Origin of the sequence: Methylobacterium adhaesivum (genome assembly GCF_022179065.1) — a bacterium.
Taxonomy (GTDB): Bacteria; Pseudomonadota; Alphaproteobacteria; order Rhizobiales; family Beijerinckiaceae; genus Methylobacterium; species Methylobacterium adhaesivum.
The window spans coordinates 54748-112418 of sequence record NZ_BPQD01000003.1 but is presented as its reverse complement, the minus strand read 5'-3'; the positions used below and the strand labels follow the sequence as shown (position 1 = coordinate 112418).

At 69.9% G+C, this 57671-nt stretch carries 45 protein-coding genes (2 of these 45 only partly in view); 32 read left to right on the top strand and 13 right to left on the bottom strand.

Features of this window, described 5'->3' with window-relative positions:
• The 4 genes in view from MFF01_RS04255 to MFF01_RS04240 are tightly spaced (at most 53 nt apart) and all read right to left on the bottom strand, a layout consistent with a single transcriptional unit that may run on beyond the window.
• Positions 1–819, bottom strand: the 5' portion of a protein-coding gene (locus tag MFF01_RS04255) for a hypothetical protein (RefSeq protein ID WP_238222344.1). It extends 198 nt beyond the left edge of the window; only the first 819 of its 1017 coding nucleotides appear in the window; its start codon is at positions 817–819; its stop codon lies off the left edge, out of view.
• A complete protein-coding gene (locus MFF01_RS04250; protein ID WP_238222342.1) occupies positions 816–1856 on the bottom strand; it encodes a hypothetical protein in 1041 nt (346 codons plus the stop codon). Before MFF01_RS04250 ends, MFF01_RS04255 begins: the two co-directional genes overlap by 4 nt.
• A gap of 53 nt (positions 1857–1909) precedes the next feature.
• The gene (locus MFF01_RS04245; protein WP_238222340.1) at positions 1910–3286 is read right to left on the bottom strand and encodes a hypothetical protein; all 1377 of its coding nucleotides are present in this window, start codon (positions 3284–3286) and stop codon (positions 1910–1912) included.
• On the bottom strand, positions 3283–5505 hold the full coding sequence (locus MFF01_RS04240) for a polysaccharide deacetylase family protein (protein ID WP_238222338.1): 2223 nt from the start codon (positions 5503–5505) through the stop codon (positions 3283–3285). The genes MFF01_RS04245 and MFF01_RS04240 overlap by 4 nt, the downstream gene beginning before the upstream one ends.
• Positions 5506–5914: 409 nt before the next feature.
• Here MFF01_RS04240 and MFF01_RS04235 point away from each other — a divergent pair, with 409 nt between their 5' ends.
• From MFF01_RS04235 to MFF01_RS04195, 9 genes are all read left to right on the top strand, one after another.
• Positions 5915–11266: a cadherin-like domain-containing protein gene (locus MFF01_RS04235; protein ID WP_238222336.1), complete on the top strand. Its 5352-nt coding sequence runs from the start codon at positions 5915–5917 to the stop codon at positions 11264–11266.
• 197 nt (positions 11267–11463) lie between these two features.
• Positions 11464–13305, top strand: a complete 1842-nt coding sequence (gene glmS / locus MFF01_RS04230; RefSeq protein WP_238222334.1) for a glutamine--fructose-6-phosphate transaminase (isomerizing) — start codon at positions 11464–11466, stop codon at positions 13303–13305.
• Positions 13306–13360: 55 nt separating this feature from the next.
• Complete coding sequence (gene glmM / locus MFF01_RS04225) at positions 13361–14731, top strand: phosphoglucosamine mutase (RefSeq protein WP_238222332.1); 1371 nt, start codon at positions 13361–13363, stop codon at positions 14729–14731.
• A 151-nt stretch (positions 14732–14882) separates the two neighbouring features.
• Positions 14883–16643 carry a ubiquinone-dependent pyruvate dehydrogenase gene (gene poxB / locus MFF01_RS04220; RefSeq protein WP_238222331.1) on the top strand — a complete coding sequence of 587 codons (1761 nt, stop codon included), beginning with the start codon at positions 14883–14885 and terminating at the stop codon, positions 16641–16643.
• A gap of 73 nt (positions 16644–16716) precedes the next feature.
• A complete protein-coding gene (locus MFF01_RS04215; protein ID WP_238222329.1) occupies positions 16717–17460 on the top strand; it encodes a (Fe-S)-binding protein in 744 nt (247 codons plus the stop codon).
• The gene (locus tag MFF01_RS04210; protein ID WP_238222327.1) at positions 17457–19031 is read left to right on the top strand and encodes a lactate utilization protein B; all 1575 of its coding nucleotides are present in this window, start codon (positions 17457–17459) and stop codon (positions 19029–19031) included. The genes MFF01_RS04215 and MFF01_RS04210 overlap by 4 nt, the downstream gene beginning before the upstream one ends.
• Positions 19028–19621, top strand: a complete 594-nt coding sequence (locus MFF01_RS04205; protein ID WP_238222325.1) for a LutC/YkgG family protein — start codon at positions 19028–19030, stop codon at positions 19619–19621. Before MFF01_RS04210 ends, MFF01_RS04205 begins: the two co-directional genes overlap by 4 nt.
• A gap of 108 nt (positions 19622–19729) precedes the next feature.
• Positions 19730–20590 carry a transglutaminase-like domain-containing protein gene (locus MFF01_RS04200; protein WP_238222324.1) on the top strand — a complete coding sequence of 287 codons (861 nt, stop codon included), beginning with the start codon at positions 19730–19732 and terminating at the stop codon, positions 20588–20590.
• Between the two features lie 184 nt (positions 20591–20774).
• Positions 20775–22058 (top strand): glycosyltransferase family 87 protein, encoded by a 1284-nt coding sequence (locus MFF01_RS04195; RefSeq protein WP_238222323.1) that lies wholly within the window; start codon positions 20775–20777, stop codon positions 22056–22058.
• A 58-nt stretch (positions 22059–22116) separates the two neighbouring features.
• On the opposite strand, the gene MFF01_RS04190 is transcribed toward MFF01_RS04195, so the two are convergent.
• The 7 genes from MFF01_RS04190 to MFF01_RS04160 all read right to left on the bottom strand — a co-directional run bounded on the left by MFF01_RS04190 (position 22117) and on the right by MFF01_RS04160 (position 29644).
• Entirely contained in the window at positions 22117–23700 is a 1584-nt protein-coding gene (locus MFF01_RS04190; RefSeq protein ID WP_238222322.1) for a c-type cytochrome, read from the bottom strand.
• Between the two features lie 34 nt (positions 23701–23734).
• Complete coding sequence (locus tag MFF01_RS04185) at positions 23735–24085, bottom strand: hypothetical protein (protein ID WP_238222320.1); 351 nt, start codon at positions 24083–24085, stop codon at positions 23735–23737.
• A gap of 4 nt (positions 24086–24089) precedes the next feature.
• The gene (locus tag MFF01_RS04180; RefSeq protein WP_238222318.1) at positions 24090–24584 is read right to left on the bottom strand and encodes a TspO/MBR family protein; all 495 of its coding nucleotides are present in this window, start codon (positions 24582–24584) and stop codon (positions 24090–24092) included.
• Entirely contained in the window at positions 24584–25810 is a 1227-nt protein-coding gene (locus MFF01_RS04175) for a geranylgeranyl diphosphate reductase (RefSeq protein WP_238222316.1), read from the bottom strand. The genes MFF01_RS04180 and MFF01_RS04175 overlap by 1 nt, the downstream gene beginning before the upstream one ends.
• A gap of 5 nt (positions 25811–25815) precedes the next feature.
• Positions 25816–27153 (bottom strand): BCD family MFS transporter, encoded by a 1338-nt coding sequence (locus MFF01_RS04170; protein ID WP_238222314.1) that lies wholly within the window; start codon positions 27151–27153, stop codon positions 25816–25818.
• Between the two features lie 125 nt (positions 27154–27278).
• Positions 27279–28733 carry a transcriptional regulator PpsR gene (gene ppsR / locus MFF01_RS04165; protein ID WP_238222311.1) on the bottom strand — a complete coding sequence of 485 codons (1455 nt, stop codon included), beginning with the start codon at positions 28731–28733 and terminating at the stop codon, positions 27279–27281.
• A gap of 35 nt (positions 28734–28768) precedes the next feature.
• A complete protein-coding gene (locus tag MFF01_RS04160; protein WP_238222309.1) occupies positions 28769–29644 on the bottom strand; it encodes a cobalamin B12-binding domain-containing protein in 876 nt (291 codons plus the stop codon).
• Positions 29645–29951: 307 nt separating this feature from the next.
• Between MFF01_RS04160 and bchF the strand changes: the two genes are divergently transcribed.
• The 20 genes from bchF to MFF01_RS04060 all read left to right on the top strand — a co-directional run bounded on the left by bchF (position 29952) and on the right by MFF01_RS04060 (position 52233).
• Entirely contained in the window at positions 29952–30464 is a 513-nt protein-coding gene (gene bchF, locus MFF01_RS04155) for a 2-vinyl bacteriochlorophyllide hydratase (protein WP_373319625.1), read from the top strand.
• Positions 30461–31741, top strand: a complete 1281-nt coding sequence (locus MFF01_RS04150) for a ferredoxin:protochlorophyllide reductase (ATP-dependent) subunit N (RefSeq protein WP_238222308.1) — start codon at positions 30461–30463, stop codon at positions 31739–31741. Before bchF ends, MFF01_RS04150 begins: the two co-directional genes overlap by 4 nt.
• Positions 31742–31746: 5 nt before the next feature.
• A complete protein-coding gene (gene bchB, locus MFF01_RS04145; RefSeq protein WP_238222306.1) occupies positions 31747–33306 on the top strand; it encodes a ferredoxin:protochlorophyllide reductase (ATP-dependent) subunit B in 1560 nt (519 codons plus the stop codon).
• Positions 33281–37042, top strand: coding sequence for a magnesium chelatase subunit H (locus MFF01_RS04140; protein ID WP_238222304.1), 3762 nt, complete (start codon positions 33281–33283; stop codon positions 37040–37042). The genes bchB and MFF01_RS04140 overlap by 26 nt, the downstream gene beginning before the upstream one ends.
• Positions 37039–37932, top strand: a complete 894-nt coding sequence (bchL, locus tag MFF01_RS04135; protein ID WP_238222294.1) for a ferredoxin:protochlorophyllide reductase (ATP-dependent) iron-sulfur ATP-binding protein — start codon at positions 37039–37041, stop codon at positions 37930–37932. The genes MFF01_RS04140 and bchL overlap by 4 nt, the downstream gene beginning before the upstream one ends.
• 11 nt (positions 37933–37943) lie before the next feature.
• Positions 37944–38669 (top strand): magnesium protoporphyrin IX methyltransferase, encoded by a 726-nt coding sequence (bchM, locus tag MFF01_RS04130; RefSeq protein ID WP_238222292.1) that lies wholly within the window; start codon positions 37944–37946, stop codon positions 38667–38669.
• Positions 38670–38686: 17 nt separating this feature from the next.
• The gene (locus tag MFF01_RS04125) at positions 38687–40099 is read left to right on the top strand and encodes a BCD family MFS transporter (protein ID WP_238223053.1); all 1413 of its coding nucleotides are present in this window, start codon (positions 38687–38689) and stop codon (positions 40097–40099) included.
• Between the two features lie 17 nt (positions 40100–40116).
• A complete protein-coding gene (gene puhA / locus MFF01_RS04120) occupies positions 40117–40896 on the top strand; it encodes a photosynthetic reaction center subunit H (RefSeq protein ID WP_238222290.1) in 780 nt (259 codons plus the stop codon).
• A complete protein-coding gene (gene puhB / locus MFF01_RS04115) occupies positions 40893–41570 on the top strand; it encodes a photosynthetic complex putative assembly protein PuhB (RefSeq protein ID WP_238222288.1) in 678 nt (225 codons plus the stop codon). Before puhA ends, puhB begins: the two co-directional genes overlap by 4 nt.
• A gap of 11 nt (positions 41571–41581) precedes the next feature.
• Positions 41582–42046 carry a photosynthetic complex assembly protein PuhC gene (gene puhC, locus MFF01_RS04110; RefSeq protein WP_238222287.1) on the top strand — a complete coding sequence of 155 codons (465 nt, stop codon included), beginning with the start codon at positions 41582–41584 and terminating at the stop codon, positions 42044–42046.
• Positions 42043–42345: an O2-dependent cyclase accessory protein gene (locus MFF01_RS04105; protein WP_238222284.1), complete on the top strand. Its 303-nt coding sequence runs from the start codon at positions 42043–42045 to the stop codon at positions 42343–42345. Before puhC ends, MFF01_RS04105 begins: the two co-directional genes overlap by 4 nt.
• Complete coding sequence (gene acsF / locus MFF01_RS04100) at positions 42342–43424, top strand: magnesium-protoporphyrin IX monomethyl ester (oxidative) cyclase (RefSeq protein ID WP_373319623.1); 1083 nt, start codon at positions 42342–42344, stop codon at positions 43422–43424. The genes MFF01_RS04105 and acsF overlap by 4 nt, the downstream gene beginning before the upstream one ends.
• A 3-nt stretch (positions 43425–43427) precedes the next feature.
• Positions 43428–44294: a putative photosynthetic complex assembly protein PuhE gene (gene puhE / locus MFF01_RS04095; protein WP_238222282.1), complete on the top strand. Its 867-nt coding sequence runs from the start codon at positions 43428–43430 to the stop codon at positions 44292–44294.
• 70 nt (positions 44295–44364) lie between these two features.
• Positions 44365–45582, top strand: a complete 1218-nt coding sequence (gene hemA, locus MFF01_RS04090) for a 5-aminolevulinate synthase (protein WP_238222279.1) — start codon at positions 44365–44367, stop codon at positions 45580–45582.
• A gap of 250 nt (positions 45583–45832) precedes the next feature.
• Complete coding sequence (gene bchI / locus MFF01_RS04085) at positions 45833–46807, top strand: magnesium chelatase ATPase subunit I (protein ID WP_238223050.1); 975 nt, start codon at positions 45833–45835, stop codon at positions 46805–46807.
• A complete protein-coding gene (locus MFF01_RS04080) occupies positions 46804–48495 on the top strand; it encodes a magnesium chelatase subunit D (protein ID WP_238222277.1) in 1692 nt (563 codons plus the stop codon). Before bchI ends, MFF01_RS04080 begins: the two co-directional genes overlap by 4 nt.
• A 10-nt stretch (positions 48496–48505) precedes the next feature.
• The gene (gene bchO / locus MFF01_RS04075) at positions 48506–49402 is read left to right on the top strand and encodes an alpha/beta fold hydrolase BchO (protein ID WP_238222266.1); all 897 of its coding nucleotides are present in this window, start codon (positions 48506–48508) and stop codon (positions 49400–49402) included.
• Positions 49403–49446: 44 nt separating this feature from the next.
• Positions 49447–50973 (top strand): phytoene desaturase, encoded by a 1527-nt coding sequence (locus MFF01_RS04070; protein ID WP_238222263.1) that lies wholly within the window; start codon positions 49447–49449, stop codon positions 50971–50973.
• On the top strand, positions 50954–52096 hold the full coding sequence (locus MFF01_RS04065) for a phytoene/squalene synthase family protein (RefSeq protein WP_373319622.1): 1143 nt from the start codon (positions 50954–50956) through the stop codon (positions 52094–52096). Before MFF01_RS04070 ends, MFF01_RS04065 begins: the two co-directional genes overlap by 20 nt.
• Positions 52093–52233, top strand: coding sequence for a hypothetical protein (locus MFF01_RS04060; protein ID WP_238222261.1), 141 nt, complete (start codon positions 52093–52095; stop codon positions 52231–52233). The genes MFF01_RS04065 and MFF01_RS04060 overlap by 4 nt, the downstream gene beginning before the upstream one ends.
• 146 nt (positions 52234–52379) lie before the next feature.
• Here the strand turns inward: MFF01_RS04060 and MFF01_RS04055 are convergent, their stop codons facing one another.
• Complete coding sequence (locus MFF01_RS04055) at positions 52380–53240, bottom strand: carotenoid 1,2-hydratase family protein (protein WP_238223048.1); 861 nt, start codon at positions 53238–53240, stop codon at positions 52380–52382.
• Positions 53237–54763 carry a 1-hydroxycarotenoid 3,4-desaturase CrtD gene (gene crtD / locus MFF01_RS04050; RefSeq protein WP_238222259.1) on the bottom strand — a complete coding sequence of 509 codons (1527 nt, stop codon included), beginning with the start codon at positions 54761–54763 and terminating at the stop codon, positions 53237–53239. Before crtD ends, MFF01_RS04055 begins: the two co-directional genes overlap by 4 nt.
• A gap of 107 nt (positions 54764–54870) precedes the next feature.
• Here crtD and MFF01_RS04045 point away from each other — a divergent pair, with 107 nt between their 5' ends.
• From MFF01_RS04045 to bchC, 3 genes are all read left to right on the top strand, one after another.
• Positions 54871–55740, top strand: coding sequence for a polyprenyl synthetase family protein (locus MFF01_RS04045; protein ID WP_238222257.1), 870 nt, complete (start codon positions 54871–54873; stop codon positions 55738–55740).
• A 20-nt stretch (positions 55741–55760) separates the two neighbouring features.
• Complete coding sequence (locus MFF01_RS04040) at positions 55761–56963, top strand: methyltransferase (protein WP_238222254.1); 1203 nt, start codon at positions 55761–55763, stop codon at positions 56961–56963.
• A gap of 82 nt (positions 56964–57045) precedes the next feature.
• Positions 57046–57671 carry the 5' portion of a chlorophyll synthesis pathway protein BchC gene (gene bchC / locus MFF01_RS04035; RefSeq protein WP_238222252.1) on the top strand. It continues 307 nt past the right edge of the window, so only the first 626 of its 933 coding nucleotides appear in the window; the start codon lies at positions 57046–57048; the stop codon falls past the right edge of the window.

Below are 57671 nucleotides of genomic sequence, written 5' to 3'. Positions count from 1 at the left end.
CTCGAAGACCTGCCGGCGCAGACGCCTGTCCTCCGGTCGTCCCTGCAGGATCGGCCGGCAGAGCGTGAGGGCGGCCTCGCGCGCCGTGGCACTCTCCGCCGGATCGAGGAATCCGCTGTCGGCGAGGAGGGCGAGGCGTTCGGCCCGTACGAGGTCGGCGGCGGGCGCGTGTCCGGCGTCACCGCAGGCCCGGCCGAATTCCGCCCGCAGGGCCGTGCGTAGCTTGACCGAAACGGCGGCCGCGTGGACGCGGATGCTCGGCTCCTCGCTGCAGAGGGCCTTGCGCAGGAGGGGCCGGTATTCGGGGAAATACGACAGGCCGATCAGTCCCAGCAGGGCCTGCTGCTGGGCCAGGGGGCCTTCGAGCACCGCATGGAAGCGCGCGACGGCATCGGGGCCGGGACGCCGGGCACGGCCGTCGACGATGCGATCGTAGAGGGCGGCCGCCGCGTTCGGCTCCGGGGCACCCGAGATCTGCCGATACCAGCGCTCCAGATCCGCGGCGGCTACGTTGGTGCGCGCGAGCAGGGCATAGAGGACGACGCTCGCGAGGATGCCGAACGGGCCCGCGCCGGCGGCGAGGAGCGCCACGACGACGAGGAACGTCAGGTCGGCCGCGAAGGCCGGGCGGGCCGTCGCGACGAAGAGGCAAACGTTCAAGCCATGCCCGATGAGGGCCGCCGCTCCGCTCAGATCTCCCACGAGGAAGCCCGCGAGGACGAGGGTGTCCAGCCCGAAGAGGAGGACGAGCGCCGTCCGCGCCCTGGGCGTGAGCCGTGCCGGATAGGGGATGACGGGGATGGTCTCGACGACGTTCATGGTACATGCCTCACCCGGCCTTCGACACCACCCCCGCGCCGCAGCACCACGGCGACCGTCGGCCCGTCTTGAACCTCCCGGACGCGGCTGACGGCCACGACCTGCGGCGTCTGGCGATCGAGACGCTCGCCCAAGGCCCCCGCGATCATCGCGACCGCTTCGGCCGTCGCATCCGTGAGGCGGTGCGCGGGCAGGGTCTCGATGACGAGGAGGCCATGGCTGCCGCCCCGCCCCCGGGGGATGGAGCAGGCATAGACGCCGAGGCCCTCGAGCAACGCAGCCTGCGCGGCCTCGAACACGCTGAGGACGGCCATGTGCCGGAGGGCGATGGCGTGAACGACACTGATCTTGAAGGCGGTCTCCACACTCGGGGGCGGCCCGGCGCCGCGCGGGCCGAGGGACGAGACCACGATGTCGCCGTCGAGCCCATGGAACGTCCACCGCGCGCTCCCCATCCAGCTCGCGATGGCCGCGTGCAGGACCGGAAGGGTCTCGGCGGGCGTGTCACCGCGCAAGGCGCTCAGGGCCTCGACGGCGGCCTCGGCGGACGAGACCTCCGTGGTCGCGACCTTGCGCTCGCAGCGGGTAAGCTCCTCCTGAAGCTCGAGGGCGTAGGAGCCGATGGTATCGCGCTGCGTCTCCGCCAGGACCAACCGCTCATGGATCGCGCGGCGGTCCTTGATCTCCCGGTTGCGGAGTCCGCCGACGACGAGGGCGCCGATCATCCAGAGGACCGGCTCACGCCAGACGCGCAGGGAATAGGTGAAGTAATCCTCCGACCCGGATTGCGCCGGCCATCCGACCACCCAGCTCAGGCAGGCGGCGACGACCGCCACGAAGAGACCGCTGGCGCTTCCATACTGCACACTGATCAGGATCACCGGGATCCAGAACGGGTGCGGCGCGATGCGGGCGAGGGATGCGGGGCCGGGGATGATCCATTCGACGATCAGCAGGATGACGAAGATCAGGCCCGCTTCGTAGCGGCCACGGACGGAGAAGAGGGGCGCGGCGACGTCGCGCGTCAGAAACCGCAAGGCGGTCGCGGGGCCTGCGGCCCGCAACGGGGCGATCGAATCGACGGTCCATCTCATTGCGGCACCCGTCCGATCTGATTCACCTCGGCAAGGATCGAGCGTCTCGCGCCCATCCGACCGACCTCGGCGCCGAGTCCGAGGTAGGCGGCCTGCAAGCTCGGCGGCAGATCCCCCCGGCGGCGGAGCGCGTCGAGGATCTCGAAGGCGCGCAACGGTCCGAAAGCCATCCGCAACAGGGTCGACCAGCCAGACCGCTCGGCGACGGACAGGGCGCCGGGATCCACCCCGGCGAGGAGCTGCTGCGCAAGGGGCCGGCGGCCCGTCGCCAGGGCGATGCGCGCGCCGAAGACCGGCCGTTCCCGCAGGAGGTCGATGGCCAGGGGTGGCTGAAGGCCGAGCACGGCACCGTCGCCGTACTGGCCCGCGAGGGCCTCGGCGAAGGCGGCCTGCGCCGCGCTCTCGGCCGGTTGCGCACGCACCCTGGCGAACGCCTCCCACAGGTGAGCCGGCCGACCGAAGATCGCGGCGACCTCGACGAAGCTCTGGACCTCCCGCACGGTGAGGCGCGTGTTCGGCCACGGCCAGTCGGCCAGGACGGCTTCCGCGACTCCCCGGCTGCCCTGCTCGCCCAGGGTTCTGGCGAGGTAAAGCCCGCCCTCGGGGTACTGGTACGCGCTGGTCCGCGCGAGGCGCGCGGCCACGTCGGTGGGCGCATTCCGGGCCAGGCGGAGGGTGAACTGGGTCGCGAGCCAGGGCTTCTTCCAGCGGGCGAGCCAAGTCTGGGCGCGCTCCGCCGCCTCGGCATGGTGTCCGGCCTGGATGAGCAGGGTGAACAGCAGGGTGCGCCGGCGCTCGGCGTCCCCCGCCGCCTCGGTGTCGTCCTCTCGCAGGACGGTGATCGCCTCCGCGTCGCGTCCCTCGGCGGCGAGGAGCGCGGCGAGGCGCAGGATCTGCGGGGGATCGAGGGGCCGGAGCCGGGCATAGGCTTGCAGTACGGCGCGCTCGTCGGCGAAGCGTCCGGCATAGCGGTGAAGCGCGGTGAGGCGGAGCAGGGTCTCGCGCTCGGGCTTGGCATGGAGCCGGGCCGCCAGGGCGTCGGCCAGCCCCTCGGGGTCCTCCGATCCCTCGTAACGGTTGATGAGCCAGTCCAGCGCGACCGTGTCGTCGGGACGGGCGAGGCGATAGAGCTCCATCGTCTCGGTGGCGTGCTTGGGATCGCCGAGGGCATCCTGGAGATGGGCGAGGGTCATCAGCATCGGCGCCTTCGCCTGACCGCCGGCCAGGACCGCGTCGATCTCGCGCGAGGCCTCGGCCCGGCGACCGTCGCGAACCAGCGTCGCGATGCGCTCCTCCGGCCCCGACCGGGCGAGGTAGCCCGCCGCGAGACAGATCGCCACGATGACCGCCATGAGGATGCGCGGACTGGTCATCGCACCACCTGCGCCGTGGCGAGGCGTCGAATCGCGACGCCGAGGGGCGCGAGCCCCGTAACTGGGATGCTGAAGCGGAGGCGGCCGTCCATGCTGGCCGCGATTTCGGCGCTCCAGAGGTCCTCCCCGTCGCGACGCGCGATCACGTGGTAGGTCCCCTCGGGCACGCCGTCCCACACGAAGTCGCCCGGGCCGAAGCCGCTCGTGACGTAGCTCCAGTCCGCTCCGGACCGCTCCATCCGCCACAGGCGCCAGCGCGCGTCGGCAAGGGACACCACCGCCGGGGCCGAGGCATCCGTCGAGAGGACGATGCGGGCGGGCTCCACCGCGCGGTCGAGGGTGACGTAGAGGGCGTCGCCGTGGCGGGTCCGTCCGATTACCCCGGTGGAGCGGGACAGATCGATGTCGATGGCTGCGGCGGCGTCGAAGCGAACGGTCTGGAGCGCGCCGCGCTCGCTGACGGTCCAGGTGCCGTCCGCCTCGGCATCGACGGCGACGGCGGCGAAGTCCTGCGCCAGTTCGGCGTAATCGGCGGTCGAGATCGGCACGACGGGCGCGGTGCGTGCCTCTGACAGATGCGCCTGGACCTCGCGCAGGGCCGGCTGCTGGGCGAGGGAGTAGAGGTGATAATGCAGACTGGCGCCCTTCAGCCGGCGTGGCTCGGCGGTGTTCAGGGCCGTGGTCCGCTGGCTCTGGAGGGCGGCCACGATGGGGCGCCACGCCCTAAACCGCGACAGCTCGTCCGCGCCGACGGCGTAGATCTGCCGCTCGGCCCCGACGGGCCGCGCGATGGGCGCGAGGTGGCTGACCGAGGGGTAGCCCGGATCGAGGCGGCTCTCGCCGCCGTTGATGTTGAGGAGCCCGAGGCGGCGCGTCGCCGCGACGGCCCGCTCGAAGGGCCGGGCGTCCCCGGTCCATTGGTAGAGGCGGATCGTCTTGTCGGGCGGTAGCAAGGTCCGCGCCGTCGCCAGAGCCGTCTCGGTCTCGGTCCGGAGGTCGAAGGGCAAGCGGAAGTACTCCCGGGGCAGGTCGCGCCCCCCGGCGACGTAGCTGTCGATGGCGGCTCCATATCCGAGGAGGCCGAGAAACCGGCGTAGGCCGAAGCGGTCTTCGGGCGCGTGCGCGGCGATCAGCGCCATCTCCACCCTGCGGTCCGACTCGGCGAAGAACTGCCACCGGTGCGGCCGCGTGTAGGACGCGACGCTCGCCTCGACGTTCGGCTTCGACCAGATTTGCCGCACGAGGTCCGTCGGCGTCGCGTTGCCACCGAGCAGGGGATCGAGGTCGCCGGGGGTCAGGGCCAGGGTGACCGGCAGGTCGGGATAGGCGGAGACAATCTCGTTCAGGAACACCTGCGGGACGAGCAGCGGCTCCTGCTTTCGGGCGACGATGACATCGTTCAACCCGTCGCTTTCGACATGGTGAAAGTAGAGGCGGCGGCCCGACACCGTGGTGATGTCGGGGATCGGCCAGGGCTCGGGCCGGAGGGCGCGGGTGAAGAAGGCGAACGGGTCGATCAACCAGCGCGATCGCCCGAGACCGGGTTCCTCGACGATCTCATAACCCGCGGCGGCGTAGCCGCCCCGCGGACCCGTGGCGACGGCGACGCTCGTCCCACCGCCCTCGCGCTCGGGGATGGCCAGGCGCAACCAGGGCTCGACATCGGAGCGCAGCGTCGTGACCACCTCGTAGATCGGTAGCACGGGATCGGGTCCGCGCTCGAACGCCGTGAGCCGCTTCGACACCGGGACGAGTCCGGTGCCGAGGGTGAGTTCGACGGCCCGCCGCTCGTGGCGCAGGCCGAGTTCGGCCAGGACGGCGTTGATCGCCGGATGGTCGCCGGACCAGAACGCACCACCCGTCGATCCGAGGATAACGAAGCGCCGGGCCGAGCGCGCCGCCATCTTCGCCCAGGCAAGATAGGGCTTGGCGGACGTCGGGGGTGCGGCGAACCAGGTCAGAACCCCGGCATAGCGCCCCACCGTGCCGGGCTCCGGCAGGGGGCCGCGTATGTCGCGATAGACCACGGAATAGCCGAGGTGGTTGAGGACGAACTCGGCGTACCGATGGATCCGCGTCCCGTCCGGCGCCGGTTCCTGCACGCCGTCGTAGAGGGCGAGGATCTCCCGGGCCATCGGGGCGCCGCATGCGGGGACGGTGACCGCAGCGGCTGCGACGGCGAGGCCGGCGCCGGCCAGCCGCATCACTCGGGCGGCCATCGATCGCCCGGGCCGCGAACAGGAGGCAGGGGCGCGACTGCGGCAGGGGCCCCCCTTCACGATGGCGGCATGCGCAGGAGGGAGCCGAACCTGATCGCCCGCCTTGTTCACGCCGCCCTCCGTCGAACCACGACGGCCAAGGTATCCAGACGGCGGGAGTACCTGCCACGGATCAATAGGGGTAGGGCAGTCATCCTTAAGTTTTATGTGTTAACAAATTGTTAATGTGCTCTAAAAATTCAACAATCAACGGCCAAGCACAGGATCTTGTGCCAGCAGATATTCCGGACTTCCTCGACTCTTGATTGGTCGATGAATGGACCCGTTCTCTGCTATGTGGATTCCGGCTGCCATGAATACGCTTTGGATACGAGCTTGAAGCTCGTGAAACCGTATACTGGAGGACGACATGGCACATTCGATCGACGGTAATCTCGCCGAGTGGACCAAGAGCGATCGCATTGATTTGCCGGGCGAGGGCGCGACAGGTTTCGCCGTCTACGGGACATTGGAGGCGGGGGCCTACGTCTTCGCGCTCCAGGCGCCCGATGCGCTCCTGCCCGACACGAAGCTGTGGCTGAACACCGATCGGAAAAGTTCGACGGGATTCCAGTCCTTCGACGGCGCGGGGACCGGCGCCGAGTATTACGTCAATTTCTATTCGGACGGGAAACCGTACCTCTACAGCATCTCTCCGACGGGCGCGACAGGTCCGGCTGTTCTGCTACAGTATGCCTATTCGTCCGATGGCAAGTCCATCGAGTTCTCCGTTCCCCAAAATCTGCTCACACCGGACGACACGGACCTGAACCTCGACGTCAAGGTGAATATCAACCATGGCGTTGCGGGATCTCCGCAGGCGCAGGCGCTCCCGGGATTCTTCGCGGCGGCGGCCCTGACGGTCTACGATCCCGCGACCCTGCCCCCCCATCCGACCGACGCGCACAAGATCGGCATCGTTTATTCCGAGACCACGGCGGCCAAGTATTTCGGCGGTACACCCGCCGGGCTCATGGCGTATTCGCAGTTGTTCATGGCGGCCCAGAATCAGGCCGTGGCCGCCGGGCTGTCGTTCGATGTTCTGTCCGAGAGCGACCTCAAGGACCTCACCAAGATAGCCAGCTACGACACGCTCGTGTTTCCCTCGTTCGGCAATGTCAAATCAGCCGATGTCGGACAGATCCAGGATGTCCTCACCCAGGCGGTCTACAAGTACGGCGTCAACCTGATCACCGCCGGCAACTTCATGACTAACGATGAGACCGGCGCGACCCTCGGCGCCGATCCCTATATCCGCATGAAGACCCTGCTCGACCTGACCATCGCCGGCGGAGCGAGCGACGCCGCCGTCACGGTAAACGCGAAGGATCTCTCGAATCCGATGCTCGAGGGCTACACCGCCAACGAGCTGATCCAGAGCTACCCGAAGATGAGCACCAGTTGGTTCACCAGTGCGGACGGCACGGATGTGAGCCACATCGCGACGCAGACGGTCAACTCGACCACCGTCGATGCGGTGATCGGCACGCAGACCGGCGGTCGCAATGTGCACTTCGCCAACGAGAGCCTGCTCGGCGACAACAACATGCTCCAGCACGCCCTGGACTACGTCGAGAAGCCGGCTGCCGGGCCCGAACTCAGCCTGAAGATCAGCCGCGACGCCGCCATCGTGGCGTCCCGCTCCGACATGGACCAGGCTCAGGAGACCGCCGACGTCAGCGGCGGCATCTACGACAAGATGATGCCCATCCTTCAGCAATGGAAGACGGACTACAACTTCGTCGGATCATACTACATCGATATCGGCAACGGCACCGACGGCCAGTCGACGAACTGGGATGTGTCCGCGCCGTACTACAAGCAGATGCTCGACATGGGCAACGAGATCGGGTCCCACACCATCTCGCACCCGGAGGACACGAACGCCCTTCTGGCGACGAACCCGACGCAGTTCGCGACGGAATTCCGCGATTCGAAGACGACCATCGAGGGCAAGCTCGGCATCACCGTCGCCGGCGCGGCGGTTCCGGGCGCGCCGGAACTGCTACCGACGGCGCAGGCCATCGAGCAGTACTACACCTACGTCACCGGCGGGACGACGCTCATCGGCGCCGGCTACCCCGGCGCCATCGGGCACCTGACGCCCATGGATTCCAAGGTCTACATCGCCCCCAACGTGTCCTCGGACTTCACCCTCATCGGTTTCCAGGGGAAGGATGCCACAACGGCCGCCTCCATCTGGCAGGACGAGTTCAAGAGCCTCACCACCCATTCGGACATGCCGGTGATCGTCTGGCCCTGGCACGATTACGGCGTGACGGAATGGCCGATCGACGGGACGACGTCCAAGTATTCGACCGGCATGTTCACGAGCTTCATCAAGACCGCCTACGACGCGGGCTCCGAGTTCGTCACCCTGGCCGATCTCGCCGAGCGCATGAGCGCCTTCGACGCGGCCTCGTTCAACTACCAGTTCGATACCACCGCCAATGCCGTCACGGCGGTCGTGGGCTCGGCGAGCGCGGGCAAATTCTCCCTCGATCTCGGCAATGCCGGAACGATCAAGAGCGTGACGGGCTACTACGCCTACGACGCCAACAGCGTGTTCGTGGACAAGGACGGCGGGACTTTCCAGATCAATCTCGGTTCGACGCCGGACGACGTCACGCACATCACCAAGGTGGCCGATCGCGGGGATCTCATCAGCGTCGTCGGCGACGGGACCAATCTGGACTTCTCGATGGTGGGCGAGGGCCATGTCCTGGTCGATCTCGTGGCGCCCGCCGGACGTCAGGTCGTCGTGACGGGGGCCGGCGCGACGGTCAGCAGTCTCGTCGACGACAAGCTCGACATCCTGCTGACCGGGCTCGGCCGGCACGATGTCAGCATCAAGCTGGCTCCAACCACCACGACGAACCATGCTCCGATGATCGCCGGCGCCCTCGTCGGCGGCGCGACCGAAGGCGGCCCCGTCGCCACCTTCGACCTGCTCGCGGGTGCAAGCGATCCGGATCAGGGCGAGTCTGCGACCCTCGCCGTCAAGAACCTCGCCTACACCATCGACGGCGCGTCCTCGACGACGATCCCGACGGGCCTGACCCTCGACGCCACTGCCCACACGCTGACCATCGATCCGGCCAATGCCGTCTTCGATTCGCTCGCTGTGGGTTCCAAGCGGGTTCTCGTGGCGAGCTACGACATCGTCGATATCCACGGGGCCAGCATCCCGCAGACGGAAACCCTGACGGTGACGGGCGTCAACGACGCGCCGATGGTCGCTGGGCCGCTCGCGGCTTCCGTGACCGAGGGCGGACCGGTCGCGCACTTCGACCTCCTGTCCGGCGCGACCGATCCGGATGCCGGGGAGACCGCCACCCTCGCGGTCAAGAACATCACCTACACCATCGACGGCACGCCCTCGGCGACGGTCCCGGCGGGCCTCGCCTACGACGACGCCACCCACACGCTGAGCGTCGACCCCACGAATGCGGCCTTCACCGCCCTGGCGGCCGGCACCCAGCGCACCTTCGTGGCAAGCTACGACGTCGCCGACGTCAACGGTGCCCTTGCCCGTCAGACACAGACCCTGACGGTCAAGGGGATCGACGGCGTTCCGCCGGTCACGACGAACCACGCGCCGGTGGTGGCTGGGCCACTCACGGCCTCCGTCACCGAGGACGGCCCGGTCGCGCGCTTCGACCTGCTCTCCGGCGCGACCGATCCGGATGCCGGGGAGACCGCCACCCTCGCGGTCAAGAACGTCACCTTCACCGTCGACGGCACGCCCTCGACAGGGGTCCCGACGGGCCTGGCCTACGACACCGTCACCCACACGCTGACCGTCGATCCGGCCGATGCCACCTTCGATCCCCTGGCGGCCGGCGCCCAGCGGACCTTCGTGGCGAGCTACGACATCGTCGACATCCACGGCGCCGTCGCCCAACAGACGCAGACCCTGACGGTCAAGGGGATCGACGTCGCGTCGCCGCCGGTGACTCCGCCGGTCACACCACCCGCTCCGCCGTCGCAGCCGCCCTCCCAGCCCGGCAACCAGACGCCCATGGTCACCGCCGCCCTCGTGGCGTCGGTCACCGAGGACGGCCCCGTCGCCGGCTTCGATCTCCTCGCGGGCGCCAGCGATCCGGATGCCGGCGAGACCGAAACCCTGGCGATCCGGAATCTCGCCTTTTCCATCGACGGAGGAGCCGCCTCCGAGACGGTTCCGGAGGGCTTGCGCTACGACGCCGCTACCCACAGGCTCATCGTCGATCCGGCCGATGCGGTCTTCGATTCTCTCACGGCGAACGACCATCGGGTGTTCGTGGCGAGCTACGACGTCATTGACGTCCACGGCGCCAGCGTCCGCCAGACGCAGACCCTGACGGTCCTGGGAATCGACGTCGTCTCGATCCCCGGCGCGGAGCCTCCCGCTCCGGCCGAGCCCCCCACGATTCCCTCGATTCCGACCGTGCCGCCCTTGGAACCGACCGTACCGCCCTCGGTCCCGCCGTCCCAGCCCGCCAATGGTGCGCCCGTGGCCAACGGCGATGTGGGCTCCGGCATCGCCTACAAGACCCCCGCCACCGGCAACGTCCTGTCCAACGACACCGATCCGAACGGCGATACCCTGCACGTGGCCGCTGTCCGATTCGACAACGGCGTCACCGCCCCCATACCGACCTCGGGCTCCGTGCAGGTGACGGGCCAGCACGGCGTCCTCGTGGTCGCGGCCAACGGCGACTACCGCTACGCCGCCACCTCGAGCGGCAGCGACACCTTCGTCTACACCGTCGCCGATCCGGCGGGTCTCAGTGCCCAGGCGACCCTGCGGATCGACAGCACCAAGCCGGCTCCCCTCGGAAGCGAGACCTTCGCCTTCAAGCTAGGGGAGGCGACCTTCGACTTCAGCCACGGTCACAGTGTGATGCGGGCACCGGACGGAACGGTGACGGACCTCACGGGCGTCGGCACCATCACGTTCGCCGACGGCACCGTGCAGGAGCGGGACGGCCAGCCCGGCGTCGACGACCTGTATTACGCCGCTCAGAACCCCGATGTCTGGCGCGCCGGGCTCGACCCCGATCAGCACTATGCCCAGTACGGCTGGCGCGAGGGCCGAAACCCGAACACGGAGTTCTCGACGAACGCCTACCTCAAGGCCAATCCCGATGTTGCCGCTGCCGGTCTCAACCCACTCCAGCACTACGAGACGTATGGCTGGAAGGAGGGGCGCAGCGCCGGGCCGGACTTCTCGGCCGAAGCCTATCTGGCCAAGAACCCCGACGTTGCGGCCGCCGGCCTCAATCCGCTGCTGCACTACGAGGAGTACGGCAAGGCGGAAGGCCGGTTCGCCTTCCCGGGTGCCGTGACGGCGGCCAACGGCCACGAGATCTACGGCGATTTCGATGCGACCTACTACCTCGCCGCGAATCCGGACGTGGCGGCCGCCGTGCCGGCCAACCACGACGCCGAGGGCTACGCCTTCGAGCACTACAACACCTACGGCTGGCGCGAAGGGCGCGATCCGAACGCGCTCTTCTCGACCAACGGCTACCTCGCCGCCAATCCGGACGTCGCGGCGCAGGGCCTCAATCCCCTCCTGCACCAGGAGGAGATCGGCTGGCGCCAGGGACGCTCCTCCGGGACGGCGTTCGACAACAATGCCTATCTCGCCGCCAACCCCGACGTGGCGGCGGCGCAGATGGATCCCCTGCAGCACTACCTGCAGTACGGCATGGCGGAAGGCCGTCACCTCGCGTGAGATACCCGGACGGGCGGGCGCCGTCACCGGTCCCCGCCCGTCCGATGGCAGCCCCTGGACACGGGCCGAGGCCCCCGGAGCATCGCAGGGCCGCGTCCCTGACGCGTGCGCCATCCATGAATCCGTAACACCACGATCTCCGCCGACGATCGCCAACCGAGCGTCGGCGCCCTTCAACAGAACCGGGGCGTCTTGTCATGTGCGGCATCGTCGGGATCGTCGGTCGGGCCTTCGTGGCGGACCATCTGATCGAGGCCCTCCGGCGCCTCGAATATCGTGGCTACGATTCGGCCGGTATCGCCACCCTCGAACGGGGACGCCTGGTGCGGCGCAGGGCGGAGGGCAAGCTCGCCAACCTGGCGATGAGCCTGCGCGACGAGCCCCTGGGCGGGTCCATCGGCATCGGCCACACCCGCTGGGCGACCCATGGGCGGCCCAACGAGACCAACGCCCACCCGCACGCCACGGCGCGCCTCGCCGTGGTCCATAACGGCATCATCGAGAACTTTCGCGAGCTGAAGGCCGAGCTGCAGGGCTTCGGTATCCGCTTCGAGAGCGAGACCGACACGGAGGTCGTGGCCCAGCTCGTCAGCCGGGAGATGGACCAGGGCCTCGGCCCGGAGGAAGCCGTGGCCGCATGCCTGCCGCGCCTGCACGGCGCCTTCGCCCTTGGATTCATTTTTTCGGGCTACGACGATCTTCTCGTCGGTGCTCGGCACGGCGCCCCCCTCGCCATCGGGTTCGGGGAGGTCGAGGCGGGAATCGGCGAGATCTATCTCGGCTCAGACGCCCTGGCGCTGGCGCCGTTCACCGAGGAGATCACCTACCTGGAAGAGGGCGACTGGGCCGTCCTGTCGCGGGCCGGCGCGGTCATCCACGACATTGACGGCGGACTCGTGGAGCGGCCGCGCCAGCGCATCGTCGCCCAGGCCTATCAGGTCGAGAAGGGCAATCACCGCCACTTCATGGCCAAGGAGATCCACGAGCAGCCCGAGGTCGTGGGCCGCACGCTCGCCCATTACGTCGATCTCGCGCGCAGCCGTATTGCCTTGCCTGACGCCTTGCCGTTCGAGTTCGCGCGCCTGAGCCGGCTCTCCATCGCGGCCTGCGGCACGGCCTACTACGCCGGGCTCGTCGCCAAGTACTGGTTCGAGACCCTGGCGCGCCTGCCCGTCGAGATCGATGTCGCCTCCGAGGCCCGCTACCGCGAGCCGCCGCTGGACCGCGACGGCCTCACCCTGGTGATCTCGCAGTCGGGCGAGACCGCCGACACCCTCGCCTCGCTGCGCTACGCCAAGGCCCAGGGCCAGCACACCCTGGCAGTGGTCAACGTGCCGACCTCGACCATCGCCCGCGAAGCCTCGGCGATCGTGCCGACGCTGGCCGGCCCCGAGATTGGGGTGGCCTCCACGAAGGCGTTCTCGTGCCAGCTCACCGTGCTCCTGTGCCTCGCCATCGTGGCCGGCCGGGCGCGCGGGACGCTCAGCGCGGAGCGCGAACGGGAACTGGTCGACGCCCTCATCACCGTGCCGGGCCTCATGGCGGAGGCGACGAAGCGCGAGGGCGAGATCGAGGTCCTCGCCCGCGAGGTGTCGAAGGCCCGCGACGTGCTCTATCTCGGGCGCGGCACCAGCTACCCGATGGCGCTCGAAGGTGCCCTGAAGCTCAAGGAAATCAGCTACATCCACGCTGAAGGGTATGCGGCGGGCGAACTCAAGCACGGCCCCATCGCCCTCATCGACGAGAGCGTGCCGGTCATCGTCATCGCGCCCCATGACGCGATCTTCGAGAAGACCGTGTCGAACATGCAGGAGGTGGCGGCGCGGGGCGGGCGCATCATCCTCATTGGCGACGCCAAGGGCGCCGCGGCGGCGGGCCTCGAGACCCTGGCCACCGTGACCATGCCGGATTGCGACGCGGTGGTGGCCCCCATCGTCTACGCCGTGCCGATCCAGCTCATCGCCTACCACACGGCGGTGTTCATGGGGAAAGACGTGGATCAGCCGCGCAACCTCGCGAAATCCGTGACGGTGGAGTGATCGACGCCGAACGCGACCCGAGTCCGAAATCGCACGACGAGCCGGAGTGATGGTGATGCTGAAATATTTCGGAACGGACGGGATTCGCGGGCTCGCCAATCGCGTCATCACGCCGGAACTCGCCCTGCGGGTCGGGCAGGCCGCGGGCCTGCACTTCCGCAGTTCCGGCTATCGCAACCGTGTCGTGATCGGCAAGGACACGCGCCTGTCGGGCTACATGATCGAGACCGCCCTCATCGCGGGCTTCACCTCCGTCGGCATGGACGTGCTCCAGCTCGGGCCGATGCCGACGCCCGCCGTGGCGATGCTGACCCGCTCCATGCGCGCCGATATCGGCGTGATGATCTCGGCCTCGCACAATCCTTACGAGGACAACGGCATCAAGCTGTTCGGGCGCGACGGATTCAAACTCTCCGACACGGTCGAGCGGAAAATCGAAGCTCTGATCGACGGGCCGCTCCAGACGCGGTTGGCCGGGCCACGCGAGCTCGGACGGGCCAAGCGGATCGAGAGCGTGCATGCCCGCTACGTCGAGTTCGCCAAGCGCACCTTGCCGCGCCAAATGACCCTCGACGGCCTGCGGGTCGTGGTCGACTGCGCCAATGGTGCCGCCTACCGCGTCGCCCCCGAAACCCTCTGGGAACTCGGGGCCGAGGTGATCGCCATCGGGGTCGAGCCCGATGGCTTCAACATCAACCGCGATGTCGGATCGACGGCGCCCGAGAGCCTGGTCAGCAAGGTGCGGGAGCGACGCGCCGACATCGGCATCGCCTTCGACGGCGATGCCGACCGGGTGATCATCGTCGACGAACGGGGGCTCGTTGTCGACGGCGACCAGCTCATGGCCGTCATGGCTCGCTCCTGGCAGCAGGACGAGCGCCTGACGCAGCCTGGCCTCGTCGCCACGATCATGTCGAACCTCGGCCTCGAACGCTATCTCGCTGGGATCGGCCTCGGCCTCGCCCGTACGGCGGTGGGCGACCGCTACGTCCTCGAACACATGCGGGCGCACGGCTACAACCTTGGCGGCGAGCAATCCGGCCACATCATCATGTCGGACTACGCCACAACGGGCGACGGACTCGTGGCCGCCCTGCAACTCCTCAGCGTCGTCAAGCGCCTGGACCGCCCCGTGAGCGAGGTCTGCCGCTGCTTCGAGGCGCTGCCGCAGATTCTCAGGAACGTGCCCTATCGATCGGGGGACCCGCTCCGGGACAAAGCGGTCCTCGACGTCATCGCGGCGGCGACGGCCCGCCTGGACACGTCCGGCCGCCTCGTAGTGCGGCCATCCGGCACCGAGACCGTTATCCGGGTGATGGCGGAAGGCGACGACCGGGATCTGATCGGCGACATCGTCGACGAGGTTTCCCAGGCGATCGCGCAACGGTGTGGGGCTCAGGAGCCCTATCGCGGGCTGCACAGCTGATCCCCCACGATCGGTCGGTCGCGTCCGGTCGCGGGCCCCCCGTGGTGGCCGCCTCGAAAGGACCGGCGCACGATCGTACCGCCCCCGGCGATCCGGGAACACGAGACGATCCCGTACGGTTTGAAAACTCTCCACCGAGGGATCGAGCCCCATGAAGATCGTCACCGTCGCGGACCTCATCGTCGAGACCCTTGCGCAGGCGGGGGTCCACCGCATCTACGGCCTCGTCGGCGACAGCCTGAACGCCCTGACCGAGTCCCTACGCGCTCGGGAGGTCATCGACTGGGTGCATGTCCGGCACGAGGAGGTCGCCGCCTTCGCGGCCGGAGCGGAGAGCCAGCTCACCGGACAGCTCGCGGTCTGTGCCGGTTCGTGTGGCCCAGGCAATCTTCACCTCATCAACGGTCTGTTCGATTGTCACCGCTCGCGCACGCCGGTGCTGGCCATCGCGGCGCACATCCCCTCCGCCGAGATCGGCTCGGGGTACTTCCAGGAGACGCATCCGGAGAACCTGTTCCGGGAATGCAGCCATTACTGCGAGATGGTCTCGGACCCGTCGCAGCTTCCGCAGGTGCTCGAGAATGCCATGCGGGCGGCCATCGGCCTGTCCGGCGTCGCCGTGGTGGTGATTCCGGGCGATGTCGCCCTGAAGGATGCGCCGCAGCGGGCCGTCGCTCCCAATCCCGGGTTGATCCCGCGCAAACCTATGGTGCGCCCCGCCACCCGCGAGCTCGATGCCCTCGCCGACCTCCTCAACGGGTCGAGCCGCGTGACCCTGCTGTGCGGGCGGGGCTGCGCCGGGGCCCATGCCGCGCTGCTGGAGCTCGCCGAAGCCCTCAAGAGCCCTATCGTCCACGCCCTCGGCGGCAAGGAATTCGTCGAGTACGACAATCCGTACGATGTCGGCATGACGGGCCTCATCGGCTTCTCGTCGGGCTACGCCGCGATCATGGGCTGCGACACCCTACTGATGCTCGGCACCGACTTTCCCTACCGCCAGTTCTACCCGACGGATGCGAAGATCGCCCAGGTCGACCTGCGCCCCGAGCAGCTCGGCCGCCGGTGCAAGCTCGATCTCGGTCTCGTCGGCGACGTGGGGGACACGATCGCGGCCCTGATGCCGAAACTCACGGCAAAGGACGACCGCAAGCACCTCGACGCGGCGCTCAAGCACTACGCCAAGGCCCGCGAGGATCTCGACGACCTCGCCACCGGCACCCCCAAGAAGGGCTGGTTCGGCCTCAAATCCGGCAAGGGCCCGATCCACCCGCAATACCTCACCAAGCTCCTGAGCGAGGCGGCGAGCGAAGACGCGATCTTCACGGCGGATGTCGGCACGCCGACGATCTGGGCCGCCCGCTACCTCAAGATGAACGGCCGGCGGCGGCTGCTCGGCTCGTGGGTGCATGGCTCCATGGCCAATGCCATGGCGCAGGGCATCGGAGCGCAGGCGGCGCAGCCGGGACGCCAGGTGGTCTCCCTCTCGGGCGACGGCGGCTTTGCCATGCTGATGGGCGACCTCCTCACCCTGCGTCAGGAAAAGCTGCCCCTGAAGGTGGTGGTCTTCAACAACGGCACCCTGGGCTTCGTCGAGATGGAGATGAAGGCCGCCGGCTACATCGAGACCGGCGTTGCCCTCGACAACCCGGATTTCGCCGCCATGGCGCGGGGCGCCGGCATCCACGCCGTGCGGGTCGAGGACCCGACCGAACTGGAAGGCGCCGTCCGCGAAATCCTCGCCCATGACGGCCCGGCCCTCCTCGACGTGGTGGTGGCCCGCCAGGAACTGTCGATGCCGCCGAAGATCGACGGCCAGCAGGTGAAAGGCTTCAGCCTCTACGTCCTGCGCGCCGTCATGAGCGGACGCGGCGATTCGGTCCTCGACCTCGCCAAGACGAACCTGCTTCGTTAAACCGGAAGCTCGTTTCGAATGTTTCCAGGGTGGGCGGCCCCGCAAGGCCGCCCGCGAGCAGAAGAAAAACGCCATGCGGGTCGGACTGTTCGTGCCGTGCTACGTCGATGCCTTCGAGCCGGAGGTCGGGATCGCCACCCTCGAACTCCTCGAACGCTTCGGCCTCGACGTCCATTATCCGTTCGATCAGACCTGCTGCGGCCAGCCGATGACCAACACCGGCTGCCACGCCGAGGCCGCCGCCACCGAGGCCCTGTTCGTCAAGAACTTCACGGGGTTCGACTACATCGTCACGCCATCGGGCTCGTGCGCGCATCAAGTCCGCGAGCACCTCACCGCCATCCCGCAGACGGACGACGTGAAGGCGGTGCGCGCCCGGACCTTCGAACTCGTGGAATTCCTCCACGACGTGCTGAAGGTCGAGGAATTTCCCTGGGCGGCGTTCCCGCACAAGGTGGGGTACCACTCGAACTGCAACGCCCTGCGCGGCATCCACCATGCCCGGCCGTCGGAACTCAACAAGCCCTACTATTCCAAGCCCCTCGACCTCCTCCGCAAGGTGAAGGGCATCGAGATCGTCACCCCGTCCCGCCCCGACGAGTGCTGCGGCTTCGGCGGCACCTTCTCGGTGTTCGAGCCCGCCGTCTCGGCCAAGATGGGCTACGACAAGGTCACGGACCATGCCCAGGCCGGTGCCGAATACGTCGTCTCGGCTGATTCCTCCTGCATGATGCACCAGAAGGGCTGCGCCGCCCGCCTCGGCACGCCGCTCAAGTTCATTCACATCGCCCGCATCCTCAACGGAGCCGCCGCATGAGCATCGAGGATCAGGGTCTGCGCGAGACGGCCCCCGAGAGCGACCACGGCCAGGACGGCCGACGCCTCCGGCACGCCGAGGCCGCGACGAAACCCGTGGCGGTCAAGCCCTCGGTCGCCAAGGCCGCCCGCGAGCCGCAGCCGCGCGGCGCGAAGATCCGCGGTGATCGCCCCATCGATCAGGCCGAGGCCGCCGAGCGCTTCCTCGCCGCCCCCCTGCACCAGAAGGCGCACGACGCCCGCCTGTGGGACCTGCGGGGCAAGCGCGATGTGGCCGCCTTCGGCATTCCCGAATGGGAGGAGCTGCGCGAGCTCGCCTCGCGGATCAAGACCCACACCCTGGCGAACCTCGACCGCTACCTCGAGGAGTTCGAGGCCAACGCCAAAGCCAACGGCGTCCACGTCCACTGGGCGGCGGACGGGGCCGACCACAACCGCATCGTCCACGGCATCCTCAAGGATCACGGCGCCAAGACCCTGATCAAATCGAAATCGATGCTCACCGAGGAGTGCGGATTTCGCCATTACATGGCCGGCACCGGCATCGAGGTGATCGAGACCGATCTCGGCGAACGTATCCAGCAGCTCGACAACGAGGAGCCGAGCCACGTCGTGGTGCCGGCGGTGCACAAGACCCGCTTCGACGTGGCGGAGGTCTTCGCCCGCACCATGGGCACCGATCCCGAGAACGACGACGCGCACTACCTCGCCGAGAGCCAGCGGATGCACACGCGGCCCCTCATCCTCGAGGCGGATGCGGGCATGACCGGGTGCAACTTTGCCATCGCGGAGACCGGCACCGTCGTCACCTGCACCAACGAGGGCAATGCCGACCTCTCGGGCAACGTGCCCAAGCTTCAGATCCACTCCATCGGCATCGAGAAGCTGATCCCCCGGATCGAGCATCTCGGCGTGTTCATTCGCCTGCTGTCGCGCTCGGCGCTGGGCTCCCCGATCACGCAATACACCTCGCATTTCCGGGGGCCGCGCGCCGGCTCCGAGATGCACATGGTGCTGGTCGACAACGGACGTTCCGAGCGCCTCGGGATGGAGGAGTTTTGGACCTCGCTCAAATGCATCCGCTGCGGCGCCTGCATGAACACCTGCCCGGTCTATCGGCGCTCCGGCGGCCTTTCCTATGGCGCGACCTATTCGGGGCCCATCGGGCTCATCATCGATCCGACCTTCAACAAGCGCAAATATTCGACCCTGCCGTTCTCCTCGACCATGAACGGTTCGTGCACAAACGTCTGCCCGGTCAAGATCAACATCCACGAGCAGATCTTCGCGTGGCGGAAGGTGCTCGCGGAGGAACACCAGATCCCCCTGCTCAAGCAGGGCATGATGAAGGCGGCCGGGCAGGTGCTGAGCCGTCCGGTCGCCTACCGCGCCGCCATCGGGGCGGCCGATTCCGCCCTCAAGATCCTGCCGCGCTTCGCCGTCTACAATCCCCTCAACACCTGGGGGAAAGGGCGCGAGATGCCCGAGACCCCGCGCCAGAGTTTCCACAGCTGGTACAAGCAGAACCGCATGGGCAAGACCACCTCGAAGACGACGGACGGTGAGAAGTGAGTGCGCGCGAGGACACCCTGGCCCGCATCCGGAAGAACCGACCGGCCGGCGATCATCCGCTGCCGGAGGTACCGCTGTTTCCCCCCCTCGTCGGCGACGATCTCATGGCGGAGTTCGGCGAGCGCCTGAAGCGCATGGGCGGCCGCATCGCCACCCCGGTCGCCGGGGCGGATCCGTTCGCAGCCGTGCGCGAGCGGTTGGACGGTGCCACGGTCATCGCGTCCGCCGTACCGGAGATCGCAGGCAACCGCGACCTTGCCGAAGTCGCCCGCCCGCAGGACCTCGCCGATGTCGATGTAGCCATCGTGCGGGCAGTGTTCGGCGTCGCCGAGACGGGATCCGTGCTGTTCACGCAGAACGAGTTGCGGGTGAACGCCGTCGCCTATCTCGCTCAGCACCTCGTGGTACTGCTCGATCCGGCCGACATCCTAGTCAATATCCAGGCGGCCTACCGCCGCCCGGACTTCGCGCGTGCTGCCTACGCGGTGCTGCACACGGGCCCCTCGGCGACGGCGGATATCGAGGGCGTGCTGATTCACGGGGCCCAGGGCGTGCGCTCGCTCACCGTGATCCTGCTGCCGCGCGCCTGAAGAGGTCCGGTGTGCCAGGGCGGGGAGGGCGGGCGGCGGGACGTGTGACGCCGCCCGTTTGAACGGGCGCAATCCTTGCAGCCCACGGGCACGAAGGAAGGATTTTCCATGCGCTACACCCTTGGCTGCAGTCTGTCGTACAACGTCCTGTCGGATACGACCTTCATCTTCAACCTCGAGGTCGCCAAGCTGCGGAGCCTCGAGATCCTCAGCGAAACCCTGGTCCTCAAGCCCGATCTGAAGCGTGAGATCTACGTCACGCCGGATCTCCAGAACCGTTATCTGGGCGTGAACGTGCCGACGGGGCAGTTCTCCCTGGAGTACAACGCCGAGGTGGAACTCACCGTCCACCGGGCCGATCCGGCGACGATCAACGAGACGCCGATCGCGCAATTGCCCCTCGACATCCTGCCGTTCCTGCTGCCGAGCCGCTTCGTCTCGTCAGATCGCCTGACGCCCTACGCGCAGGCGGAATTCGGCGCCCTGCCCAAGGGGCACCAGCGCGTCAATGCCATCTGCAATTGGATTCACGACCACATCGCCTATCAGCCGGGCTCCAGCGACGGGGAGACCACCGCCCACGAGAGCCTGCTCAAGCGGGCGGGCGTCTGCCGCGACTTCGCGCATATCGGCACGGCGTTCTGCCGGGCGCTGGGCATACCCGCCCGCTTCGTGAGCTGCTACGCCCACGGCCTCGTGCCGAGCGATTTCCATGCAGTGTTCGAGGCCTATCTCGACGGGCGCTGGTGGCTGTTCGATGCCACCCGCCAGGCCGATCTCGATGGGCTGGTTCGCATCGGCGTCGGCCGGGACGCCGCAGAAATCGCGTTCTCGACGCCCTACGGCAACATGCAGCCCGTCAACCAGCAGATCCGAATCGTCCGCTCCGACGGCCTCGGCAGTCCGCCTCAGCGGACCGTGGACGCCATCTCGACGGAGGTGCCAGCGCCGCATGCCGGCGCCGCCTGAGAGCAACTCGCAAAACGCCCGGTCACGGCGGTTCTCGCTCCAAGCGCGACGGCGTGGCGGGCGTTTTGTGAGAGACACGCGGCTCGGGTGGGGCCGGTTCGGGTTCACGGACTTTTAAACGGAGCTTGCCAGGGTTCGTGCGACCGGAACGACGTTCGGCTCGCCGGTCCAAGGCGGAACGAAGATGATGCGCACGGCCCTGGCGGGAGGATCGAAGAACCCGGCAGCGACCGTGTACCGTCGCAGCGAAACGAGCCCATCGCCCCTGCTCGCCTGGACGATCTTCGTCCTTCTCGTCCTGCTTCTCGCCTCGAAAGCCATCGGTCTCGCAGGCACGGCCTCGGGGCAGGGCGCGGCGACTCTCATCGATTTCGATGCCTTCCGCCTGGCGGGGCAACTCGTCTGGCGCGGTGAGATCGACCGGGCCTATCACTTCGCGACGCTGCTCGCGTTTCAGCGCAGCATCGGGGAGCCGGGCTCCTTCCTGCCGTGGACCTATCCGCCGGTTTTCAATCTCGTGGTCGCGCCCTTCGCCCTCCTGCCGCGCGGCCTCGCCTATGCCCTCTTCACCGGCGCGACCCTGGCGGCCTATCTCATGGTCCTGCGGCGGCTGGCGCAGCCTCACCTCGGCATGCTCCTCGCGCTCCTGTTTCCCGCCCTGGCGGTCACCATCGTCTGCGGACAGAACGGCTTCCTGACCGGCAGCCTCATCGGCGCGGCCTGCCTGTGCCTGCTGCGGCGCGATCCGCGGGCCGGCCTGCCCCTCGGCCTGATGGCGATCAAGCCGCATCTCGCCATCGGCTTCGCACTCCAGGCGGCGATGACCCGGGATTGGCGCACGGCCCTCATCGCCGCCGGTGTCGCCGCCGTCTTCGCGGGACTCGCCACCCTGGTCCTTGGTCCCTCCGTCTGGGCCGCGTTCCGCGACGGTGTGGCTGAGGCGGGCGTCTTCCTCGAGGAGGGCCTCTATCCGCTGTACCGGATGATCTCGGCCTATGCCGTGGTGCGGACCCTCGGCGCGCCGGCGACGGTGGCCCTGGCCGTGCAAGCCGGCGTCGCCCTCGCGGCCCTCGGCCTCATCGCCCTCGCCATACGCCGCCGGATGCCCGCGCCGCAGGTGGTCGGCCTCACCGCCGTGGCGAGCCTTCTGGTGAGCCCCTACGCTTATGATTACGATCTGCCGATCCTCGGCGTGGGGCTGGCCCTCCTCGGCCCCGCCCTTCTGGCGCGCACCACGGCGCGGGAGCGGATGGCGCTCTTCGTCCTTGTCTGGCTCGCCTCCGGATGGGGGCTTGCCATGACCGAGGTGCTGCATCGGCGATACGGCGAAGAGGGGATGCCGGTGGGCGTCATGCCCCTCTCCCTGGCCGGTCTGGCCCTGATGGGCCTGGTCGTCCTGATCTGGCGGGTGCTTCAGCGCCGCCCCGAAGACCCGGAGCCGCTTCTGGCAAACCCGATCGTAGGCTGACCGACGCACGCCCCAACCGGCCGTGCTCCTCGCGGTCGCGCAGATGGGCCATCCGAACTCAATTCGGCTTGGTCGTCCCCATGGGGCTCGTTCCCGGCGTTGCGGCCTGCTTCTCGGGGTTCTTGATCTGGCTGTAGGCGATGCTGGAGAAGCTGCCGATGACCGCGTGCCAGCCGAGCGGTTGATAGGCGGGATCGTCGCGGCCGGCCTTGCAGAACGCCGTGGTGACGCCGTTGACGATGTCGTCGTCCTTCGCCCCCGGTGCCGCCGCCTTGATCCGGGGCAGCAGCGCATCGAGGCGCGGGATGAAGTCCGCCGGGGTGAGCCCCTTCAGGGCCTCGTTGGCGCCGGCCTCGTCGAGGGCCTTGGCGACCTCCGGCTGGGCGACCTCGGCGCAGGGCGCGCTGCCGGCCAGCATCGTCTGGGTCTTCTCCCGCGCCGTCGCGACCACACCGCGCTCGGTGATGACGGGAGCACTGTTGCCCCAGGCATTGCGGATATAGTCGGTGACGTCGGCCACCTCCGTGTCGGTCATGCCGACGCCGATGGCCGGCATGGGGGCGTAGCCGTTCTGGGCGGCCAGGCCGCCGAGGATCACCCGGATCACCGTCTCGGGTCCCTGCGCCTGCACCGAGGTGTTGCCAGCGAGCGCCGGAATCGCGCCCTCGACGCCCTTGCCGTCGGGCTTGTGGCAGGAGGAGCAGTAGCTGAGATAGGTGCCGGCCCCCGGCGCACCGGCCGCGTTGAAGGCCTGGAGATCCTTGGTCTTGTAGCTCTCCTTGGCCTTCTGCGTGCGCAGATAGGCGACCATCGCCTTGAGGTCGGCGTCCGTCATCTTGGACAGGGATTCTTCGATGGTCTGACGCATGGGGCCGGCGGCGACACCGGGGCGGTCCCCCGGGGCGGTCCCGGTCTTGAGGTAGGTGACCACCTGATCGTCGGTCCAGGCGCCGATGCCCGTATGGTCGTCGGGCGTGATGTTGGGCGCGTACCAGCCGTCGATGACGCCGCCGCCGAGCTTGCCCGCGAGGCCGCTGTTGCCGACGATCTTGTTGGCGTTGTGGCACATGCCGCAATGGCCCAGGCCCTCGACAAGGTAGCCGCCGCGATTCACCTCCGCGCTCGCCTCCGGGTCTGGTTTGAACTCGCCCGCCGTGAAGAACGCCGTGCGCCACGTGATGAGGGCGGTGCGGATGTTGAAGGGAAACGGGATCTCGGACGGCTTGCGGACCTCGCGGACGGGCTCCAGCGATTGCAGATAGGCGAAGATCGCGTCGGAATCCGCTCGGGTCACCTTCGTGTACCAGGCGAACGGAAACGCCGGGTAGAGATAGGACCCGTCCTTGGTGATGCCGTCGTGGAAGGCGCGATAGAAGTCGTCCGCGCTCCAATTGCCGAGCCCCGTCTCCTTGTCGGGCGTCAGGTTCGGGGTGCGGATCTTCCCGATGGGCGTATCGAGGACATAGTTGCCGGCGAACGGCTTGCCGCCGGGGGATGTATGACAGGCGACGCAATCCCCGGCGGTAGCGAGGTACTCGCCCCGCTTCACCAGATCGGCCCTGGCCTCTTCGGCACCGGCGGGACTGACGGCGGAACACAGGAACAGGCCGGGCCCGAGGCCCATGGCGACGAGGCGATGCATCACACCTGATCTCCGCGCAATCCAAGATATGGAATTATATTAACTCATGCGTCGGGAACGCGACGCTTTTCGGCATTGTTCCGCCCGCCGATATCGTTGTTTTGCCGCAGGCGGCGCACGTGCCGGTGGCATTGCGCAGACGCAGACCGAGTTCGGCGGCATGGGCGAGGAACGCCGCGAACAGGCATGCGGCGATGGCCCACCACGGCGCCGCCGTCAGCGCCCCGCGCACGGCCAGCATGAGGGCGCCCCCCGAGACGAGATTGAACAGCAAGGGCCGCAGGGCCATGCGCCGGCGCCCCCAGACGATCAGCACGCAAGCCTCGCAAGCCACGAGGAGAAGAATGGCGTCGATGACGTGCCCGGAGGCGAAGAGCGCGGCCATCGCCCTAGCCCGCTCCGAACGGACCGTTGAGCCGCACGATGGCGCGGTTGAGCACGGCGGCGATCCCGACCCAGGCGAGGTAGGGCAGGAGGAGCACAGCCGCGAGGACGGAGACCCGCAGGGTCACGACGATGAGGGCCAGGATCGAGAGCCACAGGAGCACGACCTCGGCGAGCGCCCAATCCGGCCGGCGCATCCGGAAGAAGATCGCGCTCCAGGCGATGTTGAGCACGGCGTTGACCGCGTAGGCCGCGAGGAGTGCACTGCGGCGCTCCGGACGCGCATCGGCATTCCAGGCGATGACGGCCGAGACCGCCGCCAGGGTGAAGATCGTTGTCCAGATCGGTCCGAAGGCCCAGTCCGGCGGCTTCCAGGAGGGGCGCCGCAGGCTTTGGTACCACGGGCCGATGGTGGTGAGCACACCGCCGGCCACCGCCACCACGAGGGCGATGCCCGCCGCGACGGCGATCGGCGTCCAGTTCCAGGCGCCAGGTTCCATTACGGCGACACCCACCGGAACAGGTGCGCGAGGTCCTTGAAGAAGATCCGCAGATGCGCGACGGGCTTGGCCCGGACGAGCTCCTTGTTCATGTAGGAATCCCACGTCAGCTGCTGGACGTCCTTGTCGCGGCAGATGGAGACGAAGCGCTCGCGCAGGGGATCGTTGCGGTACCAGACCCCCTGCATGATGCGCAGGATGAAGAAGACCCGCCCGTGCAGGCGCATGAATTTCTTCCGTGCAAGCGCCAGGGCCGACACCTTGCCCGTCACGAGAAAGTGCTCGGCCGCCTCGGCGGCGAGGCGCCCGCCCAACATCGCGTAGTAGATCCCCTCGCCGGAGGCCGGGGCGACGAGGCCGGCGGCGTCGCCCGTCAGCAGCACGTCGCGTCCGTTGTCCCACTTGCGCAGGGGCTTGAGGGGGAGGGGCGCGCCTTCCCGGCGCACCGTCTGTCCGGCGTCGAGGCCGGTGGACGCGCGCAGATCCCGGATGGCGCTGCGCAGGGAAAATCCCTTGCGGGCACTGCCCGTGCCGATGCTGACGGTATCGCCGTGGGGAAAGACCCAGGCGTAGAAATCCGGCGAGAGCTTGCCCTGATAATAGACGTCGCAGCGCGTCGCCTCGACACCGCCCCCCTCGGGCGGCACACGGACGATCTCGTGATAGGCGAAGACCTGCTTCATCGCGGCGTGGCCCGGGATCTCCGCGCGCCCGACGGGGGAGCTCGCTCCGTCGGCCCCGATGACGAGCCGGGCGCGGGCTTGGCGGGCCGTGGCGTCCTGGCGGTAATGGACCGTAGCGACCCCTTCGGCATCGCGCACGATCCGCTCGAAGGTCGCCGCCCGCAGGTCCGCTCCGGCCAGAACGGCCCGGTTGCGCAACCATGGATCGAAATGCTCGCGGTCGACCATGCCGACGAATCCGTCGCCGATGGGCATATCGACCCGCCGATCCCCCGGCGAGACCATCCGGGCCGACCTGATCTTGGCGACGAGGAGGCTGTCGGGGATGGCGAAGTCGCGGATCAGGCGCGGGGGGATCGCGCCGCCGCAGGGCTTGATCCGGCCCGGCTTGTCGAGGAGCAGCACCCGCCGCCCGGCACGGGCGAGATCGGTGGCGGCGGTGGCTCCGGCGGGACCGCCGCCCACCACCACCACGTCGAAGACCTCAGGTTCGGACACGTTGGACAGGGGTCTCACGTCGGATCGGGGGCTTACCTCGGACATGGGCATCACCTCATGGACAGGCGCGGAGCGAACAGGGCGAGCTTGATGCGGCGGGCGCCGGACGGCGCCGGGGCATGGGCGATGCGCAGGGCGAGGACGGCGCCGACGAGGAACAGCGCGGCTTCCGCCGCGAACACGCTGCCATAGGCGTGGACCGGCGGCAGGACGAGGCGGGCGGCATCCACCGCGACGGTGCCGAGGACGCCGCCGGTGCCGAAGGCCACCCCTTGCGCCGCGCCCCACACCCCCATGCGGGTGCCGCGCTCGGCCTCGCCGCCGGCTCCCGCGAGACCCATCATCGAACCGATGGCGGCAACCGCGAAGATGCCGTTGCAGAGGCCGAGGGCGAAGACGGCGCCGCGAAGCGGAAAGTCGGGACCCGCGATGCCGCCGCCCGCGATGGCGAGGAGTGCGCCGCCCGAGCCGACGCAGCCCAAAGCCGTCCACATCTTGAGGGAACCGAGGAGAGGGCCGCCGATCCCCATGGTGAGCCCCGCCACCAGCAGCATGCCGGCGAGCACGCCGCCGTGCTGGAGCCCGGCGAGCTTCGTGGTCCCCCCCGGGGTCATCGCGAAGACGAGGCCGGCGAAGGGCTCGAGGATGAGTTCCTGTGCCGAGTAGGCCAGCATGGCGACGAAGATGAACACGGTGAAGCGGCGCGAGGCCGGCTCGGACCAGACCCTAGCGAGGACCTCCCGGAACGGCTTCTTCGCCTCGGCCTGCCGTGCGTCCCCCCCCGATCGGGTCGGCTCGATGCCCCGCACGGCCAGGGCAGCGACGAGGAACGCGAGGACCGACACCGTGCCGGAGACGGTCACGAGCCGCCCCCCGGAGAAGGGATCGAGGAAGTGCCCGGCGAGCGGCGCCGTGATGGCGAAGCCCGCGATCATCATCACCCAGACGATCGTGGCGGCCGCCCCCCGGCGGCGGTCCTCGACCCCGGTGGCGAGCAGCACGAGCAGCGAGGTGCCGGCGGCGCCCGCCCCCATCCCGACGGTGAGGAAGGACAAGACTGCCAAAGCCATGCCGGCGGCAAGATGCACCTCCGCGAGGGCCGTGGCGACGGCGGCCCCGAAACCGCCGAGAGCCAGGGCCGCCATGCCGCCGACGATCCAGGGGGTGCGCCGGCCGTGAACGTCCGAGCCGTAACCCCAACGCGGACGCAGGATCTGCACGGCGTAATGCAGTCCGACGAGGCCGCCCGGGACGATGGCCGGCAGCGCGAGTTCCACCACCATCACGCGGTTGAGGGTCGAGGTCATGAGGACCACGACGGCTCCGAGGGCGGTCTGGACGAGACCGAGACGAACGATCTGCCACCAGCTGAACGCGAACGGTGTCATTCACCGGGCCTCCTGGCGCCATCGGACGATCCACGGAAGGCTCGTCGCCAGAAGAACGCTAGTAAACGACACTCCTACGTGTCAAGTTTGATTTACAATCACGGAATCGTCGGTTCGCCGAAGCTTCACGCTTCGTCCGTGGATTCCGGTCCATCGAGGTCGCCGATCCCATAGCGGCGCAGCTTGGCGTAGAGCCCCTGGCGGCTGAGGCCGAGCATCTCGGCGGCCGAGGCGCGGTTATCGCGGGTGATGCGCAGGGCCGCCTCGATGCACAGGCGCTCGATGAGGTCCGTGGATTCCCGCACGAGGTTCTTCATGGAGACCCGCCCGACGAGTTCCGTCATCTGCTCGACGGATCGCGGCAGCTCGTGCCCGCCGGACGCCGCCGGCGCGGCCCGGCGCGGCACGGCCCGGATGGTGAAGCCGAGACACGGCTGGGCTCCGCCCTGCACCGCGACGGCAGCGACCTCGATGTCCTCCAGGGCCCCGTACTCGCCGCGAAAGCCCGTGGCGTAGTGCCGGACCGAACCGTGCTGCGCCAGGGTGGAGAACAGGGCGGCGACCTCGGTCTCGTCGCGGCCGAGCCAGCGGTCGAGGGGTTCGCCGCGCACCTGCTCCTCGGTGGCGAGTTGCGCGAGATCGAGGAAAGCCGGATTGGCGACGAGGATCCGCCGCGCCGGATCGGTGACCACGAAGCCTTCGGGCAGGTTGCGCAGGACGTCCAGAGTGCCGGCGCTCAACCGTCCCGGACCGGCATCGGCGGCCGGGTCCGGACCCGATGCCAGGCGCAGGAGCACGCTCGTGGTGCTCTCTTGGCGGAACAGGGAGGCCGAGAGCCGCACGGGACCACGCCCGTGGCCGAGATGGGCCTCGAGATCGCTCGCCTGGCCCGTGACCCGCAGGCCGGCGAACAGGGATTCGATATCTCGTGTGCTGGCCGCGTCGAACAGATCGACGGCGTCGGAGCCGACGATGCGTTTGTCGGCCTTGCCCAGGAGGCGCGCGGCGGCCGGATTGACCTCCGTGACCCGCCGCGTCGCGGCATCGACCACGAGGACCGGCTCGGCCCCGAGCTGGAACAGCAGGCGATAGCGGGTCTCGGCCCCCCGCATGCGCAGGTAGTCGCGCTCCAGGGCCTGCTGCGTCTCGGCCAGGGTCCGCTGGAGGGAGGCCATCGCCCGGAGATTGCGACCGAGGACGATGATCGGACCATCGTCCTTCAGACGCATGGCAGCGTAGCGGACGGGCAGGTCGATGCCCGTGGCCGACATGTGATTGACCTGACGCCAGCGGGTCACCGAACCCGGAGCGGCATCCCTGAGGAGGGCGGCGATCTTCGGGCGGCTCTCAACGGTGACGGTGTCGGCCCAGGGCCGGCCAAGCCAGGTCTCGCAGCCCTCGCCCACGAGATCGCTCCCGCCGAAGGCGGCATCTCGGATCACGCCATCGGCGTCGATCACGAGGGACAGATCCGTCGCGGCCGCGACCAGGAGCCCGGCGGCCTGCGCGTCGAGGGGACCGAGGGTCTCGTGAAGCGCCGCGAATGCGCCACTCGCGGCAGGAAGCGCCAGGCTGTTCAAGGTGCACCACGTCGTGATGTGGTCGGGCGGGTCTTTCAGCAGGGTCGAGCCGGAAGATCAAGCAAGCTTTCGGCAATGCTGATCGCGTGGCGGGCGTCACCTGCGGTTGCATCCGCACCGACGCATTTGCAAGAATCTGGATCGGCCGTGAAGACCGGTCCACCGACCATGACACGAACGGCGCGATTCTGCGAATGGCGTCGCAGAACACTCACGGCGCCCACGAGGTTCGGCAGCAGTGTCTCGCAGGCGAGAGACACGCCGACCATGTCGAACCACGTCGTCCGGATCCTCTGGAGCGGATCCATCTCGGGATCGCGCAGGGTGCTGGTGACGTCCCACCCGGCATCGCGGAACAGTTGCTCGACCACCGCGAGGCCGAAGCTGTGCGCTTCACCCGGACACGGCATCAGCAGGATACTGCGCCCATGCCGGTGCTGCGGAGTCTCGCCACCGAAGCGGCGGGTGATCTCGTGCATGACCCGTTGGAGGCGCCCCATGGCCACGGTGACCTCAGCGAAATCGCACAGGTCCTCCTCCCAGAGGACACCGAGGTGACGCGCCGTGGGGGCGAGGAGGTCGAGGATGAGGTTTTCGGGGGTGAACCCCTGGTCGATCAGGGCGGCGATGCGGACCTCGACCGACTCTCCGGCGGGCGCCAGCATGAGGGCACAGAAGGCGTCAATCTTCGCCGCGTCCAGAGAAATAATTCCGGATTCCGCCTTGGTTCCGGGCCGGTGGGCGATCATCAACCGGGGAATGATCTCGGCTTCGACGAGGCGGACGAGCTCGTCCCCCCAACGCGCATCGCGGTCGACCGAGCGGTGGTTCGCGGCGACAGCGGATTCGCACAGGTCCGACATCTCGGCACAGGACGTGTCGTAAGCGAAGCCTTCCGAACACTGCCTCATCTCATCCATTGGACGCTCCCAATGTTGCTGATGGCATTCTTGCTTCGCTACGATCTTAGGCGTCGAGCTTCCACATTTCAGGGCACACCGTGCCGGGATGCCTCACGGCGAGGGAGACGCTTGTGCCCCCTCGACAAGGCGCGACGATACGCTTTGGAACCATTTTGACAATCCCGATTCTATAACTATTTTGCATTCAATTCGTAAATATGAATTGACGTAAAGCTAGCTTGACACTCTTCCAGAGCCTTCCTAACCTCGCCTCATAAACCTCCGGCAAAGGGTCGGACGGGAAGAACGAGAGAGCATGGCGATGGCTCAGGGAGGGCGCCGACCGAGACAGCCCCTCTACGACGCGCAACAGCGCGCGCGCCGGGATGCCACCGCCTGGACCCTGGTTCAGGGCGTCCTGGCGCCGCTACAGTTCCTTGTCTTCCTTGGGAGTCTCGCCCTCGTCCTGCATACGCTGGCGACGGGGGAGGGCGCATGGGCGGCCAATGCTTCCATCGTCGCCAAGACCGGGCTGCTCTACGCCATCATGGTCACAGGCTCGATCTGGGAGAAGGTTGTCTTCGGGCGTTACCTGTTCGCCCCGGCCTTCTACTGGGAGGATATGGTCAGCATGCTCGTGCTGGCCCTACACAGCACCTACCTGATGGCCCTCGTGACGGGCTGGCTCGACACCGGCGGCCTGATGCTCCTGGCGCTTGCGGCCTACGCCTCCTACGCCGTCAACGCGACGCAGTTCCTCCTGAAGCTCAGGGCTGCGCGCCTCGAGACCGCGCCCGCCCTGCACCTCGATGCGGAGGGCGCACGATGAATGCCCACGTGTCCCCCCCCGCCGAGACCGGCTGCGATGTCGCCATCCGCCAGGAGCGCGGCCAGCGCGCGGTGTTCTGCGGGCTCACCGGCATCGTCTGGCTCCACCGCAAGATCCAGGACGCGTTCTTCCTTGTCGTCGGGTCGCGCACCTGCGCACATCTCGTCCAGTCCGCCGCCGGCGTGATGATCTTCGCCGAGCCGCGTTTCGCCACCGCGATCATCGACGAGCGCGATCTCGCCGGCCTCGCCTGCATGAACGAGGAGCTCGACCGGGTCACCCGCCGCCTCATCGAGCGCCGGCCGGACATCCGCCTGCTGTTCCTCGTCGGCTCCTGCCCGTCCGAGGTGATCAAGCTCGACCTGCCGCGCGCCGCCCAGCGCCTGTCGCAGAGCTTTGCCCCGGACGTGCGGGTGCTGAGCTATTCCGGCAGCGGCATCGAGACGACGTTCACCCAGGGCGAGGATGCCTGCCTCGCCGCCCTGGTGCCGGAGCTGCCCCGCGCCGAGGCGGGGGCCGCCCCGTCCCTCCTCGTGGTCGGCGCGCTCGCCGACGTGGTCGAGGATCAGTTCGCGCGCCTGTTCGATGGGATGGGGGTGGAGCGCGTCGCCTTCCTGCCGGCCCGGCGAGCCGGTGCGATGCCGTCCGTGGGACCGAACACCCGGTTTCTCCTGGCCCAGCCCTTCCTCGCCGAAACGGCGCGCGTGCTGGAAGCGCGCGGCGCGACGCGGATTCCCGCGCCGTTTCCCCTCGGCGCCGAAGGCACCACCGCGTGGCTCCGGGCGGGGGCGGACGCCTTTTCCGTCGATCCACGGCTTTTCGCCGAGGTGACCGCGCCCGGTTTGCGCCGGGCCGAGCAGGCGCTCGCCCCCTACCGGACGCAGCTCGGGGGGCGACGGGTGTTCTTCTTCCCCGATTCCCAGCTCGAACTTCCGCTCGCCCGCTTCCTGTCGCGGGAGATGGGCGCGGACCTCATCGAAGTCGGCACGCCCTACCTCCATCGCGGCCACATGGCGCCGGAACTCGCCCTGCTGCCCGCCGGCACGCAGGTGGTGGAGGGCCAGAGCCTCGACGCGCAGATGGACCGCTGCCGCGCGGCGCGCCCCGACCTCACCGTGTGCGGCCTCGGCCTCGCGAACCCCCTCGAGGCGGAGGGTCTCGCGACCAAGTGGTCGATCGAACTGCTGTTCACCCCGATCCAGGGCTACGACCAGGCGGGCGATCTGGCCGAATTGTTCGCCCGTCCCCTCGTGCGTCGCACCCGGCTGGAGGTCTGAAGGCCATGCAGCTGACGCTCTGGACCTACGAGGGCCCGCCCCATATCGGCGCCATGCGGATCGCCACCGCCATGCGGGGCCTGCACTACGTGCTGCATGCGCCCCAGGGCGACACCTACGCCGATCTCCTGTTCACCATGATCGAGCGGCGCGACGCCCGCCCGCCCGTGACCTACACCACCTTCCAGGCCCGCGACCTCGGGGCCGACACCGCGGCGATCTTCCAGGACGCCGTCTCGGCCGCCTACGAGCGATTCCGGCCCGAGGCGATGATCGTCGGAGCCTCGTGCACGGCGGAGTTGATCCAGGACGATCCCGGCGGACTCGCCCGGGCGCTGGCCCTGCCGATCCCCGTGATCCCCCTCGAACTCCCGGCTTACCAGAAGAAGGAGAACTGGGGCGCCTCCGAGACCTTCTATCGGCTCGTGCGCGCTTTGGCCGGTCCCAAGCCCCAGCTTACCTCCCGCGAGGGTCGACGCCCCACCTGCAACATCCTCGGCCCGACGGCGCTCGGCTTCCGGCATCGCGACGATCTCGTCGAGATCGAGAAGCTCCTGGCGGCGCTCGGCATCGCGGTGAACGTCGTCGCTCCCTGGGGCGCGAGCCCCGCCGATCTCGGGCGCCTGGGGGCCGCCGATTTCAACGTCGTGCTCTACCCCGAGATCGCCCGGGCGGCGGCCCAGCACCTCCAGAAAACCTTCGGCCAGCCCATGGTCGAGACCGTGCCCATCGGGGTCGGCGCCACAATCCGCTTCGTCGAGGAGGTTGCGACCCTGGCCGGCGTCGATCCGGCCCCGATTCTCGCCGGCGCGCCCTCGCGGCTCCCCTGGTATTCGCGTTCCGTCGATTCGACCTACCTCACCGGCAAGCGGGTCTTCATCTTCGGCGACGCCACCCATGCGCTCGCCATCGCGCGGGTCGCGGCCGGGGAACTCGGCTTCAAGGTGGTGGGGCTCGGCACCTACACCCGTGAATTCGCCCGGGAGGTGCGGGCGGAAGCGGCGCTGCACGGCATCGAGGCGACGATCACCGACGATTACCTCGACGTCGAGGCAGCGATCCAGGCAGCGGGGGCCGAACTCGTTCTCGGCACCCAGATGGAGCGTCACGTTGCCAAGCGCCTCGGCATCCCCTGCGCGGTGATCTCGGCACCGATGCACGTGCAGGATTTCCCCGCCCGGCACTCGCCGCAGATGGGGTTCGAGGGCGCCAACGTCCTGTTCGACACCCTCGTCCACCCCCTGATGATGGGGCTGGAGGAGCACCTGCTGGGCATGTTCCGCGACGATGCCGAGTTCCACGACGGCGCCGCGCCCTCGCACCTCGCCCGGCATGGGGCGGGACCGGACGCGCCCGCCAAAACCATCACCCCGCCACCGGTTCCCGTGCCACCCGAGGGCATCGTGGCCGCCTGGGAGGCTTCGGCCGAGAAGGAACTCAAGAAGATCCCGTTCTTCGTGCGGGCGAAGGCCCGCGCCAACACCGAACGGTTCGCTCGCGAGCGCGCCCTCTCCCGCATCACCGTCGAGACGCTGTACGATGCAAAAGCGCATTTCGGCCGCTGAGCCCATCCCCGTGCGCATCGTCATCGTGACGATGGACACGCATCTCGCGAGCTCCGTCGAACGGGCGGGCCGCACCTTGCGCCGCGAGGCTCCGGGTCTCTCCATCGTCCTGCACGCGGCGACGGAGTTCAGCACCAACGCCGAAAAACTCGCGCGCTGCCGGGCCGACATCGCGGGGGCCGACATCCTCCTTTGCGCGATGCTGTTCATGGAGGACCATTTCCAGCCGGTCCTGGCCGATCTCGCCGCCCGCCGCGACGCCTGCGACGCCCTCGTCTGCATGATGAGCGCGACGCCCGCCACCCGGCTCACCCGCATCGGCGCCTTCACCATGGACGGCAGCCAGAGCGGGCCGATGGCGCTGCTCAAGCGCCTGCGGGGCTCGCCGAAGACGCGCGCCGCCAGCACCGGCGCCGAGCAGATGAGGATGCTGAAGCGCCTGCCCAAGATCCTGCGCTTCATCCCCGGCACCGCCCAGGACGTGCGGGCCTACTTCCTCACCCTGCAATACTGGCTCGCGGGCTCGGACGAGAACGTCCTCAACATGATCCGCGCCCTGGTGGACCGCTACGCCGACGGTCCGCGCCGGATCTATCGCGGCACGCTGAAAGCCAGCCCACCCGTCGAGTACCCGGAAGTCGGGGTGTACCATCCGCGCCTGCCCGGACGGATGGGCGAGGATGCCGGCGCGCTCCCGCGAGTCCCGGAGCGGGGACATCGCGGCACGGTCGGCGTACTCGGCCTGCGCTCCTACATGCTCGCGGACAACGCCGCGCACTACGACGGCGTCATCGCCGCCCTGGAGGCGCGCGGCCTCACGGTGATCCCGGCCTTCGCCAGCGGCCTCGATGCCCGTCCGGCCATCGAGCGCTACTTCCTGAAGGACGGCGTGCCGGTCATCGACGCCCTGGTGTCGCTTACCGGCTTCTCCCTGGTCGGCGGCCCCGCCTACAACGACGCGGCGGCGGCGCAGGATATTCTCGCCCGCCTCGACGTGCCCTACATCGCCGCCCATCCGGCCGAGTTGCAGACCCTGGAGCAATGGGGCGCCTCCGACCGCGGCCTGCTGCCGGTGGAATCCACCATCATGGTGGCGATCCCCGAACTCGACGGCGCCACCGGCCCGATGGTGTTCGGCGGCCGCTCCGACAAATCGGGCGCGGCCTGCCGGGGCTGCCACGTCGCCTGCGTCTTCCCGGCGGGCGAGGACGACCGCGACATGCATGCCTGCGTCGAGCGCGCCGGAATGCTCGCCGCCCGCGTCGAGCAGCTCGTGCGCCTGCGCCGGTCGGAGCGGGCCGAACGCCGGGTCGGCATCGTGCTGTTCAACTTCCCGCCCAACGCCGGAAACACCGGCACCGCCGCCTACCTGTCGGTGTTCGAATCACTCCACCACACCCTCGCGGCCATGAGGGAAGCGGGCTACGCCGTCACGGTGCCGGAGGGCGTCGAGGCCCTGCGCGAGGCCGTGGTCACCGGCAACGCCGCTCGGTTCGGGGCGACCGCCAACGTCCACACCCGCATCCCCACCGACACCCACGTACGGCGCGAGCGGTACCTCCCCGAGATCGAGGCGCAATGGGGCCCGGCCCCGGGCCGGCAGCAATCGGACGGCGCGTCGATCTTCGTGCTGGGGGCCCAGTTCGGCAACGTCTTCGTCGGCATCCAGCCCGCCTTCGGCTACGAGGGCGACCCGATGCGGCTCCTGTTCGAGAAGGGGTTCGCGCCGACCCACGCCTTCAGCGCCTTCTACCGCTGGCTGCGCGAGGACTTCAAAGCCCACGCGCTGATCCATTTCGGCACCCACGGGGCGCTCGAATTCATGCCGGGCCGCCAGACCGGCCTCTCGGCCGCCGACTGGCCCGACCGGCTCATCGGCGACGTGCCCAACATCTACCTCTACGCCGCCAACAACCCCTCCGAGGGCGCGCTGGCCAAGCGCCGATCGGCCGCGACCCTGGTGAGCTACCTCACGCCACCCATCGCCCAGGCGGGGCTCTATCGCGGCCTCATCGACCTCAAGGGCTCCATCGAGCGCTGGCGCGGCCTGGAGCCGGAGGCGCATATCGAGCGCACCGACCTCGCAGGCCTGATCCAGGCGCAGGCGGCCGTGGTCGAGTTGTCGCCGGCCGCCCCCGCCTGGACCGACGCGGCGGCCGAGATCGGCCGCATCGGCCGCGCGGTGCTGGAACTCGAATACACCCTGATCCCGCATGGGCTCCATGTGGTCGGGGCGCCGCTCTCGGGAGCGGAGCGGGTCGACATGCTCCTCGCCATGGCGGATTCCGCCCACGGCGTCCGCCTGGAGCGCGACAGCGTCGCCGCCCTGGTGGCGGGGGCGAGCCCCGAAGCCGCCCTCAAGGCCGGCGGTCCGGTACCGAGGGCCACGGATCTCGCGATCCTGCGCGACCTCGCGACGACGGATGCTCTGCTGGACCAGGACCACGAGGTCCCCGCCCTCCTGCGGGCGCTCGATGCCCGCTTCATCCGGCCCGCCCCCGGCGGCGACCTCCTGCGCAATCCGACGATCCTGCCCACGGGCCGCAACCTCCACGGCTTCGATCCCTTCCGCATCCCGAGCGCCTTCGCGGTGCAGGACGGTGCCGCCCAGGCCCAGCGCCTCCTCGACCGCCACCTCGGGGACGGCCTGCCCCTGCCGCGTTCCATCGCCATCGTGCTGTGGGGCACGGACAACCTGAAGAACGAGGGCGGCCCCATCGCGCAGGTGCTGGCGCTGCTCGGCACGAAGCCCCGCTTCGACGGCTACGGCCGCCTCGCGGGCGCCGAACTCATTCCGCTGGAGGAACTCGGGCGGCCACGCATCGACGTGGTGATCACCCTCTCGGGCATCTTTCGCGACCTGCTGCCGCTGCAGATCAAGCTCCTGGCCGAGGCCTGCCTGCTGGCGGCCTCCGCCGACGAGCCGGTGGAGCAGAACTTCGTCCGCCTCCACGCCCTCGAATACCAGCGCGTCCACGGCGGCGACCTCGAGACGGCGGCGCTTCGAGTGTTCGGCAACGCCGAGGGCGCCTACGGCTCCAACGTCAACCACCTCGTCGAGAACGGCCGCTGGGACGGCGAGGACGAGCTCGCCGAGACCTATTCGCGCCGCAAGGGCTTCGCTTACGGCCGCGACGGGCGCCCGGTGCAGCAGGCAGCCCTGCTCGCGAGCGTGCTGGCCGATGTCGATCTCGCCTACCAGAACCTCGACTCGGTGGAACTCGGCGTCACCACCGTGGACCATTACTTTGATACGCTCGGTGGCATCAGCCGGGCGGTGAAGCGGGCCAAGGGCGGGGTCGAGGCGCCGGTCTATATCGGCGACCAGACCCGGGGCGCGGGCTGCGTCCGCTCCCTCACCGAGCAGGTCGCTCTCGAGACCCGCACCCGCATCCTCAACCCCAAATGGTACGAGGGCATGCTCGCCCACGGCTACGAGGGCGTGCGCCAGATCGAGACCCACGTGACCAACACCATGGGCTGGTCGGCCACCACGGCGCAGGTGGACCCGTGGGTCTATCGCGAGATCACCGCCACCTTCGTCCTCGATCCGGCCATGCGCGAGCGCATGGCCGCCCTCAACCCGACGGCCTCGGCCAAGGTCGCCAACCGCCTGATCGAGGCGCACGAGCGCGGCTTCTGGCAGCCCGACGCCGCCATGCTCGACGCCCTGCGCAATGCGGGCGACGAACTCGAAGACCGTCTCGAGGGTATCACCGCAGGGGTCGCAGCATGAACATCGCCATCCGGAACCCGGTCGCGTCGCGGCAACCTGAAGGAAGCGTTCAGGTCGAACTTGACCCGAACCTCAAGATCGGCACCGCCAAGGTGTTCGCCGTCTACGGCAAGGGCGGCATCGGCAAGTCCACCACCTCGTCGAACCTGTCGGTGGCGTTCTCGAAACTCGGTAAGCGCGTCCTGCAGATCGGCTGCGATCCGAAGCACGATTCGACCTTCACGCTGACGAAGCGGTTGGCCCCCACCGTCATCGATGCCCTGGAGGCTGTGCAGTTCCACTCCGAGGAACTGCGCATCGAGGATTTCGTGGCGGAGGGCTACAACGGCGTCATGTGCGTCGAGGCCGGCGGCCCGCCCGCCGGCACGGGCTGCGGCGGCTACGTCGTCGGGCAGACCGTCAAGTTGCTCAAGGAACATCATCTCCTTGAGGACACCGACGTCGTCATCTTCGACGTCCTCGGCGACGTGGTCTGCGGCGGCTTCGCCTCGCCCCTCCAGCACGCCGATCAGGCCCTCATCGTCACGGCGAACGACTTCGACTCGATCTTCGCCATGAACCGCATCGTCGCGGCGATCCACGCGAAATCGAAGAACTACAACGTCCGGCTCGGCGGCGTCATCGCCAACCGCTCGGCCAAGACCGACGAGATCGACCGCTTCAACGCCGCCACCGGCCTGGAGCGCATCGCACACTTCCCCGACCTCGACGTGGTGCGCCGCTCGCGCCTGAAGAAATCGACCCTGTTCGAGATGGAGCCGACGCCCGAACTCGTCGCCGTCACCGACGAATACATGCGGCTCGCCGCCCATCTCTGGGCCGGCGGCAAGCCGCTCTCCGCGCTCCCCATGAAGGACCGCGACCTGTTCGAATTCCTGGGCTTCGATTGAGGGCGCGCGCCATGACCAGCACCACCTACGCGACCCGCCGCTCACAGCTCACCCAATACTTCGACCGCACGGCCGTCGACGCCTGGGCGCGCCTCACCTCCGACGCGCCGGTGTCGAAGATCCGCGCCACCGTGCGGGCCGGACGCGACGCCATGCGGGAGACCCTCCTGTCGTGGCTGCCGCAAGACCTCACCGGCCGGCGCATCCTCGATGCCGGCTGCGGCACCGGGGCGCTCAGCCTCGAGGCGGCGCGGCGCGGCGCCGAGGTGGTCGCCATCGACGTCTCGCCGAAGCTCGTCGGCCTCGCCCGCGAACGCCTCGCCGAATGCCCCGAGGCGGCCCGCATCGACTTTCGCGTCGGCTGCATGCTCGACACCTCCCTCGGGCGCTTCGACCACGTGGTGGCGATGGATTCGCTGATCCATTACGCCACCCCCGACATCGTCCGGGCGCTGGCCGAACTGTCCCTGCGGACGGACGGCTCGGTGGTGTTCACCGTGGCGCCGCGCACGCCGCTGCTCACCCTCATGCACTGGACCGGCCGCGCCTTTCCCCGCGCCGACCGGGCGCCCGCCATCGTGCCCGTGGCGGAAGGAACCTTGCGCCGCCGGGTCGCCACCGAACCGGTCCTCGGCGCCTTCACCCTCGCGCGGACGCACCGGGTCAACAGCGCGTTCTACCTGTCGCAGGCCTTCGCGCTGACCCGCCGGTCCACGGACGAGAGGGGCACGCGGTGACCCGCCTCGGCGGCACCATGGCCCGGGGCCTCATGCGCCTCGGACCCGGCCTCCTGCCCTTCGCGGATGCGGCCACCGCCGAGCTGCCCCTGGGGCGCCTGCTGCGCCTCGCCCTGTTCCAGGTCACCGTCGGCATGGCCGCCGTGCTCCTCATCGGCACCCTCAACCGAGTGATGATCGTCGAACTCGACGTGCCGGCCTGGATCGTCGCCGTGATGCTGTCCCTGCCCCTCGTCTTCGCGCCGTTCCGGGCGCTGGTGGGCTTTCGCTCCGACACACACCGCTCGGTGCTCGGCTGGCGCCGGGTGCCCTACATCTGGTTCGGCACCCTGCTGCAGTTCGGGGGGCTCGCCATCATGCCCTTCGCCCTCCTCATCCTGTCGGGCGACACCACCGGGCCGGTCTGGCCCGGACACGTGGCGGCGGCCCTCGCCTTCGTCCTCGTGGGGGCGGGCCTCCACACCACCCAGACCGTGGGTCTGGCGCTCGCCACCGATCTCGCCCCCGCCCATGTCCGCCCGAAGGTGGTGGCGCTCCTGTGCGTGATGCTGCTCGTCGGCATGCTGGTGAGCGCCGTGGCGTTCGGGCTGCTTCTTGCCGACTTCTCGGCCTTGCGCCTCATCAAGGTGATCCAGGGCGCGGCCGTGGTCACCCTCGTGCTCAACGGCATCGCCCTGTGGAAGCAGGAGGCGCGCGATCCCTCCCGCACCGACCGGCACGCCCCACGCCGGACCTTCTCGCAATCCTGGGCGGCCTACGCCAACAGCGGGCTTGCCCGCCGCCGCCTCGTCGCCACGGGGCTCGGCACCGCCGCCTTCTCCATGCAGGACATCCTGCTCGAGCCCTATGGCGGCCAGATCCTGCATCTGCCCGTGGCGGCCACCACGGCGCTGACCGCGATGCTGGCGGCCGGCGGCGGCCTCGGCCTGCTGCTCGCCGCGCGCTGGCTCGGCCGGGGCGGCGACGCCTTCCGGGTGGCGGCGGCCGGGTCCGGCACCGGCATCCTCGCCTTCTCGGCGGTGATCTTCGCAGCGCCCCTCGATTCCATCCCGCTCTTCGCTCTGGGCGTCACCCTCATCGGCCTCGGCGGCGGCCTGTTCGCCCACGGCACGCTGACGGCCTCCATGGCGAAGGCCGGCCCGGAGGAGACCGGGCTGGCGCTCGGCGCCTGGGGCGCCGTGCAGGCGAGTGCCGCCGGTGTCGCCATCGCGGCGAGCGGCATCCTGCGCGATCTCGGCTCGTATCTCGCGACCTCCGGCGCCCTGGGGGAGGGAATGAACCAGCCCTCCACCGGCTACCTCATGGTCTACCACCTCGAGATCGCCCTGCTGTTCGCCACCCTCGTGGCCATCGGCCCCCTGGTCCGCGACCCCGCCGCCCGGCGGCGCGCCGGGCACGCAGGCCAGGCCCTGCCCAACCCATCCGTTTGAGAACCGGGAGACACGCCATGCCGAGAGGTGAAATCACGGGCTACGTCGACGTCGCGCAGGTGGTGCTCTACGCGTTCTGGATCTTCTTCGCCGGGCTGATCTTCTACCTGCGCCGCGAGGACCGCCGCGAGGGTTACCCCCTGGAAGCCGAGGGACTGGCGGCCGGTCGGCGCGCCTCGCCCGATCCGATCCTGATCCCGACGCCGAAGTTCTTCCGCCTCTCCGACGGCAAGGTGAAGACCGCGCCGCCGCAGGAGGGCCCCAACACCTGGAACTATCGCGGCCACAAGCACGAGGTCTGGCCCGGCGCCCCCCTCGAGCCCGAGACCGACGGCATGCACGACCAGATCGGCCCCGGCTCCTTCGCCGACCGCGACAATTCCCACGACCGCACCTGGGACGGCGACAAGCGCATCGTGCCCCTGCGGGTGGCCGAACACTTCGTGGTCCACGAGGACGGACCGAATCCCATCGGCATGACCGTGTTCGGCGCCGACCGGCAGCCCGCCGGCACCGTCTCGGATCTCTGGGTCGACCGGGGTGAATCGATGGTCCGTTACTACGAGGTCGAACTCGGAGCCGGCGGCCGGCGGGTGCTGATGCCCAACACCTTCTGCCGCACGGGTCGCTTCACCCGCACGGTGAAGACCGAGGCCCTGCTCGCCCACCAGTTCGCCGACATTCCCGCTCACGCGGATCCGGACTCCGTGACCCTTTACGAGGAGGAGCGGATCATGGCCTTCTTCGGAGCCGGCACCCTCTACGCCACCCCCGGTCGTCAGGAGGCCTACCTGTGACCCGCGCCCGCACGGCCCCCCACGGCGTTCCCGCAAATCGGTTCGACGCGCCGCCCGGCTTGCCCGCCCCCCTGCCGGCGGGCGAGCACATCCTCTGGCAGGGCCGTCCCGGCGGCCTCGCCATCGCGTACCGCGCCCTGCACATCCGTCTCGTCGGCCTGTGGTTCGCCGGACTGGCCCTGTGGGCGGCCGTACCCCCGGCGATGGAGGGCCGTGTCCTCGACGCCGCCCGCGCGGCCGGACCGACGCTCGTCGTCGGGACCGGCGCCATCGCGCTCCTTGGCCTGCTCGGCTGGCTGTCGGCCCGCACGACCACCTACACGATCACCAACCGCCGGGTGGTGATGCGGGTCGGCATCGCTCTGCCGATGACCCTCAACCTTCCCTTTAGCCTCGTGTCCGAGGCCGGCTGCCGCCATTTCTCCGACGGCAGCGGCGACCTCGCCCTCGCGGTGAAACCCGGCAACCGCATCGCCTATCTCCATCTCTGGCCGCACGCCCGGCCGTGGCACGTGACGCGCCCCGAACCGATGATGCGTTCGGTGCCGAACGCGGCGGAGGTTTCGGCGATCCTCGCCCGTGCCCTCTCGGCGGCCCGCGCGATCGACGAGGAGGCCGCCAGCCCGGTGATCCGGCGCCGCGCACGCGGCCACCGCCTCGCCACCGCCAGCTGAAGAGGGGCGCCATGAGCGGACGCACCTTGAACGCCCCCTTCGGCCGGACGAGCTGGTTTCCCATCGGCGCCGGTCTCCTCATCGCCTTCGTCCTCGGCAGCGTCGGCATCGGGCGATACGAGGGCGTCGGCCTCACCCGGATGCCACCGGCGCAAGCCGTGCGCACGCTCCGCTTCACCGCCGAGGACCGGACGGACGGCGCGATCCTCCTGCGCGACGCGGAGCGTGGCACCGCCGTCGCCACGGTGGCGCCTGGCCAGGACAACTTCATGCGGGCGACCCTGCGGGGTTTCGGGCAGGCCCGCCTCAGGGCCGGCCTCGGCCGCGAAGCACCGTTTCGCCTCACGCATTTCAACGACGGCAGCCTGCAACTCGACGACGAGCTCACGGGGCGCGCGGTCAATCTCGGGGCCTTCGGACCCTCGAACTTCGTCGCGTTCGCCCGCCTGCTGCCCGAGCCCGGAGCCGCCCGATGATCGCCTGGCTGACCAGCCGCACCAGCGTCGAGGTGCCCTGCACCGTGGAGATCGAGCAGACGCCCGAGAGTCTCCACGCCCACGTCATCCTCGACGCCGATTTCGACATCGAACCCGGCGACGAGGTCCAGGTTCACGATTCCCCCGTGAGCGTTCCTTACGGCGAGCGCCTCGTCGTCCGCCGCACCGCCACGGTGATCCGGGCGGGACGCCTGGAGCGGCTGTGGACCAAGCTCGCCGGCCACCTCGAACTCACCGAGCTCTACGAAGTCAGCTTTTCCGAGAGGAGGCGCCTGTGACCGTCTCGATCCAGCATCAGACCGTGAAGCCGAAGCTCCCCATGAACGAGGGCACGAAGGCGGCGCAGGAGACGACCTTCCTGTCGCCGCGCTTCTACACCACGGATTTCGAGGAACTTGACCGCACCGACGTCGAGCCCGTGCGGGCGGATTGGGACAAGCTCATCGCCGAGCTGCGCGCCGATCCGAACAAGCGTCACTTCACCCGCAACGCCGATTTCGACGCCGACATGTCCGGGCTCGATCCTGAACTTCGCAAGGAGTTCATGGACTTCCTGGTCTCGTCCATCACCGCCGAGTTCTCGGGCTGCGTGCTCTACGCCGAGATGCGCAAGCGCGCCAAGAACCCCGACATCCGCGAGCTGTTCGGCTTCATGAGCCGCGACGAGGCGCGCCACGCCGGCTTCATCAACGACGTGCTCAAGGATTTCGGCATCGGCGTCGATCTCGGCTTCTTGACGAAATCGAAGAAGTACACCTTCTTCCGCCCGAAGTTCATCTTCTACGCGACCTACCTCTCGGAGAAGATCGGCTACGCGCGCTACATCACCATCTTCCGCGAACTGGAGCGCAATCCCGAGCGGCGCTTCCACCCGATCTTCAAGTGGTTCGAGAAGTGGTGCAACGACGAGTTCCGCCACGGCGAAGCCTTCGCCCTGCTCATGCGCGCGAACCCGAAGCTCACGACGGGCGTGAACCGCTACTGGATCAAGTTCTTCCTGCTCGCCGTCTTCGCGACCATGTATGTCCGCGATCATTGCCGCCCGGCCTTCCACAAAGCGCTCGGCGTCGATCCCACCGATTACGACTTCAAGGTGTTCCGCATCACCTCGGAGATCTCGAAGCAGACCTTCCCCCTCACCCTCGACCTCGAGAACCCGAAGTTCAAGCGGGCCCTCGACCGGCTGCTGGCCTGCTCCAACGGCATCGCCGACGCCAAGGCGCGGGGCGGGCTCGTGGGCAAGCTCAAGCACGGGGCCTGGATCGCGGCCTCGGCCGTCAACTTCGCCCGACTCTACGCCCTGCCGACCCTCGACAACCCGATGCCGGCCGAAATCCGCCTCGAGCCGGTCTGGTAGGTCATGGCCGCCTACGCCGTTCCGGCTCTCTACGCGGTGGTGATCTGGTGGTTCTCCACCGGGCTCATCATCCTGCTCGACCACCGGCCCCGCTCCACCCATCCCTGGAGCATGGCGGTCGGGACCCTGATCCTGGCCGCCGCCCTGTGGGCCATCGGGGCCAGCGCCACCGACACCAGCGAGGCGGGCGCCTACACGGCCTTCACCGGCGCGCTCCTCGTCTGGGGCTGGCAGGAGATGAGCTACTACATGGGCTTCGTCTCGGGGCCGCGCACCGAGGCCTGCCCGCAGGGCGCGCGGGGCTTTGCCCGCTTCCGCGCGGCTTTGGCGACCAGCCTGTGGCACGAGGCGGCGATCCTCCTCGGGGGGGCGGCCATCCTCGGCCTCACCTGGGGCGGCCCCAATCGTTTCGCCCTGTGGACCTACCTCATCCTCGCGGGCATGAACCTCTCGGCCCGGCTCAACATGTTCCTCGGCGTCCGCAACCTCAACGCCGAGTTCCTGCCGGCGCATCTCGCCTACCTCGCCGGTTTCCTGCGCAACCGGCCGATGAACCCCCTGTTCCCGGTCTCCGTGGCGCTCGCAGGGTTCGGGACTGTGTGGCTGGCACAGGCCGCCCTGGGGGAGGGGATCGACGCCCACGAACTCGTCGGCTTCACCATCGTCGCCACCCTGATGGCGCTCGCCACCTTGGAGCACGGCTTTCTCATGCTGCCGCTGCCCTCGGCCGCCCTGTGGCAGTGGAGCCTGCCGGGGAGGGGCGCCGATGCCACGCCCGTGCCGGCGCGGGGCGCCGTCGAGTACGGCACGGCCGCACCGGCCCCGACCCTCGCGACCCGTAGCCGGGACGTCCCCGAAACCACCGGGTGAGCACAGCATCGCGTAGACGAGCACGAGATCGGGCAGAGACCACGCACAAGAAACGGGAAGGGGACAGGTCATGAACTACGAAGACTTCTTCGCCGCAGAACTCGGTGGCCTCCACCGCGAGGGCCGTTACCGGGTGTTCACGGATCTCGAGCGCCACAACGGCCGCTTCCCCCATGCCACCCACCACACCCCCGGCGGCACCCGGCCCGTGACCGTGTGGTGTTCCAACGACTACCTCGGCATGGGCCAGCACCCGGCGGTGCTCGCGGCCATGCACGAAGCCCTCGACCGCTGCGGCGCCGGGGCCGGCGGCACCCGCAACATCTCGGGCACCAACCATTATCACGTGCTCCTGGAGCGGGAGCTGGCCGACCTCCACGGCAAGGAGGCCGCCCTCCTGTTCACCTCCGGCTACGTCTCGAATTGGGCCGCACTCGGCACCCTCGCGGGCCGGCTGCCGAACTGCGCCGTGTTCTCTGACGCGGAGAACCATGCCTCCATGATCGAGGGCATCAAGGCGAGCCGGGCCGAGCGCCACATCTTCCGCCACAACGATCCGGAGGACCTCGACCGCAAGCTGCGCCTCTTCGATCCGGCCCGGCCGAAGCTCGTCGCCTTCGAGTCGGTCTATTCCATGGACGGCGACATCGCCCCCATCGCGGAGATCTGCGACGTCGCGGAGGCGCACGGCGCGCTCACCTATCTCGACGAGGTGCATGCAGTCGGCCTCTACGGCGCACGCGGCGGCGGCATCTCCGAGCGCGACGGCCTCGCCCACCGCCTCGACGTCATCGAGGGAACGCTCGGCAAGGCGTTCGCGGTGCATGGCGGCTACATCACCGCCTCGGCCAAGCTGTGCGACTTCGTGCGCAGCTTCGCGTCGGGCTTCATCTTCACCACGTCGCTGCCGCCGGCCGTGGCGGCGGGAGCGGCGGCGAGCATCCGCCACCTCAAGGCGAGCGGCATCGAGCGCGCCCGGCATCAGGAGCGGGTGGCGACGGTTCGGGCGCGGCTCGACGCGGCCGGCATTCCGTATCTCGCCAACGACAGCCACATCGTGCCGGTGATGGTCTGCGATCCGGTGCTGTGCAAGGCGATCAGCGACACCCTGCTCGACGAGTTCGGCATCTACGTCCAGCCGATCAACTATCCCACGGTCCCGCGCGGCACCGAACGCCTGCGCATCACCCCGTCGCCGCTGCACACGGATGCCGACATCGACCATCTGGTGGATGCCCTCAGCGCCATCTGGGGCCGCATGGGCGTCGAGCGCGCGGCCGCCGAGTAGACGGACGCCCCCCTCCGCAGGGCAGGCGGCAGGGGCCGCGCACCACACGTCGAGGCAACGGGAGATCGAACCCATGATCGTCAACGGATCGACCCGCGCGATGTCCCGTGAGCCGGCCCGCGTCCCGCCCCTCGCCCCGGAGGCCGATGCGATCCGGGCACCGGGACGCACGACAGTCCCCCGGCCGGACGCCGAGCCGCATCCGGCCCCGCCCACCTTCCCGTTCTCGGCCATCGTCGGTCAGGACGAGATGCGCCAGGCGCTCCTCATCGCGGCCGTGGACCCCTCCGTCGGTGGCGTTCTCGTGTTCGGCGACCGCGGCACCGGCAAGTCGACGGCGATCCGGGGCCTGGCCGCCCTGCTGCCGCCGATGCGGGCGGTGGCGGGGTGTCCCTATGCCTGCGATCCCGCCCGCCCCGGCGACCTGTGCCATCGTTGCCGGGACCATGCCGGCGGCCTCGAGACCCACATCGTCCCGGTGCCCGTGGTGGACCTGCCCCTCGGCGCGACGGAGGACCGGGTGGTGGGCGCCCTCGACCTCGAACGGGCCCTGACCCAGGGACAGAAGGCGTTCGAGCCGGGCCTGCTGGCGCGCGCCAACCGGGGTTTCCTCTACATCGACGAGGTCAATCTGCTGGACGATCACCTCGTGGACCTCCTCCTCGATGTCGCGGCCTCGGGCGTGAACACCGTCGAGCGCGAGGGGTTGAGCATCCGCCATCCCGCCCGCTTCGTGCTGGTGGGCAGCGGCAACCCGGAGGAGGGGGAATTGCGCCCCCAGCTCCTCGACCGCTTCGGCCTCGCCGTCGAGGTGACGACGCCGACGGACCTCCCCACGCGGATCGACGTGGTGCGCCGACGCGATGCCTACGAGCGTGATCCGGCGGCGTTTCGCGCCGCCTATGCGGAGGCCGATCGCGCCATCCGCGACACCCTGACCCAAGCCCGCGCGCACCTGCCATCCCTCACCGTGCCGGACGCAACCCTGGAAGCGGCGGCGCGCCTGTGTCTCGCCCTCGGGACGGACGGCCTGCGCGGCGAACTCACCCTTATGCGCACGGCTCGGGCGCTCGCCGCCTTGGAGGGCGCCGAGACCATCGGCCTCGATCACCTCGCCCGCATCGCCCCGGCTTCGCTGCGCCACCGCCTGCGCCGCAATCCGCTGGACGAATCCGGCTCCACTGCCCGCGTCACGCGCGCCGTCGCGGAGGTACTCGCGCCGTGACGGCCTGGGCCGATGCCCTGCTGGTGGCGCGCCTCGCGGCGGCCGATCCGCACGGGACCGGCGGCGTCGTGGTGCGGGCTGGGGTGGGGCCCGTGCGCGAGACCTGGCTCGCCGCCCTGCGAAACGCCCTGCCGGCGGCGCTCCCGATCCGGCGGATGCCGGGCAGCATCACCGATGCGCGCCTGCTCGGGGGCCTCGACCTGCCGGCCACCCTCGCGGCCGGGCGCCCCGTCGCCGAGACCGGCCTCCTGGCCGAGACCCATGGCGGTCTCCTCGTCGTCCCCATGGCCGAGCGCCTGTCGCCGGGCCACGCCGCCCACCTCGCGGCCGTTCTCGATGCGGGCGCCGTACGGGTGGAGCGCGACGGCCTCGGCCGGTGCTGCCCGGCCCGCCTCGGCGTGATCCTCCTCGACGAGGGCCAGGGCGACGAGGCCGTGCCAGAGGCGCTGTGCGACCGCCTCGCCTTCCGGATCGACCTCACGGACATCCCTTGGCGCGACGCGGTCCCGCTGGAAGACCCGTGCGTGGCGGACCCCGGCCCGCCGGACGCGGACGCGCTGGCCGCCCTATGCCGGGCCGCCGATGCCCTCGGCATCGCCTCCCTGCGCGGGCCGCTCCTGGCCGCGCGGGTCGCGCGCCTCCTGGCGCGCCTTGCGGGTCGCGACGCTCCGGGCGAACACGACACCGTGCTGGCCGCCCGCCTCGTCCTCGGCCCGAGGGCGACGCGGATGCCCGAGCCGGTGCCCGAGGCCGACGCGCCGGAGACGGACCCCGATGCGGCGCCCGAGCCGGAATCAGGTGCCGGACAGGACGATCAGAATCCCGCCCCCCTCGACGAGCGCATGATCGAGGCCGTGCGCAGCGCCCTGGCACCCGGCCTCCTCGCCGGCCTCCTCGCAGCGGGGGCGCGCCCGCGCCAGCCCCAGGCGGGCAAGGCGGGCGCCCCCGCCGCGTCGCCCCGAGCGGGCCGTCCCATGGGCGCGCGGGCCGGCGATCCGCGCCACGGGCGCCTTGCCCTCGTCGAGACGCTACGTGCCGCCGCGCCCTGGCAGCGCCTGCGCCAGGGTGCGGGCGAGCCCCGACGCATCCGGATCCGGCCGCAGGATCTGCGCGTCACCCGCTTCGTCCAGCGCACGCAGACCACGACGATCTTCGCCGTCGATGCCTCGGGCTCGGCCGCCCTGGAGCGCCTCGCCGAGGCCAAGGGCGCCGTCGAGCTGCTGCTCTCGGAAGCCTATATCCGCCGCGACTGTGTCGCCGTCCTGGCGTTTCGCGGGATGGGCGCGGAGGTGATCCTGCCGCCGACGCGGGCGCTTGCCCGGGCCCGGCGCGGTTTGAGCGCCCTGCCCGGGGGCGGGGGCACGCCCCTCGCCGCCGGCCTCGACGCGGCCGCCGAACTGGCCCGGACCGTGCGGCGGGGCGGGGGCACACCTGTCGTGGTGGTTCTCACCGACGGGCGCGCCAACGTCGCCCGCTCGGGGCCGACCGGCCGGGCGCAGGCGGGCGCCGATGCCCTCTCGGCCGCCGCCGGGTTGCGCGCGGATGGGGTGCGCACCATCCTCATCGACACCGCCGCCCGGCCGCAGGACACCGCCCGCCGCCTCGCCGAGGCCATGGGGGGGCGCTATCTCCCGCTGCCCTACGCCGATGCGGGGGCGATGAGCGCCGCCATCCGGGCGGCGACCTGAGGACAGACCCATGCCCGCGCCGAGCGACCGACCCGTCTGGGAGCGTGAAGGCGCGGACTGGCCCCACCGCGAGGCCAGCCGCTTCGTCGCCGCCTCCGGCCTGACCTGGCACGTCCAGACCTTTGGAAGTCGGGACGCCCCCGCGCTCCTGCTCCTGCACGGCACCGGGGCGGCAACCCATTCCTGGCGGGGCCTCGCGCCCCTGCTGGCGCAGGATTTCTTCGTGGTGGCGCCGGACCTGCCCGGCCACGGCTTCACCGACCCGCTGCCGGCCGCCCGCCTGTCCCTGCCCGGCATGGCGGCGGCGATCGGCGAGCTCCTCTCGACCCTCGGGGTGGCACCGGACATCGTGGTCGGGCACTCCGCCGGCGCCGCCCTCCTCGTCCGCCTCTGCCTCGACGGGTTGGAGCCCCGCCACCTCGTCGCCCTCAACGGCGCCCTGACGCCGTTCCCCGGCCTCGCCGCGGTACTGTTTCCGGGGCTCGCCCGGATGCTGTTCCTCAACCCGGTCACCCCGCGACTCTTCGCCTGGACCGCCGACCGCCCGGCGGTGGAGCGCCTGATTCGCGGCACCGGCTCACGCCTCGACGCCCAGGGACTCGATCTCTACCGGCGCCTGTTCCGCTGCCCCGGCCACGTCGGCGGGGCGCTCGGCATGATGGCGAACTGGGATCTGGCCACCCTCGACCGCGCGCTTCCTCGACTCACCGTGCCAACAACCCTGGTGGTGGGTGGAGACGACCTGGCGATCTCGCCGGACACCGCTTTCGCCCTGCAGAAGCGCCTGCCCCACGCCCGGGTGGAATTGCTGCGCAACCTCGGCCACCTCGCGCACGAGGAGGCACCCGAGACGGTCGCCCGTGTGATCCGCCAGCTCAGTTCGAGCCCGGCCGAGGCCGCGTCCTAAAACAAGCCTTGCCTCACGTCGCGGACGCGGATTAGTGTCAGGTTATGTTGACACTCGCCGACATGCCGAACACCGCGACGAACCAGGATCCCCGTCCGCACGCGGTGGTGATCGGGTCCGGTTTCGGAGGTCTGGCGGCTGCCATCCGCCTCGGCGCCCGGGGCTATCGGATCACGGTGCTGGAGCGCCTTGAGCAGCCCGGCGGCCGGGCCCGCGTCCACCGCCAGGACGGCTTCACCTTCGACGCCGGCCCCACCATCGTCACGGCGCCGTTCCTGTTCGAGGAGCTGTGGCGCCTGTGCGGCCGGCGCATGGACGAGGACGTGACCCTCGCGCCCATGCGACCGTTCTACCGCATTCGCTTCGATGACGGCGCCACCTTCGACTACAGCGGCGACATCGCCGCCATGCGGGCGGAGGTGGCCAAATTCTCCCCCGACGACGTCGCCGGCTACGAGGCCTTCATGGCCCGGTCCGAGGCGATCTGCCGGGTCGGATTCGAGGAACTCGGCCACGTGCCGTTCTCGTCGGTCACCGACATGCTGCGGATCATGCCGAGCCTGCTGCGCCTCGGCGGCCACCGCTCCGTCTACGATCTCGTAGCCAGCTACATCCGCGACGAGCGCCTGCGGACGATCTTCTCCTTCCACCCGCTCCTCATCGGCGGCAGTCCGTTCCGGGCGAGCGCGATCTACTGCCTCATCGCCCATCTGGAGCGGCGCTGGGGCGTCCACTTCGCCATGGGCGGCACCGGGCGCCTCGTCGACGGCCTGTGCGACCTCATCCGGGGGCAGGGGGGAACGCTGCGCTGCGGCGCCGACGTTGCCCGCATCACCGTGACGGGCGGCAAGGCCACGGGCGTCACCCTGGCGAACGGGGAAACGGTTCCGGCCGACATCGTGGTGTCGAACGCCGATTCGGCTTTCACCTACGGGACATTGCTCGGTGGAAAGGCCCGTCGGTGGAGCGCTGGGCGGCTCAAGCGCGCTCATTCCTCCATGGGCCTGTTCGTCTGGTACTTCGGCACCAACCGGAAATATCCGGACGTGGCCCATCACACCATCCTGATGGGCCCGCGCTATCGCGGCCTCATCGACGACATCTTCACCAAAAAGCACCTCGCGAAGGATTTCAGCCTCTATCTGCACCGGCCGACCGCCACCGACCCCCTGCTGGCCCCGCCCGGATGCGACGCCTTCTACGTGCTGTCGCCGGTGCCGAACCTTGACGGCGGCCAGGACTGGACGGCGCTGGCCGAACCCTACCGGCAGGCCATCGCCCGGCATCTCGAGGCGACCGTGATGCCGGGCCTCTGCGAATCCCTCGTCACGTCGAAGGTGACGACGCCCAACGACTTCGCCCACGATTTCCTGAGCTATCGCGGCTCGGGCTTCGGCCTCGAACCGGTGCTGACGCAATCGGCCTGGTTCCGGCCGCACAACGCCTCGGAGGGGGTGCGCAACCTCTTCCTCGTCGGGGCCGGCACCCATCCGGGCGCCGGGCTCCCCGGCGTCCTCTCCTCTGCCCGAGTCCTCGATTCCGTGGTGCCGGATGCGCGTGTCTTCGCCTGAGGCCGTCAGGCCGTCCTTCTGGGCCGTGCCGGAACCCGACCGACCGCCCCTCTGGGCGACGCCCCATGCCGACGCAGCCGACCGGGCGGCTTGCCGGAACGCCATCCGGGCGGGCTCGCGCAGCTTCTTCGCCGCCTCGGCCCTGCTGCCGGCCCAGGTCCGGCGCCCGGCCTACGGGCTCTATGCCTTCTGCCGCCTGTCCGACGACGCCGTGGACTGCGTGGCGCCCGGGGCCCGGGCGGCGGCCGTGACGCGCCTGTCCGCACGCCTCTCGCGCGCCTATGACGGGCGCCCCGCCGATGCCCCCGCCGACCGGGCGCTGGCCGACCTCGTCGTCGCCCACGCGATTCCGCAGGCCCTGCCCCTCGCGCTCATCGAGGGGCTGGCCTGGGACGGGGAGGGACGGCGCTACGCGACCCTGTCCGACCTCACGGCCTATGCCGCGCGGGTCGCGGCCAGCGTCGGCGCGATGATGACCCTGATCATGGGGTCACGCGACCCGGGCGTCCTCGCCCGGGCCTGCGACCTCGGAATCGCCATGCAGTTCACCAACATCGCCCGGGATGTCGGCGAGGATGCCCGGGCCGGCCGCCTCTACCTGCCCGTCGACTGGCTGAAGGAGGCCGGCATCGACCCGGACGCGTTCCTGGCCGATCCGCGCCCGAGCCCGGCCCTGGCCGGGGTGGTCGCCCGCCTGCTGGCGGCCGCCGACCTTCTCTACCTCCGCTCGGAGGCGGGACTCTCGGGCCTGCCGCACACCTGCCGCCCGGCGATCCGCGCGGCCCGGCTCATCTATGCCGAGATCGGCCGTGAGTTGGAACGTCAGGGCCTCGACCCGGTGGGAAGCCGCGCCCGGGTCGGGGGGCGGCGCAAGGCGGCGCTCCTCGCCCGCGCCCTGATACCGTCCTTCGCCGACGGGGCCGATCGGGCCGCGCCGCCGCTGCCCGAGGTCGCCTTCCTCGTGGAGGCCGTGGCCACCCAACCGGTCGCGACCGGGCCGGCCTGGTGGGACATGCCCGGCCAGATCGCCCGCGTCCTCGACCTCGTCGAGGCCCTACGCGAACGCGAGACCTTTTCGAGCCCGGCGTTCGCGCCCGAGGGTGCGTCGCACGCCGCCTCGTGAGCGATTCGCTCTTCGCCGCCCTCGATATCGGCCTCGTCTTCGCCCTGGCCCTCGGCTTGGCGATCTGGCAGCTCATGGTGCTCAAGCGCGGCATCCGGGCGGATCGCGAGCGGAATCGGGCCGACGGACCGGAGTGATACGATGTCCGCTTGATCACTTCGGATCGAGCGGGCGCGACAGTCTCCCTCTCCTTTCAGGAGAGGGAGACTGCGAGTCACCACATTACCGAACGGATCAGGCGGAAAACGTATGACCCGCCGGAGGATGCTCCAAGGGCGTCGCGTCACGCCAACGGGCGCGGCATCCGGAACGGCAGCATCAGGCGCACCAGGGGGTTCTTGAACCGGTCCAGCGAGAGGCTCTCGTGGACCGGCCGCACGGCCTGCCCGCAGAGCCGCGTCTCCAGAAGGGAGCGGGCATAGAACGGCGTGTCCTCGAAGGTGCGCGCCACCCGGGCCTGCCCGTCGTCGCTGCGGGTCGAGCGGGGGATGCGCCACAGGCGGGTGGGCGGCAGGGCGGCGGGGCGCGGCGGGTCCATCTCGCGCCGCGCGCCCGTGGAATCGAACCGCAGGGACAGGTTCTGGGTGGTGCCGTCGCGCCGCCGCACGTCGTAGAGGATCGCGGCGCCCTGGTTGAGGTCGGCCCGGCACCAGGTCCAACTGGTGAAGGCGTCCTCCAGGGGCGTGTCGCCGTGGTTGGTGTCGAAATACGCCGTGCCGCTCCAGGCCAGAGTCGGCTCGGTGAGCGCGACCTCGACGGGGGAGGACGGCGCCATCGGCCACCAGCGATGCTGCCCGCGCGCATCGAGGGTGAACGGGCCCGGCGTCAGGCCGGTGGGGCGCACCCGCACGGTGCCGCGCACCCGCGAGGGAATCGGCGCCGTCACCTCGTCGAGGTTGATGGTCAGCGTCGTGCCGTCCCATTCGAGATCGCTCGGACCGATGGCGAGGTGCGTGGCGTCCCGCGACACGGCCCGGCGCCCGCGCTCGGTCATGCAGAAGCGGTTCGACCGCTCCCCGTAGAGCACGACGTTGACGGCGCAGTGCCGGAACGGGTCACGTCTCGGGTCCCACGCATAGTACGGCGAGAACACGGAACCGATGAAGGCGATGATGGTCAGCCCCTGGCGGCCGTCGTCGCTCAGGGCGTCGACATACCACCAGACGTAGCCGCCCCGGCCGACCGGCGTGTCGAAGCGCGGGCGGTGGCCCGGTCCGCCAGCAGCCTGTCCGCCGCGAGCCGCCCCGACTGGGCCGCCATCGGCACCCCCGGCCCCGGATGGACGCTGCCCCCCGCCAGATACAGGCCCGGAACCGCCGTCCGCGCCCCCGGCCGCCGGAACGACGCCATCCACCCGTGCGAGGCCCGGCCGTAGAGGGCGCCCCCCGTCCCCGGAAACAGCGCCCCGAACTCCGCCGGCTGCGTCGTCACCGTCGCGGGCGTGTCCGTCAGCCTCAGCCCGCAGGCTCCCAGACGGCGATGCAGGGCGCTCGTGCATGTGGCGATCTCCGGAGGGGTGAAGGTGCCGCCCGCCGGTGCGTTGACGAGGCAGAGCAGGCGTTCGGCCCCGGATTCCCCGGGCGCGACATCGCCCCGGTCCTGGGCGCAGACATAGACCGTGGGGTCGGCGGGAAGCCGTCCCCGGGCGATACCGTCGAACTCGGCGGCGTAGTCGCCGGAGAAGAAGACCGTGTGGCGCAGGAGCGGGAAGCCTTCGGCGCGGGCGTTCATGCACAGGGTCACGGCCGAGAGGGAGCGGTCGCCCGGCGCAACCGGCTCGGCACCCCGCGCGGCCTCGGCGCCGAGGAGACCGTCGGCCAGGGCCGCCGCGTCGGCGTTGCAGATGACGGCCTCCGCCGGGAGGCGCTCGCCGGTGTCGAGGTCCACGCCGGTGACGCCGGCGCGGTCGGTGACGATGCGCGCCACGTGGGCACCGTAGCGCAGGTGCGCGCCGCGCTCGGCGGCGAGATCCGCCACCGCCCGGGCGAGGGCGCTGAGGCCGCCCGCCACGTGCCAGACGCCTTGTGATTCGACATGGGCCACGAGCATCAGCGTCGCGGGCGCCCGGAACGGCGAGGCGCCGCAATAGGTGCTGTAGCGCGCGAACAGCTGACGCAGGCGCGGATCGGCGAAGTCGTCGCCGAGCGCCGACCACAGGGTGGTGAAGGGCTGGATGCGCCAGAGATCGCCAAGCCCCGACAAGCCGGCCCGGCGGGTGAGGGCGAAGGGGCTCGGGCGCTGCCCCCGGATGAACGGCCCCTCGAGGGTCCGGTAGACCGCCGCGGCCCGGGCGCGGAACCGGTCGTAGCCCTCGGCCTCGCGCGGCCCCGCAAACGCCCCGATGGCATCGCGGGAGGCGCGCGGATCGGCGAACAGGTCGAGGTGGCCGTCCGGCCCCCAGGCATGCCGGGCGAGGATCGCCGCCGGGTTGAGCACCACACGGTCGTCGAGGCTGGCGCCGCATTCCGAAAAGATCTCGTCGAGGACCCAGCGCATGGTGAACACCGTGGGTCCGGCCTCCACGGCCCGACCCTCGACGGGGACGCTGCGCATCTTGCCGCCCGGATGCGCGGCCCGTTCCAACACGGTCACGTCGAGGCCCGCATGGGCGAGCCGCAGGGCCGCCGTCAGACCACCGATCCCCGCCCCGATCACCACCACCCGCACGTGTCGGCTCCTTCGTCGTCGAAACCGCACCTTGACGAGTGTCAATATTATCTGACACTTTCAAATGGCAAGTTAAAAAGACACTCAGCATTCGGGAGAGACGTCAGATGGATGCCAACCGTCGCATCGAACGTGCCCTCGACGCCGCCGTCGCCCACGCAGAGGCCCCCGGTGCTCCGCCGCTCCTCGCCGAGGCCATCCGCTACGCCGTGTTCCCGGGTGGTCACCGCATCCGGCCGCGCCTCTGCCTGTCCGTGGCACGGGCCTGCGGCGACGACGATCCGGCGGCGTCGGACGCGGCGGCGGCGGCCATCGAACTGCTGCACTGCGCCTCCCTCGTGCACGACGACCTGCCGTGCTTCGACGACGCCCCCCTGCGCCGGGGCCAGCCCTCGGTCCACGCGGCCTTCGGCGAGCCTCTCGCGGTGCTCACGGGAGATGCCCTCATCGTCTCGGCCTTCGAGACCCTGGCGCGCGGCGCGGCGCGCTCACCCCAGCGGCTGGCTGCCCTCGTCGGCCTCGTCGCCCGCGCCGTCGGCTCGCCCAACGGCATCGTAGCCGGCCAAGCCTGGGAATCCGAGCCCACCGTGGCCCTCTCCGAGTACCAGCAGGCCAAGACCGGCGCCCTGTTCGCCGCCGCCACCGTCACGGGCGCGGCGGCGGCCGGCGCACCGGCCCTGCCGTGGCGCCTCCTCGGGGAATGCCTCGGCGAGGCCTATCAGGTCGCCGACGACCTGCGCGACGTCGCCTGCCGTCAGGAGGAGGTCGGCAAGCCGGTCGGCCGCGACGCCACCCTCGGCCGGCCCAACGCCGCAGCCCTCCTCGGCATGGGCGGGGCCCTCGCCCGCCTCAAGCGCCTCGCCCGCGAGGCCGTGGAGGTGATCCCGGCCTGCCCCGGCGCCGATGCCCTGCGGGCCGAGATCGAGGCGCAGACCCGGCTGTTCCTTCCGGCAGGCCTCGTGCGGGAACTGGCCTGACGGCGGACGGCGCGACCATCATGGCCCCCCCGCCAGGGACCGCCTCGGCCGCGAGCCTGGACGAGCGCCGCAACGACGGCCCCCCCCAGAAGAACTCGTGGCGGGCGCGCTGGCGGGCCTTCCGCACCCGCACCATCGCCAGGCCCGGCTTCCAGCGCTGGGCCGCCGGCTTTCCCCTGACGCAGCGGATCGCCCGGGCGAACACGAAGGCCCTGTTCGATCTCTGCGCCGGCTTCGTCTATTCGCAGACCCTGTTCGCCTGCGTGCGCCTCGACCTGTTCCGGATCCTCGCCGACGCGCCCCTGGGGCCGGAGACCGTGGCCGCCCGCACCAGCCTCGCACCGGCCCGGGCCGAACGCCTTCTCAAGGCGGCAACGGCCCTCGACCTCCTCGTCCGCCTGCCCGACGGCCGCTTCGCCCTGGCCGACCTCGGCGCCGCGCTCATCGGCAATCCCTCCGTCGCGGCGATGATCGAGCATCACGCGCTGCTCTATGCGGATCTCGCCGACCCCGTCGCGCTCCTGCGCGGCGAGACCGGCCCGACCCACCTGTCGCGCTACTGGGCCTACGCGGAGGCGGCGCGCGGCGATCCCGCGAACGCGGAACCGGTCGCCGCCTACGGCGCCCTGATGGGGGCGTCGCAGGACCTGATCGCGGGGGACATCCTCGACGCCTACCCGCTGCGGGATCATCGCCGCATCCTCGATGTCGGCGGCGGGGAGGGCGCCTTCCTAAAGGCGGCCGCCCGCCGCGCGCCCGGCCTCGACCTGATGCTGTTCGACCTGCCAGCCGTGGCGGCGCGGGCGGAGACGTCCTTCACCGAAGCGGGCCTGGACGCGCGCGCAAAAACCTTCGGGGGCGCCTTCCCGGACGATCCCCTGCCGCACGGGGCCGACCTCGTCTCCCTCGTGCGGGTGGTCCACGACCACGACGATGCCAAGGTCCGCGCCCTCCTGCGCGCCGTCCACGCGGCTTTGCCCCCGGGCGGCACCCTCCTCATCGCCGAACCCATGGCCGGCACACCCGGAGCCGAGGCCATGGCCGATGCCTATTTCGGCTTCTACCTCCTCGCCATGGGCACCGGCCGCTGCCGCACCGCCGCCGAGCTGGCCCGGCTCCTCGCCGAGGCCGGCTTCGGTGAAATCCGCGAGGTCGCGACGCGTCGCCCGCTCCTGACCCGACTGCTGGTGTCGCGTCGATTGGACACTCCATTGTGTAAGTAATGCTTGACGAATAGCAGTGTCTATCTAGGATGACATATGGGCCGCACTTCGACGGCTTCCGCGACGAGGGGAGGCGGGAATCATGCGAGCGCGTGCCATCGTCCTCCGCGAGCCGGAACGGATCGCCCTCGCCACCCTCACCCTCGATGCCCCCGGCCCGGCCGACGCCGTGGTAGCGGTCGCCTGGAGCGGCATCAGCACCGGCACGGAACGCCTGCTCTGGTCGGGCCGGATGCCGACGTTTCCCGGCATGGGCTATCCCCTGGTGCCGGGCTACGAATCCATCGGCACCGTGATCGAGGCCGGGGCGGAATCCGGCGTCCGGGTCGGGCAGACCGTGTTCGTGCCGGGCGCTCGCTGCTTCGGGCCGGTGCGCGGCCTGTTCGGGGGGGCGGCCTCGCATCTCGTCAGCGCCGGCGCCCGCCTCGTGCCCCTCGACCCCGCCCTGGGTGAACGCGGCATCCTGTTCGCCCTGGCGGCGACGGCCCGGCACGCCCTCGGCGCCGTCGCGTCCGGCCCCTCCCTCATCGTCGGTCACGGCGTGCTCGGACGGCTGCTGGCCCGCCTCACCGTGGCGGCCGGCGGCGCCCCGGTGGTGTGGGAAACCGATCCCATCCGCGCCGGGGGAGCCGAAGGCTACGCCGTACTCCACCCGGAGGCCGACACGCGACGCGACTACGCCACCATCACGGATGCCAGCGGCGATGC

Excerpts from the sequence above, each read along its gene's own strand:
- bchL (WP_238222294.1), top strand. The coding sequence starts at position 37,039 with ATGAACATCGCCATCCGGAACCCGGTCGCGTCGCGGCAACCTGAAGGA.
- puhA (WP_238222290.1), top strand. The coding sequence starts at position 40,117 with ATGCCGAGAGGTGAAATCACGGGCTACGTCGACGTCGCGCAGGTGGTG.
- MFF01_RS04150 (WP_238222308.1), top strand. The coding sequence starts at position 30,461 with ATGAATGCCCACGTGTCCCCCCCCGCCGAGACCGGCTGCGATGTCGCC.
- MFF01_RS04040 (WP_238222254.1), top strand. The coding sequence starts at position 55,761 with ATGGCCCCCCCGCCAGGGACCGCCTCGGCCGCGAGCCTGGACGAGCGC.
- MFF01_RS04200 (WP_238222324.1), top strand. The coding sequence starts at position 19,730 with ATGCGCTACACCCTTGGCTGCAGTCTGTCGTACAACGTCCTGTCGGAT.
- MFF01_RS04215 (WP_238222329.1), top strand. The coding sequence starts at position 16,717 with ATGCGGGTCGGACTGTTCGTGCCGTGCTACGTCGATGCCTTCGAGCCG.
- MFF01_RS04195 (WP_238222323.1), top strand. The coding sequence starts at position 20,775 with ATGATGCGCACGGCCCTGGCGGGAGGATCGAAGAACCCGGCAGCGACC.
- glmM (WP_238222332.1), top strand. The coding sequence starts at position 13,361 with ATGCTGAAATATTTCGGAACGGACGGGATTCGCGGGCTCGCCAATCGC.
- bchB (WP_238222306.1), top strand. The coding sequence starts at position 31,747 with ATGCAGCTGACGCTCTGGACCTACGAGGGCCCGCCCCATATCGGCGCC.
- bchF (WP_373319625.1), top strand. The coding sequence starts at position 29,952 with ATGGCGATGGCTCAGGGAGGGCGCCGACCGAGACAGCCCCTCTACGAC.
- MFF01_RS04245 (WP_238222340.1), bottom strand. The coding sequence starts at position 3,286 with ATGACCAGTCCGCGCATCCTCATGGCGGTCATCGTGGCGATCTGTCTC.
- MFF01_RS04070 (WP_238222263.1), top strand. The coding sequence starts at position 49,447 with ATGTTGACACTCGCCGACATGCCGAACACCGCGACGAACCAGGATCCC.
- MFF01_RS04125 (WP_238223053.1), top strand. The coding sequence starts at position 38,687 with ATGGCCCGGGGCCTCATGCGCCTCGGACCCGGCCTCCTGCCCTTCGCG.
- bchM (WP_238222292.1), top strand. The coding sequence starts at position 37,944 with ATGACCAGCACCACCTACGCGACCCGCCGCTCACAGCTCACCCAATAC.
- glmS (WP_238222334.1), top strand. The coding sequence starts at position 11,464 with ATGTGCGGCATCGTCGGGATCGTCGGTCGGGCCTTCGTGGCGGACCAT.
- MFF01_RS04235 (WP_238222336.1), top strand. The coding sequence starts at position 5,915 with ATGGCACATTCGATCGACGGTAATCTCGCCGAGTGGACCAAGAGCGAT.
- MFF01_RS04180 (WP_238222318.1), bottom strand. The coding sequence starts at position 24,584 with ATGGAACCTGGCGCCTGGAACTGGACGCCGATCGCCGTCGCGGCGGGC.
- MFF01_RS04190 (WP_238222322.1), bottom strand. The coding sequence starts at position 23,700 with ATGCATCGCCTCGTCGCCATGGGCCTCGGGCCCGGCCTGTTCCTGTGT.
- MFF01_RS04210 (WP_238222327.1), top strand. The coding sequence starts at position 17,457 with ATGAGCATCGAGGATCAGGGTCTGCGCGAGACGGCCCCCGAGAGCGAC.
- bchO (WP_238222266.1), top strand. The coding sequence starts at position 48,506 with ATGCCCGCGCCGAGCGACCGACCCGTCTGGGAGCGTGAAGGCGCGGAC.
- MFF01_RS04105 (WP_238222284.1), top strand. The coding sequence starts at position 42,043 with ATGATCGCCTGGCTGACCAGCCGCACCAGCGTCGAGGTGCCCTGCACC.
- bchI (WP_238223050.1), top strand. The coding sequence starts at position 45,833 with ATGCGCCAGGCGCTCCTCATCGCGGCCGTGGACCCCTCCGTCGGTGGC.
- puhE (WP_238222282.1), top strand. The coding sequence starts at position 43,428 with ATGGCCGCCTACGCCGTTCCGGCTCTCTACGCGGTGGTGATCTGGTGG.
- MFF01_RS04185 (WP_238222320.1), bottom strand. The coding sequence starts at position 24,085 with ATGGCCGCGCTCTTCGCCTCCGGGCACGTCATCGACGCCATTCTTCTC.
- MFF01_RS04175 (WP_238222316.1), bottom strand. The coding sequence starts at position 25,810 with ATGTCCGAGGTAAGCCCCCGATCCGACGTGAGACCCCTGTCCAACGTG.
- puhC (WP_238222287.1), top strand. The coding sequence starts at position 41,582 with ATGAGCGGACGCACCTTGAACGCCCCCTTCGGCCGGACGAGCTGGTTT.
- MFF01_RS04240 (WP_238222338.1), bottom strand. The coding sequence starts at position 5,505 with ATGGCCGCCCGAGTGATGCGGCTGGCCGGCGCCGGCCTCGCCGTCGCA.
- MFF01_RS04160 (WP_238222309.1), bottom strand. The coding sequence starts at position 29,644 with ATGAGGCAGTGTTCGGAAGGCTTCGCTTACGACACGTCCTGTGCCGAG.
- poxB (WP_238222331.1), top strand. The coding sequence starts at position 14,883 with ATGAAGATCGTCACCGTCGCGGACCTCATCGTCGAGACCCTTGCGCAG.
- MFF01_RS04045 (WP_238222257.1), top strand. The coding sequence starts at position 54,871 with ATGGATGCCAACCGTCGCATCGAACGTGCCCTCGACGCCGCCGTCGCC.
- hemA (WP_238222279.1), top strand. The coding sequence starts at position 44,365 with ATGAACTACGAAGACTTCTTCGCCGCAGAACTCGGTGGCCTCCACCGC.
- MFF01_RS04065 (WP_373319622.1), top strand. The coding sequence starts at position 50,954 with ATGCGCGTGTCTTCGCCTGAGGCCGTCAGGCCGTCCTTCTGGGCCGTG.
- MFF01_RS04140 (WP_238222304.1), top strand. The coding sequence starts at position 33,281 with ATGCAAAAGCGCATTTCGGCCGCTGAGCCCATCCCCGTGCGCATCGTC.
- MFF01_RS04170 (WP_238222314.1), bottom strand. The coding sequence starts at position 27,153 with ATGACACCGTTCGCGTTCAGCTGGTGGCAGATCGTTCGTCTCGGTCTC.